This window comes from Amycolatopsis sp. NPDC006131 (genome assembly GCF_040614175.1).
Lineage (GTDB): Bacteria > Actinomycetota > Actinomycetes > Mycobacteriales > Pseudonocardiaceae > Amycolatopsis_E > Amycolatopsis_E tucumanensis.
Genome location: NZ_JBEXTX010000037.1, coordinates 1 through 53,207 on the forward strand (window position 1 = coordinate 1; position 53,207 = coordinate 53,207).

Annotated in this window: 64 protein-coding genes and 1 tRNA gene (1 of these 65 running past the window's edge); 5 read left to right on the forward strand and 60 right to left on the reverse strand. The window is 68.6% G+C overall.

Annotation, left to right across the window (positions count from 1 at the left end):
• Positions 1-176: 176 nt before the first annotated feature.
• The 39 genes from truA to rpsL all read right to left on the reverse strand — a co-directional run bounded on the left by truA (position 177) and on the right by rpsL (position 24,333).
• Complete coding sequence (truA, locus tag ABZ215_RS20185; RefSeq protein ID WP_354950774.1) at positions 177-1,013, reverse strand: tRNA pseudouridine(38-40) synthase TruA; 837 nt, start codon at positions 1,011-1,013, stop codon at positions 177-179.
• A gap of 65 nt (positions 1,014-1,078) precedes the next feature.
• Positions 1,079-1,660 (reverse strand): 50S ribosomal protein L17, encoded by a 582-nt coding sequence (gene rplQ / locus ABZ215_RS20190; RefSeq protein ID WP_027935793.1) that lies wholly within the window; start codon positions 1,658-1,660, stop codon positions 1,079-1,081.
• Positions 1,661-1,739: 79 nt separating this feature from the next.
• A complete protein-coding gene (locus ABZ215_RS20195) occupies positions 1,740-2,807 on the reverse strand; it encodes a DNA-directed RNA polymerase subunit alpha (RefSeq protein ID WP_017986635.1) in 1,068 nt (355 codons plus the stop codon).
• 91 nt (positions 2,808-2,898) lie between these two features.
• Complete coding sequence (rpsD, locus tag ABZ215_RS20200) at positions 2,899-3,504, reverse strand: 30S ribosomal protein S4 (protein ID WP_020417571.1); 606 nt, start codon at positions 3,502-3,504, stop codon at positions 2,899-2,901.
• A gap of 23 nt (positions 3,505-3,527) precedes the next feature.
• Positions 3,528-3,929, reverse strand: coding sequence for a 30S ribosomal protein S11 (rpsK, locus tag ABZ215_RS20205; RefSeq protein ID WP_017986633.1), 402 nt, complete (start codon positions 3,927-3,929; stop codon positions 3,528-3,530).
• Between the two features lie 19 nt (positions 3,930-3,948).
• On the reverse strand, positions 3,949-4,155 hold the full coding sequence (locus ABZ215_RS20210) for a hypothetical protein (RefSeq protein WP_017986632.1): 207 nt from the start codon (positions 4,153-4,155) through the stop codon (positions 3,949-3,951).
• Positions 4,152-4,532, reverse strand: a complete 381-nt coding sequence (gene rpsM / locus ABZ215_RS20215; RefSeq protein ID WP_017986631.1) for a 30S ribosomal protein S13 — start codon at positions 4,530-4,532, stop codon at positions 4,152-4,154. Before rpsM ends, ABZ215_RS20210 begins: the two co-directional genes overlap by 4 nt.
• Before the next feature lie 204 nt (positions 4,533-4,736).
• Entirely contained in the window at positions 4,737-4,850 is a 114-nt protein-coding gene (gene rpmJ, locus ABZ215_RS20220; RefSeq protein WP_004558882.1) for a 50S ribosomal protein L36, read from the reverse strand.
• Positions 4,851-4,882: 32 nt separating this feature from the next.
• A complete protein-coding gene (gene infA, locus ABZ215_RS20225) occupies positions 4,883-5,104 on the reverse strand; it encodes a translation initiation factor IF-1 (protein ID WP_005443304.1) in 222 nt (73 codons plus the stop codon).
• Positions 5,105-5,342: 238 nt separating this feature from the next.
• Positions 5,343-6,137: a type I methionyl aminopeptidase gene (gene map, locus ABZ215_RS20230; RefSeq protein WP_027935792.1), complete on the reverse strand. Its 795-nt coding sequence runs from the start codon at positions 6,135-6,137 to the stop codon at positions 5,343-5,345.
• Between the two features lie 14 nt (positions 6,138-6,151).
• The gene (locus ABZ215_RS20235; protein ID WP_026153762.1) at positions 6,152-6,706 is read right to left on the reverse strand and encodes an adenylate kinase; all 555 of its coding nucleotides are present in this window, start codon (positions 6,704-6,706) and stop codon (positions 6,152-6,154) included.
• Positions 6,703-8,010, reverse strand: a complete 1,308-nt coding sequence (gene secY / locus ABZ215_RS20240; protein ID WP_027935791.1) for a preprotein translocase subunit SecY — start codon at positions 8,008-8,010, stop codon at positions 6,703-6,705. Before secY ends, ABZ215_RS20235 begins: the two co-directional genes overlap by 4 nt.
• Before the next feature lie 178 nt (positions 8,011-8,188).
• On the reverse strand, positions 8,189-8,788 hold the full coding sequence (locus ABZ215_RS20245; protein ID WP_237338056.1) for a LysE family translocator: 600 nt from the start codon (positions 8,786-8,788) through the stop codon (positions 8,189-8,191).
• 185 nt (positions 8,789-8,973) lie between these two features.
• Entirely contained in the window at positions 8,974-9,927 is a 954-nt protein-coding gene (locus tag ABZ215_RS20250) for a hypothetical protein (RefSeq protein WP_354950777.1), read from the reverse strand.
• An 81-nt stretch (positions 9,928-10,008) separates the two neighbouring features.
• The gene (gene rplO, locus ABZ215_RS20255; RefSeq protein WP_020417567.1) at positions 10,009-10,455 is read right to left on the reverse strand and encodes a 50S ribosomal protein L15; all 447 of its coding nucleotides are present in this window, start codon (positions 10,453-10,455) and stop codon (positions 10,009-10,011) included.
• Entirely contained in the window at positions 10,452-10,637 is a 186-nt protein-coding gene (gene rpmD, locus ABZ215_RS20260; protein WP_020417566.1) for a 50S ribosomal protein L30, read from the reverse strand. Before rpmD ends, rplO begins: the two co-directional genes overlap by 4 nt.
• A gap of 1 nt (position 10,638) precedes the next feature.
• Positions 10,639-11,268, reverse strand: a complete 630-nt coding sequence (gene rpsE / locus ABZ215_RS20265; protein ID WP_017986622.1) for a 30S ribosomal protein S5 — start codon at positions 11,266-11,268, stop codon at positions 10,639-10,641.
• A gap of 37 nt (positions 11,269-11,305) precedes the next feature.
• Positions 11,306-11,707 (reverse strand): 50S ribosomal protein L18, encoded by a 402-nt coding sequence (rplR, locus tag ABZ215_RS20270; protein WP_027932626.1) that lies wholly within the window; start codon positions 11,705-11,707, stop codon positions 11,306-11,308.
• A 2-nt stretch (positions 11,708-11,709) separates the two neighbouring features.
• Entirely contained in the window at positions 11,710-12,249 is a 540-nt protein-coding gene (rplF, locus tag ABZ215_RS20275; protein ID WP_020417565.1) for a 50S ribosomal protein L6, read from the reverse strand.
• A gap of 17 nt (positions 12,250-12,266) precedes the next feature.
• Positions 12,267-12,665 (reverse strand): 30S ribosomal protein S8, encoded by a 399-nt coding sequence (rpsH, locus tag ABZ215_RS20280; protein WP_020417564.1) that lies wholly within the window; start codon positions 12,663-12,665, stop codon positions 12,267-12,269.
• Positions 12,666-12,739: 74 nt separating this feature from the next.
• A complete protein-coding gene (locus ABZ215_RS20285) occupies positions 12,740-12,925 on the reverse strand; it encodes a type Z 30S ribosomal protein S14 (protein ID WP_017986618.1) in 186 nt (61 codons plus the stop codon).
• Positions 12,925-13,488: a 50S ribosomal protein L5 gene (rplE, locus tag ABZ215_RS20290; protein WP_017986617.1), complete on the reverse strand. Its 564-nt coding sequence runs from the start codon at positions 13,486-13,488 to the stop codon at positions 12,925-12,927. The genes ABZ215_RS20285 and rplE overlap by 1 nt, the downstream gene beginning before the upstream one ends.
• The gene (rplX, locus tag ABZ215_RS20295) at positions 13,488-13,802 is read right to left on the reverse strand and encodes a 50S ribosomal protein L24 (protein ID WP_017986616.1); all 315 of its coding nucleotides are present in this window, start codon (positions 13,800-13,802) and stop codon (positions 13,488-13,490) included. Before rplX ends, rplE begins: the two co-directional genes overlap by 1 nt.
• Positions 13,802-14,170, reverse strand: a complete 369-nt coding sequence (gene rplN / locus ABZ215_RS20300; protein ID WP_017986615.1) for a 50S ribosomal protein L14 — start codon at positions 14,168-14,170, stop codon at positions 13,802-13,804. The genes rplX and rplN overlap by 1 nt, the downstream gene beginning before the upstream one ends.
• Positions 14,171-14,249: 79 nt before the next feature.
• Positions 14,250-14,555, reverse strand: a complete 306-nt coding sequence (rpsQ, locus tag ABZ215_RS20305) for a 30S ribosomal protein S17 (protein ID WP_020417563.1) — start codon at positions 14,553-14,555, stop codon at positions 14,250-14,252.
• Positions 14,555-14,803, reverse strand: a complete 249-nt coding sequence (rpmC, locus tag ABZ215_RS20310) for a 50S ribosomal protein L29 (RefSeq protein ID WP_017986613.1) — start codon at positions 14,801-14,803, stop codon at positions 14,555-14,557. Before rpmC ends, rpsQ begins: the two co-directional genes overlap by 1 nt.
• Positions 14,803-15,222, reverse strand: a complete 420-nt coding sequence (gene rplP / locus ABZ215_RS20315; RefSeq protein ID WP_017986612.1) for a 50S ribosomal protein L16 — start codon at positions 15,220-15,222, stop codon at positions 14,803-14,805. The genes rpmC and rplP overlap by 1 nt, the downstream gene beginning before the upstream one ends.
• A 3-nt stretch (positions 15,223-15,225) precedes the next feature.
• Positions 15,226-16,071, reverse strand: coding sequence for a 30S ribosomal protein S3 (rpsC, locus tag ABZ215_RS20320; protein ID WP_017986611.1), 846 nt, complete (start codon positions 16,069-16,071; stop codon positions 15,226-15,228).
• A complete protein-coding gene (gene rplV / locus ABZ215_RS20325; protein WP_026153758.1) occupies positions 16,071-16,472 on the reverse strand; it encodes a 50S ribosomal protein L22 in 402 nt (133 codons plus the stop codon). The genes rpsC and rplV overlap by 1 nt, the downstream gene beginning before the upstream one ends.
• A 31-nt stretch (positions 16,473-16,503) precedes the next feature.
• On the reverse strand, positions 16,504-16,785 hold the full coding sequence (rpsS, locus tag ABZ215_RS20330) for a 30S ribosomal protein S19 (RefSeq protein ID WP_017986609.1): 282 nt from the start codon (positions 16,783-16,785) through the stop codon (positions 16,504-16,506).
• Between the two features lie 18 nt (positions 16,786-16,803).
• Positions 16,804-17,637 (reverse strand): 50S ribosomal protein L2, encoded by an 834-nt coding sequence (gene rplB, locus ABZ215_RS20335; protein ID WP_026153757.1) that lies wholly within the window; start codon positions 17,635-17,637, stop codon positions 16,804-16,806.
• A 16-nt stretch (positions 17,638-17,653) separates the two neighbouring features.
• Positions 17,654-17,965, reverse strand: a complete 312-nt coding sequence (gene rplW / locus ABZ215_RS20340; protein WP_017986607.1) for a 50S ribosomal protein L23 — start codon at positions 17,963-17,965, stop codon at positions 17,654-17,656.
• Positions 17,962-18,648: a 50S ribosomal protein L4 gene (gene rplD, locus ABZ215_RS20345; RefSeq protein WP_017986606.1), complete on the reverse strand. Its 687-nt coding sequence runs from the start codon at positions 18,646-18,648 to the stop codon at positions 17,962-17,964. The genes rplW and rplD overlap by 4 nt, the downstream gene beginning before the upstream one ends.
• Complete coding sequence (gene rplC / locus ABZ215_RS20350) at positions 18,645-19,301, reverse strand: 50S ribosomal protein L3 (RefSeq protein ID WP_017986605.1); 657 nt, start codon at positions 19,299-19,301, stop codon at positions 18,645-18,647. The genes rplD and rplC overlap by 4 nt, the downstream gene beginning before the upstream one ends.
• Positions 19,302-19,332: 31 nt before the next feature.
• Positions 19,333-19,638: a 30S ribosomal protein S10 gene (rpsJ, locus tag ABZ215_RS20355; RefSeq protein ID WP_003883485.1), complete on the reverse strand. Its 306-nt coding sequence runs from the start codon at positions 19,636-19,638 to the stop codon at positions 19,333-19,335.
• A gap of 363 nt (positions 19,639-20,001) precedes the next feature.
• The gene (tuf, locus tag ABZ215_RS20360; protein ID WP_017986604.1) at positions 20,002-21,195 is read right to left on the reverse strand and encodes an elongation factor Tu; all 1,194 of its coding nucleotides are present in this window, start codon (positions 21,193-21,195) and stop codon (positions 20,002-20,004) included.
• 129 nt (positions 21,196-21,324) lie between these two features.
• A complete protein-coding gene (gene fusA / locus ABZ215_RS20365) occupies positions 21,325-23,424 on the reverse strand; it encodes an elongation factor G (protein ID WP_094003897.1) in 2,100 nt (699 codons plus the stop codon).
• 64 nt (positions 23,425-23,488) lie between these two features.
• Positions 23,489-23,959, reverse strand: coding sequence for a 30S ribosomal protein S7 (gene rpsG / locus ABZ215_RS20370; RefSeq protein WP_017986602.1), 471 nt, complete (start codon positions 23,957-23,959; stop codon positions 23,489-23,491).
• Complete coding sequence (gene rpsL / locus ABZ215_RS20375) at positions 23,959-24,333, reverse strand: 30S ribosomal protein S12 (RefSeq protein ID WP_003102113.1); 375 nt, start codon at positions 24,331-24,333, stop codon at positions 23,959-23,961. The genes rpsG and rpsL overlap by 1 nt, the downstream gene beginning before the upstream one ends.
• A 550-nt stretch (positions 24,334-24,883) precedes the next feature.
• Between rpsL and ABZ215_RS20380 the strand changes: the two genes are divergently transcribed.
• The 3 genes from ABZ215_RS20380 to ABZ215_RS20390 are packed head-to-tail and all read left to right on the forward strand — an operon-like array spanning position 24,884 to position 27,037.
• Positions 24,884-25,471 carry a YbaB/EbfC family nucleoid-associated protein gene (locus ABZ215_RS20380; protein WP_020417561.1) on the forward strand — a complete coding sequence of 196 codons (588 nt, stop codon included), beginning with the start codon at positions 24,884-24,886 and terminating at the stop codon, positions 25,469-25,471.
• The gene (locus ABZ215_RS20385) at positions 25,468-25,809 is read left to right on the forward strand and encodes a hypothetical protein (protein ID WP_354950781.1); all 342 of its coding nucleotides are present in this window, start codon (positions 25,468-25,470) and stop codon (positions 25,807-25,809) included. Before ABZ215_RS20380 ends, ABZ215_RS20385 begins: the two co-directional genes overlap by 4 nt.
• A 1-nt stretch (position 25,810) precedes the next feature.
• The gene (locus ABZ215_RS20390; RefSeq protein ID WP_354950783.1) at positions 25,811-27,037 is read left to right on the forward strand and encodes a hypothetical protein; all 1,227 of its coding nucleotides are present in this window, start codon (positions 25,811-25,813) and stop codon (positions 27,035-27,037) included.
• Positions 27,038-27,093: 56 nt separating this feature from the next.
• Here ABZ215_RS20390 and ABZ215_RS20395 read toward each other — a convergent pair whose 3' ends face one another.
• From ABZ215_RS20395 to rplJ, 16 genes are all read right to left on the reverse strand, one after another.
• Positions 27,094-27,240: a hypothetical protein gene (locus ABZ215_RS20395; protein WP_020417558.1), complete on the reverse strand. Its 147-nt coding sequence runs from the start codon at positions 27,238-27,240 to the stop codon at positions 27,094-27,096.
• A gap of 119 nt (positions 27,241-27,359) precedes the next feature.
• The gene (locus ABZ215_RS20400) at positions 27,360-31,271 is read right to left on the reverse strand and encodes a DNA-directed RNA polymerase subunit beta' (protein WP_020417557.1); all 3,912 of its coding nucleotides are present in this window, start codon (positions 31,269-31,271) and stop codon (positions 27,360-27,362) included.
• A gap of 91 nt (positions 31,272-31,362) precedes the next feature.
• Entirely contained in the window at positions 31,363-34,863 is a 3,501-nt protein-coding gene (locus tag ABZ215_RS20405; protein WP_354950785.1) for a DNA-directed RNA polymerase subunit beta, read from the reverse strand.
• A gap of 981 nt (positions 34,864-35,844) precedes the next feature.
• The gene (locus tag ABZ215_RS20410; RefSeq protein WP_354950787.1) at positions 35,845-36,765 is read right to left on the reverse strand and encodes a hypothetical protein; all 921 of its coding nucleotides are present in this window, start codon (positions 36,763-36,765) and stop codon (positions 35,845-35,847) included.
• A 34-nt stretch (positions 36,766-36,799) separates the two neighbouring features.
• Positions 36,800-37,387: a hypothetical protein gene (locus tag ABZ215_RS20415; protein WP_020417554.1), complete on the reverse strand. Its 588-nt coding sequence runs from the start codon at positions 37,385-37,387 to the stop codon at positions 36,800-36,802.
• A gap of 36 nt (positions 37,388-37,423) precedes the next feature.
• Complete coding sequence (locus ABZ215_RS20420; RefSeq protein WP_020417553.1) at positions 37,424-38,683, reverse strand: MlaD family protein; 1,260 nt, start codon at positions 38,681-38,683, stop codon at positions 37,424-37,426.
• Entirely contained in the window at positions 38,683-39,894 is a 1,212-nt protein-coding gene (locus tag ABZ215_RS20425; RefSeq protein ID WP_020417552.1) for an MCE family protein, read from the reverse strand. The genes ABZ215_RS20420 and ABZ215_RS20425 overlap by 1 nt, the downstream gene beginning before the upstream one ends.
• Positions 39,891-41,075, reverse strand: coding sequence for an MCE family protein (locus ABZ215_RS20430; protein WP_354950789.1), 1,185 nt, complete (start codon positions 41,073-41,075; stop codon positions 39,891-39,893). The genes ABZ215_RS20425 and ABZ215_RS20430 overlap by 4 nt, the downstream gene beginning before the upstream one ends.
• The gene (locus ABZ215_RS20435) at positions 41,072-42,058 is read right to left on the reverse strand and encodes an MCE family protein (RefSeq protein ID WP_237338062.1); all 987 of its coding nucleotides are present in this window, start codon (positions 42,056-42,058) and stop codon (positions 41,072-41,074) included. Before ABZ215_RS20435 ends, ABZ215_RS20430 begins: the two co-directional genes overlap by 4 nt.
• Positions 42,055-43,086 (reverse strand): MCE family protein, encoded by a 1,032-nt coding sequence (locus tag ABZ215_RS20440; protein ID WP_020417549.1) that lies wholly within the window; start codon positions 43,084-43,086, stop codon positions 42,055-42,057. Before ABZ215_RS20440 ends, ABZ215_RS20435 begins: the two co-directional genes overlap by 4 nt.
• Positions 43,083-44,417: an MCE family protein gene (locus ABZ215_RS20445; RefSeq protein WP_354950791.1), complete on the reverse strand. Its 1,335-nt coding sequence runs from the start codon at positions 44,415-44,417 to the stop codon at positions 43,083-43,085. Before ABZ215_RS20445 ends, ABZ215_RS20440 begins: the two co-directional genes overlap by 4 nt.
• A gap of 7 nt (positions 44,418-44,424) precedes the next feature.
• Positions 44,425-45,264, reverse strand: coding sequence for an ABC transporter permease (locus ABZ215_RS20450; RefSeq protein WP_020417547.1), 840 nt, complete (start codon positions 45,262-45,264; stop codon positions 44,425-44,427).
• Between the two features lie 2 nt (positions 45,265-45,266).
• Positions 45,267-46,061, reverse strand: a complete 795-nt coding sequence (locus ABZ215_RS20455) for an ABC transporter permease (RefSeq protein WP_017986586.1) — start codon at positions 46,059-46,061, stop codon at positions 45,267-45,269.
• Positions 46,058-47,233, reverse strand: coding sequence for an ATP-binding cassette domain-containing protein (locus ABZ215_RS20460; RefSeq protein ID WP_237338064.1), 1,176 nt, complete (start codon positions 47,231-47,233; stop codon positions 46,058-46,060). The genes ABZ215_RS20455 and ABZ215_RS20460 overlap by 4 nt, the downstream gene beginning before the upstream one ends.
• A gap of 187 nt (positions 47,234-47,420) precedes the next feature.
• On the reverse strand, positions 47,421-47,813 hold the full coding sequence (gene rplL / locus ABZ215_RS20465) for a 50S ribosomal protein L7/L12 (protein WP_017986584.1): 393 nt from the start codon (positions 47,811-47,813) through the stop codon (positions 47,421-47,423).
• 45 nt (positions 47,814-47,858) lie between these two features.
• Positions 47,859-48,395 (reverse strand): 50S ribosomal protein L10, encoded by a 537-nt coding sequence (rplJ, locus tag ABZ215_RS20470; protein ID WP_017986583.1) that lies wholly within the window; start codon positions 48,393-48,395, stop codon positions 47,859-47,861.
• A 382-nt stretch (positions 48,396-48,777) separates the two neighbouring features.
• On the opposite strand from rplJ, the gene ABZ215_RS20475 reads away from it, so the two are divergent.
• Positions 48,778-49,599 (forward strand): hypothetical protein, encoded by an 822-nt coding sequence (locus ABZ215_RS20475; RefSeq protein ID WP_354950794.1) that lies wholly within the window; start codon positions 48,778-48,780, stop codon positions 49,597-49,599.
• A gap of 50 nt (positions 49,600-49,649) precedes the next feature.
• Here the strand turns inward: ABZ215_RS20475 and rplA are convergent, their stop codons facing one another.
• The 5 genes from rplA to ABZ215_RS20500 all read right to left on the reverse strand — a co-directional run bounded on the left by rplA (position 49,650) and on the right by ABZ215_RS20500 (position 52,492).
• A complete protein-coding gene (rplA, locus tag ABZ215_RS20480) occupies positions 49,650-50,369 on the reverse strand; it encodes a 50S ribosomal protein L1 (RefSeq protein ID WP_020417543.1) in 720 nt (239 codons plus the stop codon).
• A gap of 178 nt (positions 50,370-50,547) precedes the next feature.
• Entirely contained in the window at positions 50,548-50,979 is a 432-nt protein-coding gene (gene rplK / locus ABZ215_RS20485) for a 50S ribosomal protein L11 (protein WP_017986580.1), read from the reverse strand.
• A 77-nt stretch (positions 50,980-51,056) separates the two neighbouring features.
• Positions 51,057-51,887: a transcription termination/antitermination protein NusG gene (gene nusG, locus ABZ215_RS20490; protein ID WP_020417541.1), complete on the reverse strand. Its 831-nt coding sequence runs from the start codon at positions 51,885-51,887 to the stop codon at positions 51,057-51,059.
• Between the two features lie 55 nt (positions 51,888-51,942).
• The gene (gene secE / locus ABZ215_RS20495) at positions 51,943-52,392 is read right to left on the reverse strand and encodes a preprotein translocase subunit SecE (protein WP_020417540.1); all 450 of its coding nucleotides are present in this window, start codon (positions 52,390-52,392) and stop codon (positions 51,943-51,945) included.
• Positions 52,393-52,419: 27 nt separating this feature from the next.
• Positions 52,420-52,492 (reverse strand) — tRNA-Trp (locus ABZ215_RS20500).
• 178 nt (positions 52,493-52,670) lie between these two features.
• Here ABZ215_RS20500 and ABZ215_RS20505 point away from each other — a divergent pair.
• A protein-coding gene (locus ABZ215_RS20505; protein ID WP_354950796.1) for a pyridoxal phosphate-dependent aminotransferase crosses the window boundary here: on the forward strand, positions 52,671-53,207 show its beginning. The gene runs 690 nt beyond the window's last position; only the first 537 of its 1,227 coding nucleotides appear in the window; the start codon lies at positions 52,671-52,673; its stop codon lies beyond the right edge, outside the window.

Consider the following 53,207-nt stretch of genomic DNA (forward strand, 5'->3'; position numbering starts at 1 on the left):
GTCAAGGCGGGAAAGCGTGCCTTGACACGGCTGGTCGGCGACTAAAGATCGGCTGTGGATCGGGGGCGGGGGAGGTCTGGTTGGGGTAGTCGCTTACTTTTCGTTGCCGGGCGGCGGTTTGGAGCGCTGTTAACTCCGGGTGCCGCCTGTGGATAACCGCTGTGGATTGTGGATAACTAGCTTGCCTCGGAGGCTGCTCGCATGTTGCGGGTCTGTTCGGCGCGTGCCGCCAGTTCCTCGTCGGCCGGGTAGTCCACGCCGATCAACGTCAGGCCGTGTGCTGGGGCCACGGCGCTGTCCCGCACTCCCCCACGCAACAGCTCAGCCGGCCACTCGGTCGGGCGACGGCCGTCGCCCACCAGGAGCATCGCGCCCACCAGGCTGCGCACCATCGAGTGGCAGAACGCGTCAGCCGACACCTCAGCCTCGACGACATGCGAATCGATCCGGCGCCACGTGAACCGCTGGAGTTCGCGGATCGTCGTGCCGCCCTCGCGCTGCTTGCAGAACGCCGCGAAGTCCCGCAGGCCCAACAGCGCCTCGGAAGCCTCGTTCATCGCCGTCAGCGACAGCGGGCGGCCCCAGGCCAGGGTGTCGAACCGGCGCAACGGATCAACGCCCCACGGCGCGTCCGAGACCCGGTAACGGTAGTGCCTGCGGATCGCGGAGAACCGGGCGTCGAAGCCCTCCGGCGCGACCCGGGCGTCCAGCACTCGCACGTCGCCCGGCAGGAACCGGTTCCAGCGGTGCCGCATGCGCTCAAGGTCGGGAATCCCCCGGTCATCCACCGCCAGCCGTCCGGCCGGCCCGGACAGCGGCACCACGTCCACGTGCACGACCTGCCCGGTCGCGTGCACGCCGGCGTCCGTGCGGCCGGCCACCACGACCGACTTCGGCACCGCGGCGCCGGGCGGCTGCTTCGCCAGCGCCTCCTCCAGCAAGCCCTGCACCGTGCGGCGGCCGGGCTGGCGGGCCCACCCCGAGAACTGCGTGCCGTCGTAGCTGACGTCCAAGCGCAGACGAACGAGCCCGCCCTCCCCGGAGGGAGCAGCGGGCTCGTCGCGTGAAACTTCAGCCGTCAGGACTCGTCCTTCTTGGCGTCGTCCTTGGCCTCGGCAGCAGCGTCGTCGGCACCCTCGGCCGGCTCGGCGGTCGCCTCGGTGGTGGCCGACTCGGGCGCCTCAGCGTCCTGGTCGGTCGCCTCAGCGGCCTTGGTCTCCTCGGCCTCGGTCGCGGCGGGAGCGGCAGCCTCATCCTTCGCGAACTTGGTCTTCCGCGCCTTCTCCGCCTCCGAGGTGACGGTCTTCTCGGACACCAGCTCGATGACCGCCATCGGGGCGTTGTCGCCCTTGCGCGGCAGCGTCTTGGTGATCCGGGTGTAACCGCCGTTGCGGTCCGCGAAGAACGGGCCGATCTCGGCGAGCAGCTTGTGAACCACGTCCTTGTCGCGGATCACGCGCTGGATCTGACGCCGGTTGTGCAGGTCGCCGCGCTTCGCCTTGGTGATCAGCTTCTCGGCGAGCGGCCGCATCCGGCGGGCCTTGGCCTCGGTCGTGGTGATCTTGCCGTGCTCGAACAGCGACGTGGCGAGGTTCGCCATCATCAGCCGCTCGTGGGCCGCGGATCCACCGAGACGGGGGCCCTTCGTGGGGGTGGGCATTGCTTCTCCTCGTAAATCCGGCCGCTTTCAGGCCGGCGCCCGCCCCGCACGAATCACTCGGCGAGGCGGGCCGCCGTCCTTACAGCTGCTCCGTCTCTGCGTAGTCCTGGCCGTCGTCGTGGCCGTTGTCCGACAGACCGCCGACACCCTCGGCGGACCAGCTCTCGCCGCCCTCGTAGGAGGCAGCAGCCGCGGTCGGGTCGAACCCGGGCGGGCTGTCCTTCAGCGACAGGCCGAGGCCGACGAGCTTCATCTTGACCTCGTCGATCGACTTCGCGCCGAAGTTGCGGATGTCGAGCAGGTCGGCCTCGCTGCGCGAGACCAGTTCGCCGACCGTGTGGATGCCCTCGCGCTTGAGGCAGTTGTACGACCGGACCGTGAGGTCCAGGTCCTCGATCGGCATCGCGTAGGCGGCGATGGTGTCCGCCTCCTGCGGCGACGGGCCGATCTCGATGCCCTCGGCGTCGACGTTGAGCTCCCGGGCCAGGCCGAACAGCTCGACCAGCGTCTTACCGGCCGACGCGACGGCGTCGCGCGGGGTGATCGACGGCTTGGTCTCGACGTCCAGGATCAGCTTGTCGAAGTCGGTGCGCTGCTCGACACGGGTCGCCTCGACCTTGTAGGTGACCTTCAGCACCGGCGAGTAGATCGAGTCGACCGGGATCCGGCCGATCTCGGCACCAGCCTGCTTGTTCTGCTGAGCGGGCACGTAACCGCGGCCGCGCTCGACGACCAGTTCGATCTCCAGTTTGCCCTTGCCGTTCAGCGAGGCGATGTGCAGATCCTGGTTGTGCACGGTGACACCGGCCGGCGGAACGATGTCGGCCGCGGTGACCTCACCCGGGCCCTGCTTGCGCAGGTACATGGTGACGGGCTCGTCCTCCTCGGACGAGACGACCAGTTCCTTGAGGTTCAGGATGATGTCGGTGACGTCTTCCTTCACCCCGGGGACGGTGGTGAACTCGTGCAGCACACCGTCGATGCGGATGCTGGTGACCGCCGCGCCCGGGATGGACGACAGCAGCGTGCGCCGCAGCGAGTTGCCGAGCGTGTACCCGAAGCCGGGCTCCAGCGGCTCGATGGTGAACCGGGACCGGGTCTCGTTGATCGGCTCTTCGCCGAGGGCCGGTCGCTGGGAAATCAGCACTTTCTTCTCTTCCTTTCCTGCCGGCGCCCGCCATATGACGCCGAAAGGGATGGCGGAGCGGCGACGCGCGGGTGCGCGCCGCCGCGGCCGATCACTTCGAGTAGTACTCGACGATCAGCTGTTCCTGGACCGGAACGTCGATCTGCGCCCGCTCGGGGAGCTGGTGCACCAGGATGCGCAGGTTGGACTGCACGACCTGCAGCCAGCCGGGGATCGGCCGGTCGCCGAACGACTCCTTGGCGGCCACGAAGGGCAGCATCTGGAGCGACTTCGGCCGCACGTCGATGATGTCGAACTTCTCGACCTGGTAGCTGGGGATCGTCACCTTCACGCCGTTGACGGTGAAGTGACCGTGCGCCACCAGCTGACGCGCCTGACGGCGGGTACGGGCCAGGCCGGCGCGGTACACGACGTTGTCGAGGCGCGACTCGAGGATCTGCAGCAGGTTCTCACCGGTCTTGCCGGGGCGCCGCGCGGCCTCCTTGTAGTAGCGGCTGAACTGCCGCTCGAGGACGCCGTACGTGTAGCGAGCCTTCTGCTTCTCCTGCAGCTGGAGCAGGTACTCGGACTCCTTGACCCGGCCGCGGCCGTGCTGGCCGGGCGGGTACGGGCGGCGCTCGAAAGCCTGGTCGCCGCCGACGAGGTCAACCTTGAGGCGCCGCGAGATGCGAGTCGCGGGGCCGGTGTAGCGAGCCATCTGTTGTTACTCCTCCCCGTTCCTCAGACCCGGCGCCGCTTGGGCGGGCGGCAGCCGTTGTGAGGCTGCGGGGTCACGTCCTGGATGGTGCCGACCTCGAGACCGGCGGCCTGCAGCGAACGGATCGCCGTCTCCCGGCCGGAACCCGGGCCCTTGACGAACACGTCGACCTTCTTCATCCCGTGCTCCGCGGCCTTGCGGGCCGCGTTCTCGGCCGCCATCTGCGCGGCGAACGGGGTGGACTTGCGGGAGCCCTTGAAACCGACGTGGCCGGAGGAGGCCCACGAGATGACCGCACCGTTCGGGTCGGTGATCGACACGATGGTGTTGTTGAAGGTGCTCTTGATGTGAGCGTGGCCGTGGGCCACGTTCTTCTTTTCCTTCCGCCGGACCTTCTTGGCCCCGGCGCGAGCCTTGGGTGGCATGTTGGGTGGTTTCTCCTGCCTAGCGCGAGTTCTCGGTCTGTGCGGCGGCAGCGGCGGCCTCGCGGGCCTCCTGCTGGCCACGCCGGATCAGCGAACCGGCGTCGGTGTAGAGCTGGCGAAGCGCCATCGGGCGGGCATACAGGGCCTTCGGCGAAACGCACGAATTGTTGCGGCGGCGCACCTGCCCGGCGCCGATCCGCACGACCTTCTTGCCCTGGACGCTCACTTCTTGCCAGCCTTCTTCTTGCCGGCGACCGTCTTCTTCGGACCCTTGCGGGTGCGGGCGTTGGTCTTGGTCCGCTGACCGCGGACGGGCAGACCGCGGCGCCACCGCAGGCCCTCGTAGCAGCCGATCTCGATCTTGCGACGGATGTCGGCCTGCACCTCGCGGCGGAGGTCACCCTCGACCTTGAAGTTCTCTTCGATGTGGTCGCGCAGCTTGACGAGGTCGTCGTCGGTCAGGTCGCGGACCCGGGTGTCCGGGTTCAGCGACGTGGCCGCGATGAGCTCCTTCGAGCGCGTACGACCGATGCCGTAGATGTAGGTCAGCGCGATCTCCAACCGCTTCTCGCGGGGGAGGTCTACGCCGGCGAGTCGTGCCATGGCGCTTGATGCTCCTTCTGCTGTTCGTCGCTCCAGGTGTGCTCCCCGCCCGGTTCCGGGACCGACTCGCATGTCGTCCGGAGCACTTGCGTGTCCGGTGTCCCGGCCCCGGCCTGGAGTCCGGGGGTCGGCCGGGCCGTGTGGCCCGGCAGGTGCGGGGAGGTCATACAGCTGTCCGTCCGCTCTGCGTGGTGCAGGCGGTGATCAGCCCTGCCGCTGCTTGTGCCGCAGGTTCTCGCAGATCACCATGATCCGGCCGTGGCGGCGGATCACCTTGCACTTGTCGCAGATCTTCTTGACGCTCGGCTGGACCTTCACGTCTCCTGCTTCCTTATGCGTTGCTCACCGCGTCACTTGTAGCGGTAGACGATCCGCCCACGAGACAGGTCGTACGGCGACAGCTCGACGACAACCCGGTCTTCCGGGAGGATGCGGATGTAGTGCTGCCGCATCTTGCCGCTGATGTGTGCCAGGACCTTGTGACCGTTCTCCAACTCGACTCGGAACATCGCGTTGGGGAGTGGCTCGATGACCCGACCTTCGACCTCGATGGCCCCGTCTTTCTTAGCCATGTCCTCCGCGTTTCGTGACTTGGTAGAGCACCGAATTGGCAACTCTTGCGTTCGGCGGACACGCCGCACCGACCCCAAGGACCCGAGCATTCACGAGCGCGTTGGAACCGGCGTGATGAGTACGCCAGCTAGATAGTGTACGCAGCCTGTGTCGCACCTCGCGAGGCGGGGTGATGTGTGGTAGGCAACGTCACTCCGACGATACCCCAAGTCGCACCGGAAGCGGTGAACCCGCAGGTCAGGAGCCTTCGGGCAGGGTCAGGACGCGGGGGCCGTCCTCGGTGATGGCGACGGTGTGCTCCCAGTGGGCGGCACGTGAGCCGTCCGCGGTCACCACGGTCCAGCCGTCCTCGAGCTCGACGGTCTCGGCGCTGCCGCCGGTCAGCATCGGCTCGATGGCCAGCGCCATGCCGGGCTTGAGCTTCGGCCCCTTGCCGGGCTTGCCGACGTTGGGCAGGAACGGCTCCATGTGCATCTCGGTGCCGATGCCGTGCCCGCCGTACTCGACGATCTGGCCGTAGGAGGTGCCGTCGGCCGCCGAAGAGGTCTCGGCGGAGGACTGCACGGCATGCGAGATGTCGGTCAGCCGGGCGCCGGGCACCGCGGCCTCGATGCCGGCGAGCATCGCGGCGCGGGTGGCGGCCGACAACGCCTGGTCGGCGGCCGAAACCGCGCCGATGGCGAGGGTGACGGCGGAGTCGCCGTGCCAGCCGTCGAGGATGGCGCCGCAGTCCACGGACAGCAGGTCGCCCTCGGCCAGCACCGTCGTCTTCGCCGGGATGCCGTGGACGACCTGCTCGTTCACCGACGCGCAGATCGAGGCCGGGAAGCCGTGGTAGCCCTTGAACGAGGGCACCGCGCCGGCCGCGCGGATGGTCTGCTCGGCGATCTCGTCCAGGTCGCCGGTGCTGACGCCGGGCTTGGCGGCCTCGGCGACGGCCGCGAGGGTGCGGGCCACCACGATGCCGGCGGCCCGCATCGCGTCCAGCTCGCCGGGCGTCTTGATCTCGATGCCGCGGTGGCGGCGGAGCACGGAAGGCACCAGGTTCACGCGCGCGCGTCGAGAGCGTTCACGATCCGCGAGGAGACCTCGTCGACCTCGCCGACGCCGTCCACCTTGACCAGGATGTCGCGGTAGTAGTCCAGCAGCGGCGCTGTCTCCGACTGGTAGACCTGCTGCCTGCGGCGGATGACCTCTTCGGTGTCGTCCGTGCGGCCGCGGCCCAGCAGGCGCTCGACCAGGACGTCCTCCGGCACGTCGAGCTGGATGACCGCGTCGAGCGCGCTGTCCGACTCGGCCAGCATCTCGCCGAGGACCTCGGCCTGCTTGGTGTTGCGCGGGAACCCGTCCAGCAGGAAGCCGGCCTTGGTGTCGGACTCGGCAAGGCGCTCGCGGACCATCTCGTTGGTGACGCTGTCCGGGACCAGCTCGCCCGAGTCGAGGTAGCGCTTCGCCTCCTCGCCCAGCGGCGTCTGCTCCGCCACGTGAGCGCGGAAGAGGTCACCCGTGGAGATGTGCGGGATGGAGAGCCGCTGCGACAGCGCTACCGCCTGAGTTCCCTTCCCTGCTCCGGGCGGGCCGACAAGAACCAGGCGCGTCATCGCAAGAACCCTTCGTAATTCCGCTGCATCAGCTGGCTTTCGATCTGCTTCACCGTGTCGAGGCCGACGCCGACCATGATCAGCACGGCGGTGCCGCCGAACGGGAAGTTCTGGTTGTTGCCCTCCTGCGTGATGGACAGGAAGAAGTTCGGGAGGATCGCGATGATGCCGAGGTAGAGCGAGCCGGGGAAGGTGATCCGGCCCAGGACGAAGCTCAGGTACTCGGCGGTCGGCCGACCGGGGCGGATGCCCGGGATGAAGCCGCCGAACTTCTTCATCTCCTCCGCGCGCTCATCCACGTTGAACGTGATGGTGATGTAGAAGTACGTGAAGAAGATGATCAGCGCGAAGTACAGCAGGATGTGCACCCAGCTGGACTGGTTGACCACGTAGGTCTGCAGGAACGCCTGCCAGCCGGAGCCGCTGGTCGGGTCGCCGAACAGACGGCTGATCAGGTCCGGCAGGTACAGCAGCGACGAAGCGAAGATGACCGGGATGACACCGGCCTGGTTCACCTTGATCGGCAGGTAGGTCGACGTGCCGCCGTACATCCGGCGGCCAATCATCCGCTTGGCGTACTGCACCGGGATCCGGCGCTGGCCCTGCTCGACGAAGATGACGCTGGCGATGATCACCAGGCCGAAGAGGCACACCAGCGCGAAGACGAGACCGCCCTGGTTGTTGAGGATGTTCATGCCCTCGGCCGGGATGCGGGCCGCGATGTTCAGGAAGATCAGCACGGACATGCCGTTGCCGACGCCGCGCTCGGTGATGAGCTCGCCCAGCCACATCATGACCGCGGTGCCCGCCGTCATGGTGATGACGATCAGCGCCAGCGAGAAGATGCTGTTGTCCGGGATGATCGACTGCGCGCAGTCCGGGAACAGCTGGCCGCGGTCGGCGAGCGCCACCACACCGGTCGCCTGCAGGATCGCCAGCGCGATCGTCAGGTACCGGGTGTACTGCGTGAGCTTGCCCTGGCCGGCCTGGCCTTCCTTCTTCAGCTCCTCGAACCGCGGGATGACGACGGTGAGCAGCTGGATGATGATGCTGGCCGTGATGTACGGCATGATGCCGGTCGAGAAGATCGACAGCTGCAGGAGCGCCCCGCCGCTGAACAGGTTCAGCAGGGAGTAGATGCCGGACTGGTCGGCACCGGCCTGGCATGCCTGCACATTGGGATAGGAGACCCCGGGCGCCGGGGTGACCGCACCGATCCGGTACACGGCCACGATCAACAGCGTGAACAGGATCTTCTTGCGCAGGTCCGGCGTGGCGAGAGCCGAGCGAAAGGCGCTGAGCACGCGGGGGACCTCCTCGGCGTCGCCGGTGGGTGTCACCGGCGATCGGCTTGGCCGGCACGCTGGCCGGCAGGAACACCATGTCGCTGGCAAGCCAGCAGCGCTCCGGGGCATGTCGGTCCCCGAAGCGCGTCGCCCGACTCTAACAGCCGGGCGTTGGAGGGTTGTGAGGTAGGCCGTGTTATGAGCCGGAGGCGGCCAGGGTGCCGGCCATGCCGAGCAGGACCACTCCGGTGCCGCGGTCCAGGTTCCGCCGGGATTCGACGCTCAGGCGGACGGCCTTGAGCGCGGCGCCGACCGCGGCGTAGGCCGTGCCGGCGAGGAACTCGGCGACGAGGTAGACGCCGCCGAGGATCGCGATCTGCGCGGTGGGTGACCCGTGCGCGGGGTCGACGAACTGCGGCACGAACGCGGTGAAGATGAGGATCGCCTTGGGGTTGGTGATGGCGACGAGGAACTCCTTGCGCAGCACGGGGCCGGGTGGTTGTTCCGCCGGTGGCTGGGGCTTGCTGCGGAGGAGCCGGACGCCGAGCCAGACGAGGTAGGCGACACCGGCCCACTTGACAGCGGTGAGCGCGGGCTCGGACGCGGCGAGCAGCTGACCGAGCCCCGCCGCGACGGCGCCGATCATGAGCGTGAAGGCCGCCAAGCGCCCGAGCAGCCCCGCGAGGGCCCGCGGGAGGCCGTGCTGGATGCCGTGGTGCAGCCCGAGAAGGTTGTTGGCGCCCGGCGTGAGGGCGATGAGCATGGCGGCGCCGAGGAAGACGAGCAACCAGGTCATCGCCGTGACGGTACTGGCTGTGCTGACGAGGGGCGGCTGATTTTCGGGGCGGGCGGCGGCACGGCAGCTCACGAGCGGCGGCAGCATGTCGGCGGATCGCGAGGTGCCGCACTCCGGCACGGCTGCCGGACTCGGCGCGGCGGGTGGCGGCGAGGCGAGCGCCCACCTACCCAATAGGCGGGACGTTAGGAGCTTGGGCGCTCCTCGCCGCGCGGGTCGCCTTCCGGCGAGGCCCCTTGGCGCTCCCCCGGTTGCGCCTCGGCGGGATGGTGCCGGCTTGCCGGGTTCGGGCGCCAGCCGCTCTGTCCCGACAGTCCCTGGCCCGCCGCGTTCGCGCCCGGCTCGCCCTGACTTCCTACGCCCTGACCGGGCGTGCTCGGGCCGGGTGGGTAGCCGGCGTGCGGCAGGGGCATGGCCTGTCCCGCAGACGGGGCGCTCGGGTAGGGCTCGCCGCCGGGCCAGTGCCTCGTCGGGGCCGGGAACTGCGGTCCGGGCTGGTACCCGGACGGCGCGGGGATCCCGTAGCGCGGCGTCGTCAGGTCCTGCGGCGCGCGGCGGCCCCGCGCGGCGGCCAGGACCGCGGCCACGATCGCCGCCAGGGTGGCGCCGGCGACCAACCAGAACCCGAGTCCGAGCCGGTCGCTCGTCGAGAAATCGCCGTCGCCCTCCGCGGCGCCCGTCGGGCGGAAGCTCTCGTGGAGGCTGACCCCCTGCAGGACGATCCCGGCTGCGGTCGCGAGGAGGAAGGCCGCGCCGGTCGCCGTGGCCAGCGCCGCCGCGAACTTCCGGGCGGGCGACGAATCGCGGCGAGCCGCGGCCAGGCTCAGCACCGCCGCGATGACCAGCAACAACCCGGCCGCCGCCAGCAGGTAGCCGTTGCGGACCGGGCTGCCGAAGGTGTTCGTCGGGATCCCGGGCTGCGCCGCCTCCGCGGTCAAGTCCCACCCGGTGACCGTCAGCGACAGCTGCGGCTCACCCTGGAAGAGCAGCTCGCCCTCGAACAACGCGAAGAACGAGCCCGTGACGGCGGCCGCGGCGGCGAGCAACGCCAGCGCGGCGCCCAGCAGACGTCCACCGTGCCAACCAGGTCGACGGCTCGGCACCGGCGGGTAACCAGGTGGAACCCCCGGGAACGACATCACCCGATCGTGGCACCACCAGCACGCAAAGGAAAGGGCCCGCCGGTCCGGAGACCAGCGGGCCCTTGCCGCAGGCAGAACTCAGAGCTCGGTGGCCGAACCGCCGGCCGCCTCGAGCTTCTCCTTCGCGGACGAGGAGAACTTGTCGGCGGTGACGTTCAGCTTCACGCCGTTCAGGTCGCCGTTGCCGAGGACCTTGACGAGCTCGTTCTTGCGAACCAGACCGCGCTCGACCAGCTGCTCCTTGGTGACGTCGCCACCGTCCGGGAAGACCCGGGCGATGTCACCGACGTTCACCGGCTGGTACTCGGTGCGGAAGCGGTTCTTGAAGCCACGCAGCTTCGGCAGCCGCATGTGGATGGGCATCTGCCCACCCTCGAAACCGGCGGGCACGTTCTTCCGGGCCTTGGTGCCCTTCGTACCGCGACCGGCGGTCTTGCCCTTCGAACCCTCACCACGACCGACGCGGATCTTCTCGCGCTTGGCGCCCGGGGCCGGGCGCAGGTGGTGGATCTTGATGGCCGTCATGCCTTGACCTCCTCAACAGTCACGAGGTGGCGGACGGTGTGGATCAGACCGCGGACCTCCGGGGTGTCCTCGCGCACCACGGACTGCCGGATCTTGCGCAGCCCGAGGGTCCGCAGGGACTCCCGGTGGTTGTGCTTGGTGCCGATCTTGCTCTTGACCTGGGTCACCTTGAGCTGAGCCATGTCAGACCCCCTGTCCCGCACGCTGACGCAGCATCCGGGCCGGCGCGACGTCCTCGAGCGGCAGACCGCGACGGGCCGCCACCTCCTCCGGACGCTGGAGCCCCTTCAGGGCCGCCACGGTGGCGTGCACGATGTTGATCGCGTTGTCCGAGCCGAGCGACTTCGACAGCACGTCGTGCACACCCGCGCACTCCAGCACCGCGCGGACCGGGCCACCGGCGATGACACCGGTACCGGCGCTGGCCGGGCGGAGCAGGACCACACCGGCGGCCTCCTCACCCTGGACCGGGTGCGGGATGGTGCCGGCGATCCGGGGAACGCGGAAGAAGTTCTTCTTCGCTTCCTCGACGCCCTTGGCGATGGCCGCGGGAACTTCCTTGGCCTTGCCGTAGCCGACGCCGACCTGACCGTCGCCGTCACCGACGACCACCAGGGCGGTGAAGCTGAAGCGACGACCACCCTTCACGACCTTGGCGACGCGGTTGATCGCGACGACGCGCTCGAGGTGCGGGGTCTTCTCCTGGCCGGCCCCGCCACGGCCACCGTCGCGGCGGTCGCGGCGGTCACGACGGTCGCGGTCGTTGCCGCCCGGACCGCCCTGTCCACCGCCCTGCCGTGTACGTCCCGGCATCAGGCTTTCCTTCCATTCGCGAGCATGTGCATGGTTCTCAGAACTCCAACCCCGCCTCGCGAGCGGCGTCGGCCAGCGCGGCGATGCGGCCGTGGTAGCGGTTGCCACCGCGGTCGAACACGACGCTGGAGATGCCCGCACCCTTGGCGCGGGCGGCCACGAGCTCGCCGACCTTGGCGGCCTTGGCCTTCTTGTCGCCCTCGAGCGCACGCACGTCGGCCTCGAGGCTCGACGCCGAGGCGACCGTGTGGCCTGCCACGTCGTCGATCACCTGGACCGTGATGTGCCGCGAGGACCGGTGGATGACCAGCCGGGGCCGCTGGGCGGTCCCGCCGACCTTCTTGCGAAGCCGGAAGTGACGGCGCGCCTTCGCGACGCGGCGCCGGGTCGAGATGTCCTTGCCGACCGGCTTCCGCTTCTTCGTTGCCGTTTCGCTCATGATCACTTACCCGTCTTTCCGACCTTGCGACGGATGCGCTCACCCTCGTAGCGCAGCCCCTTGCCCTTGTACGGGTCCGGACGGCGGAGCCGGCGGATCACCGCGGCGATCTGGCCGACCTTCTGCTTGTCGATGCCGGACACGGAGAACCGGGTCGGGGTCTCGACCTTGAAGGTGATGCCTTCCGGCGCCTCGATCAGCACGGGGTGGCTGTAGCCGAGGGCGAACTCGAGGTTGCTGCCCTTGGCCTGGACGCGGTAACCGACACCGTGGATCTCGAGCTTCTTCTCGTAACCCTCGGTCACACCCACGACCAGGTTGTTGACCAGCGTGCGGGTCAGACCGTGCAGCGCACGGCTCTCCCGCTCGTCGTCCGGGCGCTTGACCAGCAGCGCGCCGTCCTCACCGCGCTCGACCGTGATCGGCTCGGCGATGGTGTGCGACAGGGTGCCCTTGGGACCCTTCACCGAAATGTTCTGGCCGTCGATGGTCACCTCGACCCCGGAAGGGACGGTGATCGGCTGCTTACCGATGCGCGACATGCCTGCTCTCCCTTCCGTTACCAGACGTAGGCGAGGACTTCCCCGCCCACACCGTTGCGCTTGGCCTGCCGGTCGGTCTGAAGGCCGCCCGACGTCGAGATGATCGCGATGCCCAGCCCGCCCAGCACGCTCGGCAGCTCGGTCGACTTGGCGTACACCCGCAGACCCGGCTTGGACACGCGGCGCAGACCGGCGATGCTGCGCTCGCGGTTGCGGCCGTACTTCAGTTCCACGATGAGGTTCTTGTGCTTCTCACCCGGCTCGTCCCGGTAGCCCGAGATGTAACCCTCGCGCTTCAGGATCTCGGCGATGTTCGCCTTGAGCTTCGAGTGCGGCACCACGACCTCGTCGTGGTACGCCGAGTTGGCGTTCCGCAGACGTGTCAGGAAGTCTGCGATGGGGTCGGTCATCGTCATGGTGACCTTCAACCTTTCTCGCCTGGTTCCCCCTAGTCAGAGGGCCTGTGGCGAAGTGGGAGCTTCTGTCGTTCCTACCAGCTGGACTTGGACACACCGGGGAGTTCGCCCGCGTGCGCCATCTCGCGCAGGCAAACCCGGCACAGTCCGAACTTGCGGAACACCGAGTGGGGCCGGCCGCACTTGTTGCAGCGCGTGTAGGCACGCACCTTGAACTTCGGCTTGCGGGCCGCCTTGGCGATCAGAGCCTTCTTGGCCATCAGTTCTCCTTGAACGGGAAGCCGAGCTTGCGGAGCAGCGCGCGGCCCTCGTCGTCGGTGGTAGCGGTGGTGACAACGGTGACGTCCATGCCGCGCGGGCGGTCGATGGAGTCGGGGTCGATCTCGTGGAACATGGACTGCTCGTTGAGACCGAAGGTGTAGTTGCCGTTGCCGTCGAACTGCTTGGCCGACAGCCCGCGGAAGTCGCGGATACGCGGCAGCGCGATCGTCAGCAGCCGGTCCAGGAACTCCCACATGCGGTCGCCGCGCAGCGTCACGCGCGCACCGATCGGCTGGCCCTCACGCAGCTTGAACTGCGCGATGGACTTGCGCGCCCGGCGCACCTCGGGCTTCTGACCGGTGATGGCCGCGAGGTCGCGGATCGCACCGTCGATCAGCTTGCTGTCCCGCGCGGCGTCGCCGACACCCATGTTGACGACGACCTTGACCACGCCCGGGATCTGGTGGACGTTCTCGTAGCCGAACTCGCTGCGGAGCTCGCCCTTGATCTCTTCGCGGTACCGCGTCTTCAACCGCGGCACGATCTTCTCTGCGGTCGTCATCAGATGTCCTTACCGGTCCGGCGCGAGATGCGAACCTTCTTGCCGTCCTCGCCGATGCGGTAGCCCACGCGGGTCGGCTTGCCGTCGGAGTCCACGACCATCACGTTCGACACGTGGATCGGGGCCTCCTGCGTCACGATGCCGCCGGACTGCGCGCCGCGCTGGGTCTGGGAGATCCGGGTGTGCTTCTTGATCCGGTTCACGCCCTCGACCAGCACCCGCTGGCGCTCCGGGTAGGCCTTGATGACCTTGCCCTTGGCGCCCTTGTCCTTGCCGGCGATGACGACGACCGTGTCGCCCTTCTTCACCTTCATCAGAGCACCTCCGGCGCCAGCGAGATGATCTTCATGAACTTGCGGTCACGCAGCTCACGGCCGACCGGGCCGAAGATGCGGGTGCCGCGCGGCTCGTTGTCGTTCTTGATGAGCACGGCGGCGTTCTCGTCGAACTTGATGTAGGAGCCGTCCGGGCGACGCCGCTCCTTCGTCGTGCGGACGACGACGGCCTTGACCACGTCACCCTTCTTCACCCCGGCAGCCGGGATGGCGTCCTTGACGGTGGCGACGATGATGTCGCCGATACCCGCGTAGCGCCGTCCCGAGCCACCGAGCACGCGGATGCAGAGGATCTCCTTGGCACCCGTGTTGTCGGCGACTCGCAGCCGCGACTCCTGCTGGATCACGTCAACTCCTGTATGTCGCGCCGGTTCTCACCTTCCGGCGAGCCTGGCGGAACGGAGGAGGCCCGAGATGGGCCTCCGATTACTTGGCCTTCTCCACGATCCGCACGAGCCGCCACCGCTTGGTGGCCGAGGTCGGGCGGGTCTCCATGAGGATCACGCGGTCACCGATGCCGGCGGTGTTCTCCTCGTCGTGCGCCTTCACCTTGCTGGTGGAGCGGAGAACCTTGCCGTAGCGGCGGTGCTTCTTGCGGTCCTCGAGCTCGACCACGATCGTCTTGTCCATCTTGTCCGAGACGACGTAACCCTCACGGACCTTGCGGTAGTTGCGACCGGATTCGGCGCTCTGCACCGGCTGCGCGGCGAGCTCTGGGGTCTGCTCACTCATCAGGCAGCACCTTCTTCATTCTCGGCGTCGGGGGAAACGGACAGGCCGAGCTCGCGCTCCCGCATCACCGTGTAGATCCGAGCGATGTCGGCACGGACGGTGCGGAGGCGGCGGTTGTTGTCCAGCTGCCCGGTGGCCATCTGGAAGCGGAGGTTGAACAGCTCCTCCTTGGCTTCCTTCAGGCGCAGCACGAGCTCCTCGTTGGTGAGCTCACGCAGCTCTGCGGCGGCGACACCTGCCTGCGCCATCAGAACTCACCACCTTCACGGGTCACGATGCGGCACTTCATGGGGAGCTTGTGGATCGCGCGGCGCAGCGCCTCACGAGCCTGGGCCTCGTTCGGGAAGCTCAGCTCGAACATGACGCGGCCCGGCTTCACGTTGGCGACCCACCACTCGGGCGAACCCTTACCGGAACCCATGCGGGTTTCGGCCGGCTTCTTGGTGAGCGGGCGGTCCGGGAAGATGTTGATCCAGACCTTGCCGCCACGCTTGATGTGCCGGGTGATGGCGATACGAGCGGACTCGATCTGCCGGTTGGTCACGTAGTGGTGCTCAAGCGCCTGGATGCCGTACTCACCGAAGGTGACCTTCGTGCCGCCCTTGGCGGCACCGGCGCGCTTCGGCGAGTGCTGCTTGCGGTGCTTGACCTTGCGTGGGACGAGCACGCCTCAGCCCTCCGTCTTCTCGGCCGCGTCCGGCGAACCCTGCGCGGGCGCCTCGCTGGTCGCGACATCCGTGTCGGCCTTCGCGGCGGCAGCGGCGCGGCCGGCTTCGGTCGAGGTCGGCGTCGTGCCCTGGGCGCCGGAACGGCGCGGGCGCGACGGACGCTCCCGGCGCGGACGCTCGTTGGCGGCCGCGGCGTCCCGCTCGGCCTTGGCCTTCAGGCCGCCGACCAGGTCACCCTTGTAGATCCACACCTTCACGCCGATGCGGCCGAAGGTGGTGCGGGCCTCGAAGAAGCCGTAGTCGATGTCCGCGCGCAGCGTGTGCAGCGGGACCCGGCCGTCGCGGTAGTGCTCCGACCGCGACATCTCGGCACCGCCGAGGCGGCCGCTGCACTGCACGCGGATGCCCTTGACCTGCGACGAGCGCATGGTCGTCTGGATCGCCTTGCGCATCGCGCGGCGGAACGCCACGCGGTTGGACAGCTGCTCGGCGACGCTCTGGGCGACCAGCTGCGCGTCGGCCTCGGGGTTCTTGACCTCGAGGATGTTCAGCTGGACCTGCTTGCCGGTCAGCTTCTCCAGCGAGCCGCGGATCCGGTCGGCCTCCGCGCCGCGGCGGCCGATCACGATGCCCGGACGCGCGGTGTGGATGTCGACCCGCACGCGGTCACGGGTGCGCTCGATCTCGACCTTGGAGATGCCGGCGCGCTCCATGCCCGTGGACAGCAGCTTGCGGATCTTGACGTCCTCGGCCACGTACTCCGCGTACTGCTTGTCGGCGTACCAGCGCGACTTCCAGTCGGTGGTGATCCCCAGCCGGAAGCCGTGCGGGTTGATCTTCTGGCCCACTAGCGGCCACCTGCCTTCTTCTTACCGCTCTTCTTCGCTTCCGGACGCGACTCCACCTCGACCGTGATGTGGCTGGTGCGCTTCCGGATCCGGTACGCACGGCCCTGGGCGCGCGGCTGGATGCGCTTGAGGGTCGGGCCCTCGTCGGCGTACGCGTTCTTCACGAACAGCGTGTCCGGGTCCAGGTTGAGGTTGTTCTCGGCGTTGGCCACGGCGCTGGCGAGCACCTTCGCCACCGGCTGGCTCGCCGCGTACGGCGAGAACCGGAGCACGGCGAGGGCTTCGGCGGCGCTAAGACCCTTGATCAGCTCGATCACCCGGCGCACCTTCGTCGGCGAGTCCCGGACGAAGCGAGCCCGCGCCACGGCCACCTGGGCCGGAGCGGTTTCTGGGGCTGTCATCGCTTGCTTTCCCTAACTCTCGTGTGCCCGCTCAGCGGCGGCGCGACTTCCGGTCATCCTTGACGTGACCCTTGAAGGTCCGCGTCGGAGCGAACTCGCCAAGCTTGTGGCCGACCATGGCCTCGCTGACGAACACCGGCACGTGCTTGCGGCCGTCGTGCACCGCGATGGTGTGACCCAGCATGTCCGGGATGATCGTGGACCGGCGGGACCAGGTCTTGATCACGGTCTTCTTGCCCGACTCGTTGAGCGCGTCCACCTTCTTGAGCAGGTGGTCGTCCACGAACGGGCCCTTCTTCAGGCTACGCGGCATGTTGTCTTACCTCCCTGCTCAGCGCTTCTTGCCGGTACGCCGGCGGCGGACGATCAGTGCGTCGGACGGCTTGCGGCGGCGGGTGCGGCCCTCCGGCTTGCCGTTCGGGTTGACCGGGTGGCGACCACCCGAGGTCTTGCCCTCACCACCACCGTGCGGGTGGTCGACCGGGTTCATGACGACACCACGGACGGTCGGGCGCTTGCCGCGCCAGCGGTTGCGGCCCGCCTTGCCCCAGTTGATGTTCTGGTGCTCGGAGTTGCCGACCTCGCCGACGGTGGCGCGGTTGCGCACGTCCACGTTGCGGATCTCGCCCGAGGGCATCCGCAGCTGGGCGTACGGGCCGTCCTTGGCGACCAGCTGCACGCGGGCGCCGGCGGAGCGGGCGATCTTCGCGCCGCCACCGGGACGCAGCTCGATGGCGTGCACCACGGTGCCGACCGGGATGTTGCGCAGCGGCAGGTTGTTGCCCGGCTTGATGTCGGCGCGCGGGCCGGCTTCCACCGTGTCGCCCTGCTTGAGCTTGTCCGGCGCGATGATGTAGCGCTTCTCGCCGTCCGCGTAGTGCAGCAGCGCGATGCGGGCGGTCCGGTTGGGGTCGTACTCGATGTGCGCGACCTTGGCCGGGATGCCGTCCTTGTCGTTGCGCCGGAAGTCGATGACCCGGTAGGCCCGCTTGTGGCCGCCACCCTTGTGCCGGGTGGTGATCTTGCCCGAGGAGTTGCGGCCACCCGACTTGCTCAGCGGGCGCAGCAGCGACTTCTCCGGCTCGGACCGGGTGATCTCGGCGAAGTCCGACACGCTCGAGCCACGGCGGCCCGGAGTCGTCGGCTTGTACTTACGAATACCCATGACAGCTTTCCGTCCCTTACGCGGCGGGTCCGCCGAAGATCTCGATCGGCTTGCTCTCGGCGGACAGCGTCACGACGGCGCGCTTGACGTTCTTGCGCTTGCCGAAGCCGTAGCGGGTCCGCTTGCGCTTGCCCTGCCGGTTCAGCGTGTTCACGCTGACGACCTTGACGCCGAAGATCTGCTCGACGGCGATCTTGATCTGCGTCTTGTTGGCGTCCGGCCGGACCTCGAACGTGTACTTGTGGTCCTCGAGGAGCCCGTAGGACTTCTCGGAGATCACCGGCGCGAGCACGATGTCACGAGGGTCCGGGATGGCAACGCTGCTCACTGCGCTTCACTCCCTTCAACCTCGCTGGCCCGAGCCGAAGCCTTGGCCGCCTTGCCCTTGACGGGACCGGCGATGAAGGCGTCGTACGCGGCCTTGGTGAACACCACGTCGTCGTTGACCAGCACGTCGTAGGTGTTGAGCTGGTCGGGGTTGATCAGGTGCACGTTCGGCAGGTTGCGGGCCGACAGCCAGCCCTGCTCGTCCTCGCGGTGCAGCACGACCAGCAGGCGCTTGGCCTGGGTCACGGCGGCGAGGACCTTCTTCGCCTCCTTGGTGCTGGGCTTCTCGCCCGACACCAGCTCGGTGATGACGTGCACCTGGCCGGCGCGCGCCCGGTCGGAGAGGGCGCCACGCAGGGCGGCGGCCTTCATCTTCTTCGGGGTGCGCTGGGTGTAGTCGCGCGGCGTGGGGCCGTGGACGGTGCCACCGCCGGCGAACTGCGGGGCGCGGGTCGAACCCTGGCGGGCGCGGCCGGTGCCCTTCTGGCGGTACGGCTTCTTGCCGCCACCGGAGACCTCGCCGCGGGTCTTCGTGTCGTGCGTGCCCTGGCGCGCGGCGGCCTGCTGGGCCACCACGACCTGGTGCATCAGCGGCACGTTGGCCTGCACGTCGAAGATCTCGGCGGGGAGCTCGACGGTGCCCTCGGCGCTGCCGGCCGGGGTCTTCAGCTCGACGCTGGTCATTCGGTAGCACCACCCTTCGCGGCGGTCTTGACGAAGACGAGGCTGCCCTTGGGGCCGGGAACGGCGCCCTTGATCAGCAGCAGGCCCTCTTCGGCGCGCACGTCGTGGACGGTCAGGCCCTGCGTGGTGACCTTGACGCCACCCATGCGGCCGGCCATCCGCAGGCCCTTGAAGACGCGGCCCGGGGTGGCGCAGCCACCGATCGAGCCGGGGGCGCGGTGCTTCGCCTGGTTACCGTGGCTGGCGCCCTGGCCCTTGAAGCCGTGACGCTTCATGACACCGGCGTAGCCCTTGCCCTTGCTGGTGCCCGTGACGTCGACGCGCGAGCCGGCGGGGAACACCTCGGCGGTGATCTCCTGGCCGACCTCGTAGCTCTCGGCGTCGGTCGTGCGCAGCTCGGCGAGGTAACGCCGCGGCGTCACGCCGGCCTTCTGGAAGTGGCCGGTCACCGGCTTGTTGACCTTGCGCGGGTCCACGGCGCCGAAAGCCAGCTGCACGGCCTGGTAGCCGTCGTTGTCCTGGGTACGGATCTGGGTCACCACGTTCGGCCCGGCCTGCACGACGGTCACCGGAACGATCCGGTTGTCCTCGCCGAAGACCTGGGTCATGCCGAGCTTGGTGCCCAGGATGCCCTTTACTTGCCTGTCAGACATGAGTCTCTTATCTCCGCCGCTCGCCCAACGCTTACTGGATGTTGACGTCGACGCTCGCCGGGAGGTCGATGCGCATGAGCGCGTCGACCGTCTTCGGCGTCGGGTCGAGGATGTCGATCAGCCGCTTGTGCGTGCGCATCTCGAAGTGCTCGCGCGAGTCCTTGTACTTGTGCGGCGAGCGGATGACGCAGTAAACGTTCTTCTCGGTGGGCAGCGGCACAGGTCCGACGACCGAGGCGCCGGTGCGCGTCACCGTCTCGACGATCTTGCGCGCGCTGGCATCGATCGCCTCGTGGTCGTAGGCCTTGAGCCTGATGCGGATCTTCTGTCCCGCCATGGTCGCAGCTCGTTCCTTCGTCTTGTGCCGCTATCTCTACCCGCGCATTCGCGCCGGTTTCCGCACGTCAACGCCCTCGCGTCCGATCCACGCGGTCGGGCGTGTCGCGCCCGCTGCGCAGACTGATCCCGTAGGAGGATCGTCGTCGTGCCGGTTGGTCTTCACCGCGAGACGGCCGTGCCGGCCATCTGTCGCGCCCGCGGTCTCCCCCTGGGAAACCCACGGACCAAGGCCGCTCGCGCCGGGGCGGCCGATTTCTCTAGAGATATCGGCCGCCCCGCAACGAGCAACTCAACTAGTGTCGCACACGTGGTTCCACAACCCGGCCCCGGGGTGCTATAAGCACTCCGGGGCCGGATGGAATCACTTGATGATCTTGGTGACCTGGCCCGCGCCGACGGTCCGGCCACCCTCACGGATGGCGAACCGCAGACCCTCGTCCATGGCGACCGGCTGGATGAGCTGCACCTTGATCTCGGTGTTGTCACCCGGCATGACCATCTCGGTGCCCTCGGGGAGGGTGACGACACCGGTCACGTCGGTCGTGCGGAAGTAGAACTGCGGGCGGTAGTTGTTGAAGAACGGCGTGTGCCGGCCACCCTCGTCCTTGGACAGGATGTAGACCGAGCCCTCGAACTCCGTGTGCGGAGTCGTGGTGCCGGGCTTCACGACGACCTGGCCGCGCTCGACGTCCTCGCGCTTGATGCCGCGGAGCAGCAGACCGACGTTGTCACCGGCCTGGCCCGAGTCGAGCAGCTTGCGGAACATCTCGACACCGGTGACGGTGGTCTTGGTCGACTTCTCGCGGATACCCACGATCTCGACCTCTTCGTTGACGTTGATCTGGCCGCGCTCCACGCGACCGGTCACGACGGTGCCGCGGCCGGTGATGGTGAAGACGTCCTCGATCGGCATCAGGAACGGCTTGTCGAGGTCACGCACCGGGTCCGGCACGTTGTCGTCGACGGCCTGCATGAGCTCGAGAACCGACTCGGCCCACTTGGCGTCGCCCTCGAGGGCCTTGAGGCCGGAGACCTTGACCACGGGGGCGTCGTCGCCGGGGAACTCCTGCGAGGACAGCAGCTCGCGGACCTCCAGCTCGACCAGCTCGAGGATCTCCTCGTCGTCCACCATGTCGGCCTTGTTCAGGGCCACCACGATGTAGGGCACGCCGACCTGGCGGGCGAGCAGCACGTGCTCACGGGTCTGCGGCATCGGGCCGTCGGTCGCGGCGACCACCAGGATCGCGCCGTCCATCTGGGCGGCACCGGTGATCATGTTCTTGATGTAGTCCGCGTGACCGGGGGCGTCCACGTGGGCGTAGTGACGCTTCTCGGTCTGGTACTCGACGTGCGAGATGTTGATCGTGATGCCGCGCTGCTTCTCTTCCGGCGCGTTGTCGATCTGGTCGAACGCCCGGGACTCGTTGAGCTCCGGGTACTTGTCGTGCAGAACCTTGGTGATCGCCGCGGTCAGCGTGGTCTTGCCGTGGTCGACGTGACCGATGGTCCCGATGTTGACGTGCGGCTTGCTCCGCTCGAACTTCGCCTTCGCCACTGGAATGTCCTCCTGGACTCTTGCTTTTGCTTCACCGGACGGCGTGGCAGCCGAACGGCGATCGATCTGGTCGGTTGTGCGGACCCTAGGGGAGGCCCCTGTGCGCGCCCGCGTTGGGTGCGGAGGGGTTTACTCCCCCGTCGCCTTCGCGATGATCTCCTTCGCGACGTTCGAGGGAACCTCGGCGTAGGAGTCGAACGTCATCGAGTAGTTCGCCCGACCCTGGGTACGAGACCGCAGGTCGCCGACGTACCCGAACATCTCGGACAGCGGAACCAGTGCCTTCACGACTCGGGTGCCTGCCCGCTCGTCCATGGCCTGGATCTGGCCACGGCGAGAGTTGAGGTCGCCGATGACGTCACCCATGTAGTCCTCGGGGGTGGTCACCTCGACGGCCATGACCGGCTCGAGCAGAACCGGGCTGGCCTGGCGCGCGGCCTCCTTGAGCGCCATGGAACCGGCGATCTTGAAGGCCATTTCCGACGAGTCGACCTCGTGGTAAGCGCCGTCCAACAGGGTCACCTTCAGCCCGACCAGCGGGTAACCGGCGAGGACACCGTACTGCATGGCGTCCTGGGCACCGGCGTCCACCGACGGGATGTACTCGCGCGGCACGCGGCCACCGGTGACCTTGTTGTCGAACTCGTAGAGGGCGCCGTCGCCAGTGGACAGCGGCTCCAGCTTGATGATCACGCGCGCGAACTGACCAGAACCACCGGTCTGCTTCTTGTGCGTGTACTCGTACTTCTCGACCGTGCGGCGGATCGTCTCGCGGTAGGCGACCTGCGGCTTACCGATGTTCGCCTCGACCTTGTAGTCGGACTTCATGCGGTTGACCAGCACCTCGAGGTGCAGCTCGCCCATGCCCGCGATGATCGTCTGACCGGTCTCCTCGTCCAGCTGGACCTGGAAGGTGGGGTCCTCCTCGGCCAGCTTCTGGATCGCGGTCGACAGCTTCTCCTGGTCGGCCTTCGTCTTGGGCTCGATGGCCACCTTGATGACCGGCTCCGGGAAGGTCATCGACTCGAGGACGATCGGGTTCTGCGGGTCGCACAGGGTGTCACCGGTCGTGGTGTCCTTCAGGCCGATGACCGCGTAGATGTGGCCGGCCTGGGCCTCGTCGACCGGGTTCTCCTTGTTGGAGTGCATCTGGAAGAGCTTCCCGATGCGCTCCTTGCGCTCCTTGGTCGAGTTGATGACCTGCGCGCCGGCGGCGACCTTGCCCGAGTACACCCGGACGTAGGTCAGCTTGCCGAAGAACGGGTGCGCGGCGATCTTGAACGCGAGAGCCGCGAACGGCTCGTCGACCGACGGCTTCCGCGACGCGGCGGTCTCACCGTCGGTGAGGGTGCCCTCGACGGCGGGGACGTCCAGCGGCGACGGCAGGTAGTCGATCACCGCGTCCAGCATGGGCTGCACGCCCTTGTTCTTGAACGCGGAGCCGCACAGCACCGGGTACGCCTCGCGGGCGACCGTCAGCTTGCGGATGCCGGCCTTGATGTCGGCCTCGGACAGCTCCTCGCCGCCGAAGTACTTCTCCATCAGGGCGTCGTCGGTCTCCGCGACGGCCTCGATCAGCTTGTCGCGGTACTCGGCGGCCTTGTCGGCGAGGTCGGCCGGGATGTCCTCGACCTCGTAGTCCTCGCCCTTCTTGACCTCGCCCCGCCAGGTCAGCGCCTTCATGCGGACCAGGTCGATGACGCCCTGGAAGTCGCTCTCGGCGCCGATCGGCAGCTGGATGACCAGCGGGCGCGCACCGAGGCGCTCCTCGATGGTGCGGACGGTGAAGTAGAAGTCCGCGCCCAGCTTGTCCATCTTGTTGACGAAGCAGATGCGCGGGACCTCGTACTTGTCGGCCTGGCGCCAGACCTGCTCGGACTGGGGCTCGACACCCTCCTTGCCGTCGAAGACGGCAACGGCACCGTCGAGCACCCGCAGCGAACGCTCCACCTCGACGGTGAAGTCGACGTGGCCGGGGGTGTCGATGATGTTGATCTGGTGGTCGGCCCAGAAGGTGGTGGTGGCAGCCGAGGTGATGGTGATACCCCGCTTCTGCTCCTCCTCCATCCAGTCCATCGTCGCGGCGCCGTCGTGCACCTCGCCGATCTTGTAGTTGATCCCGGTGTAGAACAGGATCCGCTCGGTGGTGGTGGTCTTACCGGCGTCGATGTGAGCCATGATGCCGATGTTGCGGACCTTGTTCAGGTCGGTCAGCACGTCGCGTGCCACTGCACTGTTCCCCTGTCTCGAAGCTTGGGGCCCGGCCTGGCTTGTCTCGGCAGCCGGGCTACGTTCACCACCGGTAGTGGGCGAACGCCTTGTTGGACTCGGCCATCTTGTGGGTGTCCTCGCGGCGCTTCACGCTGGCCCCGAGGCCGTTGCTCGCATCGAGCAGCTCGTTCTGCAGGCGCTCGATCATGGTCTTCTCGCGGCGGGCGCGGGAGAAGCTGACGATCCACCGCAGCGCAAGGGTCGTCGAGCGGCCCGGCTTGACCTCGATCGGCACCTGGTAGGTGGCACCACCGACGCGGCGGCTCTTCACCTCGATGCTCGGCTTCACGTTGTCCAGCGCACGCTTCAGCGTGACGACGGGATCCGTGCCGGTCTTCTCACGGGCGCCTTCCAGCGCGCCGTAGACGATGCGCTCGGCCAGCGAGCGCTTGCCGTCGGTCAGCACCTTGTTGATCAGCTGCGTGACCAGCGGAGAACCGTAGACCGGGTCGGAGATCAGCGGCCGCTTCGGGGCCGGACCCTTGCGGGGCATTAGCTCTTCTCCTTCTTCGCGCCGTACCGGCTGCGCGCCTGCTTGCGGTTCTTCACACCCTGGGTGTCGAGCGAACCGCGGATGATCTTGTAGCGAACGCCGGGCAGGTCCTTCACACGACCACCGCGCACGAGCACCATCGAGTGCTCCTGCAGGTTGTGGCCCTCGCCCGGGATGTAGGCGGTGACCTCGATGCCGCTGGTCAGCTTGACACGCGCGACCTTGCGCAGCGCCGAGTTCGGCTTCTTGGGCGTCGTGGTGTACACGCGGGTGCACACGCCACGCCGCTGCGGACTCCCCTTGAGGGCCGCGGTCTTCTGCTTGGCAGCCTTGTCCTGGCGGCCCTTGCGGACCAGCTGCTGGATCGTGGGCAATGGACCAGCCTTCTGTCGCGTCTTGCTTGTTCCGTCTTGGTCTCCCCGGCCCCCGAGGTCGGGCGTGTCGGCCCGCGTCTGGGTCTCTCGACCGCTAACGTTCCCTCGGATTTCCGTGGAGCTCCGCTTCGCCGCGGCCGTCGCCACGATGCCGGAGCATCCCCGCTTGGCCGAAAAGCACGCAGAGCGGCCCGACGCATGCCGGGCACAGTCGTCAAAGATACCCGCCCTTGTGGCAGGCGGTGGCATCGGGGGTCCCTAACGGGCTCACACCCCGGCTCCGGCGAGAAGGTGGTGTGGCGAGTCTAGCGGAAAGACGGCCTCGCAGGACCCTTCCGCCAACTGTCGGGACACCGTCGGCCTGCGCGTTCGAGCAGGTCGGGGGGCATCTTCGGCGAGTGTTACAACGCCGGAATTGGCGGCGGAATTCCCGCGTGGCGAAAAGTGATCAATCGAATCGGTGAGTTGCCCGGAAGCGCGCCCGCCGCACACACGTGTGGTGCATGATCCGATACCGAAGGTGCGCAATTCACCACGGGGAGGGACCTGCATGGCGTACGGCAGCCACGGCGACCTCGTCGAGCAGCTGCAGCAGAAGCTGCGCCGGATCGACGAGCTGAAGCAGCAGGGTGAGCAGCGGCAGGCCGCGTTCACCCGGATGAAGGACGAGATCGGCGAGTTGTCGGTCACCGTGTCCTCCCCCGACCGGGCCGTGACGGTCGTCGCTGGGCCGGGCGGGAGCGTGCAGTCGGTGCGGGTGAGCGAGGAGGCGCTGCAGGGCAGCGCGATCCAGCTGTCGTCGACCATCACGGCGACGATCCACGAGGCGGTGGCCGCGGCGGCGCGCCGGCAGGCCGCGATCGTGCAGGACGCGCTCGGGCCGTCCAGCAACGTGCTGGAGCAGGTGCTGCAGACCCAGGCGGAGGCGTTCGGCACCAGCGTGGCCGCGCTGAAGGCGACGGTTGCGGACGAGCGCCCGGTGGTGCCGCAGCGGCCCATCGACCAGGGCGCGGACTTCGCCGAGGAGGACTTCCTGGCCGAGCAGCAGCCGTCCCGGCCGGCCCGCCCGGAGGTCCGCCGCAGGCCCGCCGAGGACGACGACTTCCTGGACCCGTTCGACGAGGGTGAGCGCCGGTGAGCGGGGGCTTCTCGGTCGACGTCGGAGCGCTGCGCAAGACGGCCGCCGCGGCGGCGGCGCAGACTTCGCAGGTCAGCGCGTTGCAGCAGCAGCTGCAGGACGCCGATGTGCCGCCGGTGTCGTGGGGTCTGCTCGGGCAGCCCGTCGTGCACACCGTCTACCGGGACATGCTGGGCCAGCTGAAGGACCACCTGGCCCAGATGGCCGAGGGCTACCAGGCGATCGGCGCGAAGCTGACGAAGGCGGCCGACCTGTACGCCGCCATGGACGACGGCGTAGTCGCCGCGTTCCGGGACATCGGCGAAGACCTCGACGACGCAGCCGAGGGGGTGGTCTGACGTGCCCACCAACGAAGAGGCGCTGGTCAGCCACCTCGGCGACATCGCCGGCGAGTACGACGCCGAAGCGAACCTGGAGCGCTTCGCGGATACCCCGGCGGGACAGCTCTACGACAAGGGCGAGCAGGCGTTCGACGCCACGTCCAAGCTCCGGCAGGCGATGGAGGACGGCGACCTTCATACGCTGGCGAGTGAGGGCTTCCAGACGCTCAGTGCCGCCACGAGCTTCGTGGACGAGGCGGCCGGCACCATCACCGGCATCGTGTCCGACCCGCTGGGCTGGCTGATCTCCAACGGCGTGAGCTTCCTGATCAGCTGGATCGAGCCGCTCAACGAGGCGCTCGAACTGGTCACCGGCGATCCCGAGGCACTGCAGGCAGGCGCGGACGCCTTCAACGCGCTGGGCGGGGACATCGAGCGGCTGTGCGCCGACACCGAGAAGCTGCTCGTCGAGGGCCTCGCCGGCTGGGAGGGCCCCGCTGCCGCGGCGGCGGGCGAACGGTTGGCGGAGTTCCGGGACGGGCTCAAGGGCACCGCGGGCGCCACCGGCGAGATCGCGACACTGCTCGCGGTCAGCTCGGCCGTGATGAGCGTGATCAAGGACGTGATCACCAGCATCATCAGCGACTTCGTGGAGTGGCTGATCGTGACCTGGCTCGCCGCGCTCGCGGCGTCCACCGTCACGTTCGGCGGCTCGCTCACCGTGGCGACGGGAGCCACCGCCGTGCGAGCGGGCACGGAGACCATGAAGGCCAACCGCTGGGTCCTCAGGCTCAAGCAGATCATCGACAAGCTCAACGAGCTCATCGGCAGGATCCAGGCGTTCCTGGCGAAGATCCCCGGGTTCCGGAAGCTCGCCGACGGCCTGGGCACCGCGGACAGCCGGGTCGGCAAGCTCGTCGACGGCACGCTGACCGAGAAGCTCGGCGACGAACTCGTCGGCAAGCTCAAGGACGGCACCGAGACCCTCGGCGGCGCGATCCGCGAGCGGGCAGGCAAGACGATCCGGGACTCGGCGGTCGAGGCCGCCAAGGAGAAGGTGTTCTCGACCTACGACAACGTCGCGAAGGACGGACGCGGCGAGGAGATCAAGGTCCCGGACCTGGCGGGCACCGCCAAGGCGGCCAGCGAGACCGTTCAGCCGTTCAAGGACGCCGTCGAGCGGCGGGGCGTCGCTGGGGATCCGGACATGGACGACGCCGAGATCAGCGGCAAGCTCGACTTCTGAGCCGCGCGAAAAGGGGCCCCAGGCACGCGCCTGGGGCCCCTTTCACGTGCAAAGACCTAGTCGTCCTCGTCGGGCTTGGCGTGGTCCGGCTTGCCCGGGTTGGGGTCCCTCGACAGGTCGATCGCCGGGTGCGTCGGGGCGCCCTCGGGCGCTGCGTGCCGCCCTCTCGACGGCGCCTCCTCCGGGGTCTGCTCTGCGTTCACAGCGCCCTCCTCGTGTCGCTCGTGTGAACTCGCGCCTCACGCTACCTCCGCGCCCCGCCGCGGACACGACGAAGCCCCCGGCTCCGCGAAGGGAGCCGGGGGCTTCGGGACAACTCAGGTCAGCGGAAGTCGCGACCGAAGTCGTAGTCGTCCAGCGGAACCGCGGCGCCGGTGCCGGTGCCGAAGACGTCCGGAGTGTAGTAGCCGTCGTCGTAGGACGGGATGGCGTACGCCGCCACCCGGGCCTCTTCCGTCGGCTGCACCTGGATGTTCCGGTACCGGTTGATGCCGGTGCCCGCCGGGATCAGCTTACCGATGATCACGTTCTCCTTGAGGCCCACGAGCTTGTCGCTGCGGCCGTTGATCGCCGCGTCGGTCAGGACACGCGTGGTCTCCTGGAACGACGCCGCCGACAGCCACGAGTCCGTGGTCAGCGAGGCCTTCGTGATACCCATCAGCACCGGGCGGCCCGAGGCCGGCTCGCCGCCCTCGGCCACGACCGACCGGTTCGTGCTCTCGAACTTGGTCCGCTCGGGCAGCTCGCCCGGCAGGAAGTCCGTCGAACCGGAGTCGATGATCGTCACCCGGCGCAGCATCTGCCGGACGATGACCTCGATGTGCTTGTCGTGGATCGACACACCCTGGGCCCGGTACACCTTCTGGACCTCTTCGACGAGGTGCATCTGCGCCTCGCGCGGGCCCATGACACGCAGCACCTCGTGCGGGTCCGGCGTGCCCTCGAGCAGCAGCTGGCCGACGTTCACGTGGTCGCCGTCCTGCAGCGGCCCGTTCGGCGTGTTGGCCAGGCGCTGACGCTTCGACAGCTTGTCGAAGACGATCTCCTCGCCACCGTCGTCCGGGATGAGCGTGATCTTCCAGAACCGCTCGCTCTCCTCGATGCGCACGCGGCCATCGACGTCGGCGATCGGCGCCTTGCCCTTCGGGACCCGGGCCTCGAACAGCTCGGTGACACGGGGCAGACCGGTCGTGATGTCGTCACCGGCGACACCACCCTGGTGGAAGGTACGCATCGTCAGCTGCGTGCCCGGCTCACCGATCGACTGGGCGGCGACGATACCGACGGCCTCACCCACGTCGACCAGCTTGCCGGTCGCCATCGAGCGGCCGTAGCACATCGCGCAGACACCGACGGCCGACTCGCAGGTCAGCACCGAGCGGACCTTGACCTTGGTGACGCCGAAGGCGATCAGCTTCTCCATGGCCGGGTCGGACAGGTCGTCGCCCGCGTTGAGCACGACGTTGCCCTGCTCGTCGGTGACGTCCTGGGCGAGCGTCCGGGCGTACACGCTGGTCTCCACGTGCGCGCCGCGCAGCACGGTGCCGTCCGGCTGCTTCTCGCCGATCGGCCGGGTCACGCCGCGGCTGGTGCCGCAGTCGGTCTCCCGGACGATGACGTCCTGCGACACGTCCACCAGACGACGGGTCAGGTAACCCGAGTCGGCGGTCCGCAGCGCGGTGTCGGCCAGACCCTTCCGCGCACCGTGGGTGGCGATGAAGTACTCCGCCACCGACAGGCCCTCGCGGAAGTTCGACTTGATCGGCCGCGGGATGTACTCACCCTTCGGGTTCGACACCAGACCACGCATACCGGCCAGCGACCGGACCTGGGTCATGTTGCCCGCCGCCCCGGACTTCACGATCATCGAGATCGGGTTGTCCTCGGGGAAGGCGTCCTCCATGATCTCCGCGACCTCGTCGGTCGCCTGGGTCCACACCTTGACCAGCTCGTTGTTGCGCTCGGCGTGCGAGAGCTGACCACGCTGGTAGCGCTTCTCCACCTGCGCGGCCTTGGCCTCGTACCGGTCGAGGATCTCCTTCTTCTCCGGCGGCACGATGACGTCGAACATCGACACCGTGACACCCGAGCGGGTGGCCCAGTAGAAGCCGGCGTCCTTGAGCCGGTCCAGGACCTGCGCGACCTGCGTCATCGAGTACCGCTCGGCGAGGTCGTTCACGATCGCCGCCTGGCGCTTCTTCGGCAGCGGCTCGTTGATGAACGGGTAGTCCGCAGGCAGCAGGTCGTTGAACAGCACCCGGCCCAGGGTGGTCTCGGCCAGCCACGGCTGACCGGGCTCCCAGCCCTTCTCGGTGAGCTCGGCGACCTGGGCCTTGTTCGGCTGACGGTCCTTGACGCGGATCTTGATCGGCGCGTGCAGGCCCAGCGTCTTGCGGTCGAAGGCCATGATGGCCTCGGCCGGCGAGCTGAACGCCTGGCCTGCGCCGACCGCGTTCTCGTCGAGACGGGTCAGGTGGAACAGGCCGGTGACCATGTCCAGACGCGGCATGGCCAGCGGGCGGCCCGACGCCGGCGACAGGATGTTGTTCGCCGACAGCATCAGGATCCGGGCCTCGGCCTGCGCCTCGGCCGACAGCGGCAGGTGCACCGCCATCTGGTCACCGTCGAAGTCCGCGTTGAACGCCTCGCAGACCAGCGGGTGCAGCTGGATGGCCTTGCCCTCGACCAGCTGCGGCTCGAAGGCCTGGATGCCCAGCCGGTGCAGGGTCGGCGCACGGTTGAGGAGCACCGGGTGACCGGTGATGACCTCTTCCAGCACGTCCCACACCTGCGGGCGGGCCCGCTCCACCATCCGCTTCGCGGACTTGATGTTCTGCGCGTGGTTCAGGTCGACCAGCCGCTTCATGACGAACGGCTTGAACAGCTCCAGCGCCATGTCCTTGGGCAGACCGCACTGGTGCAGCTTCAGCTGCGGGCCGACGATGATGACCGAACGGCCCGAGTAGTCGACGCGCTTGCCGAGCAGGTTCTGGCGGAACCGGCCCTGCTTGCCCTTGAGCAGGTCGGACAGCGACTTCAGCGGCCGGTTGCCCGGACCGGTGACCGGACGGCCGCGGCGGCCGTTGTCGAACAGCGCGTCGACGGCCTCCTGCAGCATCCGCTTCTCGTTGTTGACGATGATCTCGGGCGCGCCGAGGTCGATCAGCCGCTTGAGGCGGTTGTTCCGGTTGATGACCCGGCGGTACAGGTCGTTGAGGTCCGAGGTGGCGAAGCGGCCACCGTCGAGCTGCACCATCGGGCGCAGGTCCGGCGGGATCACCGGGACCGCGTCGAGGACCATGCCGCGCGGGTCGTTGCCGGTGGCCTGGAAGGCCGCGACGACCTTGAGCCGCTTCAGGGCGCGGAGCTTCTTCTGCCCCTTGCCGTTGCGGATGGTGTCGCGCAGCTTCTCGGCCTCGGCGTTGACGTCGAACTCGGTGGCCAGCTTCTGGATGGCCTCCGCGCCCATGCCGCCGGTGAAGTACTCGCCGTAGCGGTCGTACAGCTCGCGGTACAGGGTCTCGTCCGCGATCAGCTGACGCGGCTCGAGCTTGGTGAAGGTGGTCCAGATCTCCTCGAGCCGGTCCAGCTCGCGCTGGGCGCGGTCGCGGAGCTGCTTCATCTCCCGCTCGCCGCCCTCCTTGACCTTCCGGCGCACGTCGGACTTGGCGCCTTCGGCCTCGAGCTGGGCGAGGTCGGCCTCGAGCTTCTGCGCGCGCGCCTCGATGTCGGCGTCGCGCTTCGCCTCGATGTTCTTCCGCTCGACGCTGATCTCGTTCTCCAGCGTCGGCAGGTCGTTGTGCCGCAGCTCGGTGTTCACACCGGTGATCACGTAGGCCGCGAAGTAGATGATCTTCTCGAGGTCCTTCGGCGCCAGGTCGAGCAGGTAGCCCAGGCGCGAGGGAACACCCTTGAAGTACCAGATGTGCGTGACGGGCGCGGCCAGCTCGATGTGGCCCATCCGCTCACGGCGCACCTTGGCGCGGGTCACCTCGACGCCACAGCGCTCGCAGATGATGCCCTTGAAGCGGACCCGCTTGTACTTACCGCAGTAGCACTCCCAGTCCCGGGTGGGGCCGAAGATCTTCTCGCAGAAGAGCCCGTCCTTCTCCGGCTTCAGGGTGCGGTAGTTGATGGTCTCCGGCTTCTTGACCTCGCCGAAGGACCACTGACGGATGTCATCGGCGGTCGCCAGGCCGATCCGGAGCTCATCGAAGAAGTTGACGTCCAGCACGTCGTTGCATCCCCTTTGGGGTTGATTCGGCTAGAGGAGTCGGCTACCGGGAGCGGGGCCGCGGGAGGTGGCCCCGCTCCCGGTCGCTACGTCATTGCACGACGTCGTCCACCGAGGGCGACTCGTTGCGGGACAGGTTGATGCCGAGGTTGGCGGCGGCGCGCTCCAGGTCCTCGTCGTCGGAGTCGCGCATCTCGATCGCCGCGCCGTCGCTGGAGAGGACCTCCACGTTCAGGCAGAGCGACTGCAGCTCCTTGAGGAGAACCTTGAACGACTCCGGGATGCCCGGGTCGGGGATGTTCTCGCCCTTGACGATCGCCTCGTACACCTTCACGCGGCCGACCACGTCGTCCGACTTGATCGTCAGCAGCTCCTGCAGCGTGTAGGCCGCGCCGTAGGCCTGCATCGCCCAGCACTCCATCTCACCGAAGCGCTGGCCACCGAACTGCGCCTTACCACCCAGCGGCTGCTGGGTGATCATCGAGTACGGGCCGGTGGAGCGGGCGTGGATCTTGTCGTCCACCAGGTGGTGCAGCTTGAGGATGTACATGTAGCCGACGGCCACCGGGTACGGGAACGGCTCGCCGGAACGGCCGTCCAGCAGCGTCGCCTTGCCGTTCTCCTTGACCATGCGCTCGCCGTCCCGGTTGGGCCGGGTCGACGCGAGCAGGCCGGTGAGCTCCTCTTCCTGCGCGCCGTCGAACACCGGGGTCGCGGTGTTCGTGCCGGGCTCGACGTCGTAGAGCTCCTCGGAGAGGTTCTGCGCCCACTCCGGGTTGCCCTCGATCTTCCAGCCCTGCGAGGCGAGCCAGCCCAGGTGCAGCTCGAGGATCTGGCCGATGTTCATCCGTCGCGGCACACCGTGGGTGTTCAGGATGATGTCGACCGGGGTGCCGTCCTCCATGAACGGCATGTCCTCGACCGGCAGGATCTTGCCGATGACACCCTTGTTGCCGTGGCGGCCGGCGAGCTTGTCACCCGGCTGGATCTTCCGCTTCTGCGCGACGTAGACGCGGACGAGCTCGTTCACGCCCGGGGGCAGCTCGTCGTCCTCCTCGCGGGAGAACACGCGGACGCCGATGACCTTGCCGGTCTCGCCGTGCGGCACCTTCAGCGACGTGTCGCGGACCTCGCGGGCCTTCTCGCCGAAGATCGCGCGGAGCAGGCGCTCCTCCGGGGTCAGCTCGGTCTCGCCCTTCGGCGTGACCTTCCCGACCAGGATGTCGCCGTCGCGGACCTCCGCGCCGATGCGCACGATGCCGCGCTCGTCCAGGTCCGCCAGGACCTCCTCGGAGACGTTCGGGATGTCCCGGGTGATCTCCTCGGCGCCGAGCTTGGTGTCGCGGGCGTCGATCTCGTGCTCCTCGATGTGGATCGAGGTGAGCACGTCGTCCTGCACCAGGCGCTCGGAGAGGATGATCGCGTCCTCGTAGTTGTGGCCCTCCCACGGCATGATCGCCACGAGCAGGTTCTTGCCGAGCGCCATCTCGCCCTGGTCGGTGGACGGGCCGTCGGCGATGACCTGGCCGGCCTCGACGCGGTCGCCCTCCGACACGATCGGGCGGTGGTTGAAGCAGGTGCCCGCGTTGGTGCGGCGGAACTTGTGCAGTCCGTAGCTCTTGCGGGTGCCGTCGTCGTGCATGACCGTCACGAGGTCGGCCGAGAGCTCCTCGACGACACCGGCCTGCTCGGCGACGAGCACGTCACCGGCGTCGACCGCGGCACGCAGCTCCATGCCGGTGCCGACCAGCGGCGACTCGGCGCGCAGCAGCGGCACGGCCTGGCGCTGCATGTTGGCGCCCATCAGCGCGCGGTTGGCGTCGTCGTGCTCGAGGAACGGGATCATCGCGGTGGCGACCGACACCATCTGACGCGGCGACACGTCCATGTAGTCGATCTCCAGCGGGTCGAGCAGCTCGACCTCGCCGCCCTTGCGTCGGCCAAGGACCTGGGCCTCGGCGAAGTGACCGTCCTCGGTCAGCGGCGCGTTGGCCTGCGCCTTGACGTAGCGGTCCTCCTCGTCGGCGGTCAGGTAGTCGACCTGGTCGGTGACCCGGCCCTCGACGACCTTCCGGTACGGCGTCTCGATGAAACCGAACGGGTTGACCCGCGCGTAGGAGCACAGCGAGCCGATCAGGCCGATGTTCGGGCCTTCCGGCGTCTCGATCGGGCACATGCGGCCGTAGTGCGACGGGTGGACGTCGCGGACCTCCATGCCGGCGCGCTCACGGGACAGACCACCCGGGCCAAGCGCGTTGAGGCGGCGCTTGTGGGTCAGGCCCGACAGCGGGTTGTTCTGGTCCATGAACTGCGACAGCTGCGAGGTGCCGAAGAACTCCTTGATCGCCGCCACGACCGGGCGGATGTTGATCAGGGTCTGCGGCGTGATCGCCTCGACGTCCTGCGTGGTCATCCGCTCGCGGACGACGCGCTCCATGCGGGACAGGCCGACCCGGATCTGGTTCTGGATCAGCTCGCCCACGGTGCGGATGCGGCGGTTGCCGAAGTGGTCGATGTCGTCGACCTCGACCGGGACCTCGTTCTCGCCCTCGCCCATCTTGGTCTCGCCGGCGTGCAGGCGGACCAGGTACTCGATGGTCGAAACGATGTCCTCTTCGGTGAGGGTGCCGGTCTCGTACGGCAGGTTCAGGCCCAGCTTCTTGTTCAGCTTGTAGCGGCCGACCTTGGCCAGGTCGTAGCGCTTCTCCTTGAAGAACAGGTTCTCCAGGAGCGTCTGGGCGCTCTCCTTGGTCGGCGGCTCGCCCGGGCGCAGCTTGCGGTAGATGTCGAGCAGCGCCTCGTCGGTGCCTGCCGTGTGGTCCTTCTCGAGCGTCGCGAGCAGGGTCTCCGAGAAGTGGAACCGCTCGCGGATCTGCTCGGTGGTCCAGCCGAGGGCCTTCAGCAGCACGGTCACCGGCTGGCGGCGCTTGCGGTCGATGCGGACGCCGACGGTGTCGCGCTTGTCCACGTCGAACTCGAGCCACGCGCCGCGGCTCGGGATGATCTTGACGCTGAAGACGTCCTTGTCGGTGGTCTTGTCGACGCTGGTGTCGAAGTAGACACCGGGCGACCGGACCAGCTGGGACACCACGACACGCTCGGTGCCGTTGATGATGAAGGTGCCCTTCTCGGTCATCACGGGGAAGTCGCCCATGAAGACCGTCTGGGACTTGATCTCGCCGGTGTTGTTGTTGACGAACTCGGCGGTCACGAACAGCGGGGCCGCGTACGTCATGTCCTTGTCCTTGCACTCCTCGACGGAGGCCTTGACCTCGTCGAAGCGCGGGTCGGAGAAGGACAGGGACATCGAACCGGAGAAGTCCTCGATCGGCGAGATCTCGTTGAGGACCTCTTCGAGGCCGCCGACGGGGTTCTCCTCGCCCTCGTTCACGCGGCGCTCGAACCACTTCTCGTCACCGGTGAACCACTGGAAGGACTGGATCTGCACGTCCAGCAGGTTGGGGGTGGGGAGGGGCTCGCGGATCTTCGCGAACGAGACCCGCTTGGGGGCTCCGGGAATTCCCGTCGGGTTCGGCTCCGTTACAGCCGAGGTGGTCGCAGCAGTGGCCTGGTTCGCGGGAGAGACTGCCAAGATGCGTCCTTCCGGGGACAATGAGCGGTGCGCAGCCGCGTTAGCAACAGCTAAAGCGACTGTCAAGGGTGCCGTGTGCCCACTATCCTAGCTTCCGTCTCCGGGCAGCCTGAAAGAGGGCAGCGCAAAGAAGCAGTCTAGCCCGAACGACGCGTTCTGTCGAGGGGGCCTCTCGATGGGGCCCGCACCTCGATCACGACGTCCTCAGGCATCGCCTCCCGGCAGACCCTCCCGCAGGGCGCTGCCGTTGGCGATAAGCGTGAACCCCCGGCGCCGAAGAGTCAAGATGCCACGCGGCGAACCCGCCGGTTGGCGCAACGCCATCGCGGTCCGTACACGGCTTCGACCTGGGGATTCGTGCGCGCGGAGGCGCGCTGGGACGGTTGTGGTCACCAGGGGTTGCGGCTCGGCTCACGCCGGTCCAAGATCGTCCTCGGGTGTTGTGGCGGGGCCCCGCGGAGCGGCGCGGCGGCCCCGATCCGGCCGCCGTGGAGGACCGATCGCGGCTGGTTTTAGTGGCGCGCTTCACGTGCCGGAGGGTGTCGCGTCGCGCCCCGGGTGGGCTGGCGACGGGGTGGGCGCGCCTGATGTGCCTACCTCTGGGGGCGGCGGCTTCTTCTGGTGCCCGGTTGCGCGCTCTGCCGCGGACTCCCCGCCCGAGCCGGGCTCAGGCGGAGCGGCGGCGCCCCGTCCGGCGGCAGGTCGCGCCGGGCCGGCCTCGCCTGGACAGCGGAATGGCGCACCGAGCCGCGCCTCGGTCCGGCGGACAGCGGGGGCGGCACCGCCGGCCTGCCGCCGCCGGACCAGCCCCCTCAGGAAGCAGCACGGTTCACCGAGCCGCGCCGCGGCGGGGCGGGCATCGGGGGCACCGCCACCGCCGCCACCGGCCAGTCGCGCGCCCTGCCGCCGGCGGGCCGGCCTCGCCCGGACAGCGGAACGGCCCGCCGGGCCGGGGGCTCGGCGGGCCGTGGTGCCGTTGGGTCAGCGGGACGGCGCCGGCGACGCCGGGGGCGCGCTGGACGGCGCCGGCGTGGGCGTCGGCTGGTCTGCCGCGTACGTGTCGAGCGCCGAGACCTTCCACTTCCCGTCCACGTACTGCATGTTCAGCCACAACTGGGCACTGCCGCTCGCGGTCTGGTTCTGGTCCGTGCGCGTCGAGGTCTGGTCGACGAACACCATGACCTTCGCGCGGTCCCCGTCCAGCATGATCACCGCGCTGCGGGTCGCCTTCACCGTGACCACGATCTTCTGCTGCGGGGCCAGCCGCTCGACCTCGCCGAAGATGCGGTTGTACGTGGCCTTCACCTCGTCGTTGAGGAGCAGGTCCTTGGCCGCGTCCTGGGTCTTCGCGATGTTGTTGAAGTCGTAGGAGAACAGCGACTCCACGGCGTTCGACGCGGCCTTGCTGACGTCCGCGGTACGAGCGGTGTCCAGCAGGGCGGTGTTCGAGGTCATCGCGTCGACCCGGTTGCCCTCGATCTTGAACCACACCGCGAACCCGGCCAGCACCAGCGCCAGGCCGAACAGCGCTCCGGCCAGGACGTACGGGCTGGTCTTGCGCCGCGGGCCGGGCTCCGCGGGCTCCTCCTCCGCCGCGGCGGCCTCGGCCTCGGCGTAGCTCTCCGGCTTCGGCTCCCCCGCGTCGCGGGCCTTCGGCCGCGGGCTCGGCCGCCGGGGCTCGGCCGGGGCTTCCTCAGCCTCAACCGATGCGGGCTCAACCGATGCGGGCTCAGCCGAAGCGGGCTCGGCCGGCGCCGAAGCCTCCTCGACCTCGGGCGCGCTGACCTCGTCGGTCTCGGTGTACTCCTCGTCGCGGGGCCTCGGCGAGGGGCGCCGGATCCCGGCGCCCGCGACCTTGGGGCGGCGGCGCACCGGCGGCGGCTGCCGGCGAGACGGTGGCATGACTGGTCCTCTCCTCGTACGCCTGGGGCGACGGCTACTGCCCGCTCACGAGCGGCACCGACCCGATCCCGGACACCTTCCACTCGTCGCCGACCCGGGTCATCTGCACCTCCAGCCGCAACGGCTTGGCGGCGGGCTGCGCGCCCTCCTTGGTGACCAGCGTGCTGATCGCGGCCAGGAAGCTCGCCTTCCCGCCGTGCAGGTCCAGCTCCTCCACGCCGATGTCCTGCACCGTGGTGGTCACCTTGGTCTTGGCGTCGGCCATCGCCTGGCGGTAGTTCTGCTCGCTCGCGGTGATCTGGTCGACCAGCTCCTGGGTCGACACGGCCTTCTGCTGCGCGAAGTAGGCGTCCGGGTTGGTGTAGTCCAGCTCGGTGTACGCCTTGACCGCCGTGGTGCCCGCCTTGACCACGTCGTCGCGGGCCTGGGCCAGGTCCAGGTTGTCGTCGGCGGAGGCGACCCACCACTGGACGCCGAAGATCCCGGCCACGATCAGCGCCGCCGCGGCCAGCGCGGCCGTGCCCAGCACCAGGTACCGGCCCAGCTTGTCCCCGGCCGCCGGGTCCGCGGCAGGCGGCTCCGGGAAGCCGGCGTCCTCGGTCCGTGCCTCGTCCGAACTCATAACACTCCAGAGTAGGTAGGTCGGGTGTGGGCGGCGTCAGCCGGGCAGCCCCAGCAGGGCGGACAGGCTCGTGATCGACACGCCCGGCGAGCCGACGACGCCGGGGGTGCCCCGCATGTACGCCAGCTGCTCCTCGTCGCGGGTCGAGTTCTGCTGCACGTCCTGCGGCGTCGGCGCGACCGGCACGCCGTTGTACGGCGCGTTCTGAGCGCCGCGCACGCCGATCGGGCTGCCCGCGGGCTCCGCGCAGTACGAGTTCAGGTTCGGGTCGCGCGGGGTCGTCTCCGCGCCCGTGCGGTACTCCTCCGGGCTCATGTAGCCCTTGGTGCACACCGGCGGGTCGAACAGGTTGAGCGCGAGCCCGAGGTGCGCGGTGCCGTCGCCCGGCGCCACGCTGCGGGCGCCCACCGCCAGCACCGGGTAGCTGACGAGCACCTGCTGGATGCCGTCCTGCCGGGTCAGCAGCAGGTTCGACGTGGTCAGCAGGTTCGCCGTCAGCTCGCCGAGCCCTGGCCCGAGGTCGGTGACGAACTGGTTGAGCGTCTGCGCCGCGCCGGGGGCGACCTCGATCAGCCGGCGGATGTCGGCGTCGGAGCCCTTCAGCGTCGCCGACAGCTCGTTGAGGTTGGCGCTGAACTCCTTCAGGTTGCCCGCCTGCTGGTTCTGCGTCTGCAGCACCCGCTCGCCGGAGTCGAGCAGCTGCACGGTCTGCGGCAGGTACTGCTGCGCGGTGGCGGTGAAGTCGCGCGCGGTGTCCAGCAGCTGCTGCAGGCCCGGCCCGGTGCCGTTGAACGCGTCGTAGGACTCGTCGACTACGGTCCGCAGCGCGTCCTTCGGCACCGAGGACGCCAGGCTGTCCAGGTCGGTGATGATCTGGTCGGTGCCGATCGGCACCTGGGTCTTCGCGGCCGGGATGACCGAGCCGCCCGCGAGGTACGGACCGCCGTCGGCGACCGGCCGCAGGTCGACGAACTGCTCGCCGACGGCCGACCGGTTGGCGATGACGGCCTGCAGGTTCGCCGGCACCTGCGGGGTGTCCGGCGCGATCTCCAGGTCCGCTTCCAGCCCCTCGGCGGTGAGCCGCAGCTGGCCGACCTTGCCGATGTTGTAGCCGCGGTAGGTGACCTCGGCCCCGGTGAAGATGCCGCCGGACTGGGTCAGCTCCAGCTTGACCGTGTAGCCGGTCTGGCCGAACACCTGCCCGAGCCCGGCGAACCGGATCAGCGCGTACACCACGGCCACCACGGAGATGACCAGGAACGCGATCAGTTGGATCTTGGTCTTGCGGACCAGCATCACACACCCCCCGCCAGCAGGCCGAAGATGCCCGCGACCCCGGTCTGTTGCGGCTGCGCCCCGGTCGCGCCGGTCGCAGCCGTGCTCTGCGGCGCCAGATCCTGCGGCAACGGCAGCGGCGGCGGCTGGTTGGCCTGTTCGCCCTCGACGCCGCCGGTGAGCCCGGCCAGGCTGTCCGGCAGCACGCCGCCGAGCGGGTTCTGCCTGCTGCGGCTCAGGTTCTGCAGCACGTTCTGCAGGTTGAGGTCGATCTTGGCGTAGAGGTTGAAGTAGTCGCCCTTCACGCCGTCGACCGCCGCGTCGGTGAACGGGTAGGTCAGCAGGATCTCCAGCGACTTGGGCAGGTCGGCGCCGGCCTCGCCGAGCTTCTGCAGCGTCGGCAGCAGCGCCCGCAGGTCGGCGACCAAGTTCTCCTGGCTCTTGTTCAGCGTGTCGACGGTGACGCCGGAGAGGTTCTGCAGCGCCTGCAGCATGGTGACCAGCTGGGTGCGCTGCTGCTCCAGGACGCCGATGCCGGGGCCGAGGTCGTCGATGGCGTTGACGATCTGGTCCTTCTGCCCGGCCAGCGTGCTGGCGAGCCGGTTGAGGCCGTCCAGCGCGCGGGTGATGTCGCCGGACTGGGCGTCCAGTGTGGACACCAGCTGGTTGGCGTTGTCCAGCAGGCGCCGGATGTCCGGCTCGCGGCCCTCGGTGGCGGCGTTGAGCTCCTTGGTGATGGTGTTGAGCTGCTCGACCCCGCCGCCGTTGAGCAGCATGGACAGCGCGCCGAGCACCTCCTCCACCTCGACGCTGCGGTTGGTGCGCGCCAGCGGGATCTCCGCGCCGTCGGTGAGCGTGCCCTGCGCCAGGTCGTCGCCGGGCGAGGCCAGCTCGACGTACTTCTCGCCGAGGAGGCTGGACTGCCGGATGTTGGCGAGCGAGTTGGCCGGCAGCTTGACGTCGCCGTTGAGCTTCACGGTGACCTCGGCGTGCCAGCCGTCCGGGGTCAGCCCGATCGCCTCGACCCGGCCGACCGGGACCTCGTTGACCTTGACACCGGCCTGCGGCACGAGGTCGAGCACGTCGTTGAACTGGACCTTGACCGTGTACGGGTGGTCGCCGAGGTCGGCGCCGCCGGGCAGCGGCACGTCGTAGATGCCGCCGAACGAGCAACTGGACAGGGTCAGCGCGCCGGCCACGCCGGCGGCGACGAGCGCGATCGTCTTTCTCATCGCGACGCCCCCGTTCCGTAGACCGTCTGCGCCAGCGGGAGCGGCAGCGGCGGCAGCTCGCCGTTCTGCAGCGCGTGCACCGTCTGCGCGACCGACGGCAGCGGCACCGCGCCGTCCAGCAGCGGCGCGACCGAGCTGCACAGGTCGCCGATCGCGTCCAGCGCGGACGGGGTCTGCTTGAGCAGGTTGCAGATCATCACGATCGGCGGCTGGGTCAGCTCGTTGAGGTTGGCCCGCGCGTCGAGCGTGCCCGACGAGCCGTTGTAGGCGTTGATCACGTTGTTCAGGCCGACCGGCGCGACGTCGAGGATCTCGGCGAGCGCGCTGCGCTGGTCCACCAGCACCTGGGTCACGCTGGCCAGCTTGTCCACATTGGACTTCAGCCGGTCGGAGTGGTTGTTGATGAACTGCTGCACGGTGGCGAGCGTGGTGCCGAGCTGCTGCACCGTGGCGGCCAGGTTGTCCTTCTCCCCCGCCAGGTAGCCGGAGACGTCGGCCAGCCGCTGCTCGAACTGGCGCACCTGGTTGTCGCTGTTGGCCAGCGTGGTGGTGAAGTCGGCCAGGTTGGAGATCGTGCCGAACAGGTCGTCCTCGTTGCCGGACAACGTCTTCGACGCCTGGCTCAGCTTGGTGATCGTGTCGTGCAGGGCCTGGCCGTTGCCGTCCAGGTTCTGCGCCAGCGTGGTCAGCAGGTCCGACAGCGAGCCGTTCTGGTTGACCCCGTTCGGGCCGAGCGAGCGGCTGATCTTGTCCAGGCTCTCGTAGAGCTGGTCGACCTCGATCGGCACCGCGGTCTTCTCCAGCGGGATGGTGGCGCCCTCGCTGATCACCTCACCGCCGGTGTAGGCCGGGGCGAGCTGCACGTACCGGTCGCTGACCAGCGACGGCGCGACGATCGCGGCCTGCGCGTCGGCGGGCACCCGCACCGTGCGGTCGTACTCGATCACGACCTTGACCCGGTCGCCCATCGGCTCGACCGAGGTCACCTTGCCCATGTCCACGCCGAGCACCCGCACGCTGTTGCCGACGTAAAGGCCGGTCGCGCTGGTGAAGTAGGCGGTGAGGTGTTTCTTGTCGGCGTCCTTGAGGGTCCACCAGAGCACGCCGGCCACGACGAGGCCGAGCACGCAGGCCGCGGCGACGCCGCGCGCGAGGGATCGGCCGAAGCGGGTCTCCGTCATTTCTGGTTGCACCCCTCTTCGTTCAGGGGGCCGATCGAAGGCAGGATCAGACCGCAGATGTAGTTGTCGAACCAGTGCCCGTTGCCGACGGTGTTGGTGAACACGCGGATGTAGGGCGCGAACCGGGCGATGCCCTGCGCCAGGTTGTCCTGGTTGCGCTGCAGCATCGCGGTGAGCTGGTCCAGCGAGGTCAGCACCGGCGTCAGCTGGGCGTCGTTGTCGCTCACCAGCCCCTGCAGCTGCCGGGACAGCTCCTGCGAGCCGGCCAGCAGCGTGGAGATCGCCTGCTCACGCGCCGCGACCTCCTGCAGCACCAGGTTGCCGTCCTGCAGCAGCCGGGTCAGCTGCTGGTCGCGGTCGGCCAGCGTCTGCGAGATCTGGTTGGTGTTCTGCAGCAGCTGCGCCAGCTCGGTGTCCCGCTTGGCGATCGTGTCGGACAGCTGCGACAGGCCGTTGAGCGCGCCGCGCACGTTGTCGGACGTGCCGGACAGCGTCTGGGACAGCACGTCGAAGGATTGGGCCAGCTGGTCCGTGTCGATGTCGTTCACCGTCGACGACAGGTCCCGGAACGCGTCCAGCACGTCGTAGGGCGCCAGCGTCCGTTCCTTCGGGATCGGCGTGCCCGGGTCGAGCGCCTTCTCGCCGACCGGGTCGAGCGCGAGGTACTTCTGGCCGAGCAGCGTCTTGATCTTGATCGCCGCCGCGGTCTTGTCGCCGAGCCAGGTGTCCTTGACCTTGAACGTGACCTTCACCGACGCGCCGTCCAGCGCAACGTCGGTGACCTTGCCGACCTTCACGCCTGCCACGCGCACCTCGTCGTCGGCCTTCAGGCCGGCCGCCTCGGTGAACTCCGCCTCGTAGCTGGTCCCGGCGCCGATGATCGGCAGGTCGTCGGCGTTGAGCGCGGCGATGAAGCCCAGCAGCATCAGCACGAGGCCGACGGCCGCGATGGGCACCGGGTTGCGCGACTGGAAGCTCCTCATGATCCGCACCGCGCCTGGGTCGCCGGCATGATCGGGAGGTTGATCTCCTGGTTGATCAGCGGCGGCAGCGACACGCTCCCGCTCGCCGAGCAGAGGTAGAAGTTGAACCAGGAACCGTAGTCGGCCGTGCGCGCCAGCGTCGTGACCTTCTCCGGCAGGAACTGGATGAAGTGCTCCACCAGTGGCTCGCTGTCGTTGAGGTTCTGGGCGAGCCCGCCCAGCGCCGAGATGTCGTTCTTGAGCGGTTCGCGCGCCTCGTCGAGGAAGCCCGCGGTCGTGTTGGCCAGCCCGCCGAGCGCGTCGATCGCGTCACCGATCGAGTCGCGGTCCTGGGCCAGGCCGGTGGTGAGCTGCTGCAGCTTGTCGATCAGGTCGGTCAGCTGCGGGGTGTGCGCGTTGACCGCGTCCAGCACCGTGTTCAGGTTGGTCACCACCTGGCCGATCACCTGGTCCTTCTGCGCGATCGTGGTGGTCAGCGACGCGGTGTGGGCGAGCAGGCTGTCGATCGTGCCGCCCTCGCCCTGCAGGACCTGGATCAGCTCGTAGGACAGCTTGTTGACGTCCTCCGGGTTGAGCGCGCGGAACAGCGGCTTGAACCCGTTGAACAGCTCGTCCAGGTCGAGCGCCGGCGTGGTGCGCTCCAGCGGGATCGTGCTGCCCGGCTTGAGCGTCTCCTTGTCGTCCCCGGTGCCCTGGCCGAGCGAGAGGTACCGCTGGCCGACCAGGTTGCGGTACTTGATCTGCACCGTGACCCCGGCGGGCAGGGTTCGGCCCTGGTCGACCTCGAAGTCGATCTGGGCCTGGCGCCGGTCGACGATCTTGACGTCGGTGACCTGCCCGACCTTCACGCCCGCGATGCGGACGTCGTCGCCGGGCAGCACCAGCGTCGCGTCGGTGAAGCGGGCGCTGTAGCCGGTGGTGTCCTGGGTGTTGATGTTGGCGATGCTGATGCCGAGGATCGCCGTGAACAACACGGTGATCACGATGAAGATGGTCAGCTTGACCAGCGGCGCGACCAGTCCCCTCACTTGACCGTCACCTCCGCACCCCGGTAGAGCGGGCCCACGAGCAGGCCGGACCAGCCCGGCATGGCCGCCGGGTCGAGGCCGACCTGCGGGCCGACGAGCTGGGACAGGAAGTCGAGCTCGGCCCGGCTGTTGGCCGGGTTGCCGCCCGCCGCGCCGCCGCCGTTGTAGCCGCCGGCGTCGGCGATGGTGTTGGCGGGCTGGAGCCCGTCACCGGCCGGACGAGAGCCCGGCGTCGGCTGTGCGCCGTCCTTGATCGGGCCCTCCGGCGGGTACTGCGGGAACGGCTGCGGGAAGTCCTTGACGTTGTAGCAGCGCGGGCCCCGCTTGTCCTCGAAGCGCGGCTCGTCGCGGCCTGCCACGTACGGCCCGCGGGTGGTGACGATCTCGATCGTCGCGTGCAGGCCGGGCTGGTTCGTGCCCTTGCCCAGCGCCTCGTCCACGTACGGCACCAGCTCGGCCATCGAGCCGAACAGGCACGGGTACTCCGGCGCGTACTTCGCCAGCAGCTCGGCCGTCGGCCGGGAGTTCTCGGCGAGGCTGATCAGGTTGCTCGCGTTCGCGCTCACGAACGATTCCAGGGTCTGCGACGCCGCCGTCACGTTGGCGTAGAGGGCCTGCAGGTTCTGCTGCTCGTCGAACACCGTCTTCGTCGTGGTCGACAGGTTGTCCAGCGTCTGCACGAGATCCGGCGCGGCCTCGTTGAGGTTGTCGGAGAACTTCGCCAGCTCGCGCAGGTTCTCCTGCAGCTGCGGCAGGTGCGGGTTCAGGTCGCCGAAGTAGGTGCCCAGCTCCGACAGGGTCTGCCCGAGCGTCTCGCCGCGGCCCTGCAGGGCGGTCGAGATCGCGGTCAGCGTGGTGGACAGCTTCTCCGGCTGCACGGCCTGCAGCACCGGCAGCAGGTTGTCCAGGGCCTGCGACAGCTGGACCGCGTTCTGCGTGCGGTCCTCCGGGATCACGTCGCCCGCGGCGATCGTGCGCGCCGACGGCTGCTCCGGGATCTCCAGCGACACGTACCGCTCGCCGAACAACGTCTTCGGCAGGAACCGGGCGCTGACGTTCTCCGGGATCAGCTTCGCCGACTCCGGGTCGAGCGCCAGCGTCAGCGTGGCGCCGTCGGCGCTCGCGTCGATCGACTTCACCGACCCGACGATCAGTCCGCGCACCTTCACGTCGGACTGCGGCAGCAGCTGGTTGCCGACCTCGCCTGCCTGCAGCTTCACCTCGACGGTCGGCGTGAACGCCTTGTTGTACATGGCGATCGACAGCGTGACACCCGCCGCGAGCACCACGATCAGGAGCAGGCCGAGCAGCCTGCGGCGCAAGGTCACCACAGTGATGTCACCCCGCGATCCGGACCGTCACCGAGGTCCCCCAGATGGCGAACCCGATGAAGAAGTTGATGATGGCGACCGTGACGATGCTCAGCCGCACCGCGCGGCCCACCGCCACACCCACGCCCGCCGGGCCGCCGGAGGCGCGGTACCCGAAGTAGCAGTGGGTCAGGATGATCACGACGCTGAATATCAGCACCTTGATGAACGAGTAGAAGACGTCCTCGGGAGGTAAGAACAGGTTGAAGTAGTGGTCGTACGTGCCTTCGGACTGCCCGTAGATGTAGATGACCACCAGCCGCGACGCCAGGTACGACGACAGCAGGCCGATCACGTACAGCGGGATGACCGCGACGAACCCGGCGATGATCCGGGTGGTCACCAGGTACGGCAGGCTCGGCACGCCCATCACCTCGAGCGCGTCGATCTCCTCCGAGATCCGCATCGCGCCCAGCTGCGCGGTGAACCCGGCGCCGACGGTCGCCGACAACGCGAGGCCCGCGACCAGCGGGGCGATCTCGCGGGTGTTGAAGAACGCCGTCAGGAAGCCGGTGAAGGCCGACGTGCCGATCGAGTTCAGGGCCGAGTAGCCCTGGAGGCCGACCAGGACACCGGTGAACAGGGTGAGGCCGATCATCACGCCGACCGTGCCGCCGATGACCGCCAACGAGCCCGAGCCGAAGCTGACCTCGGCCAGCAACCGCAGCACTTCCTTGGTGTAGCGGCGGATCGTGCGTGGCGTCCACGCCAGCGCCCGGATGTAGAACGACATCTGGTCGCCGAAGTTGTCCAGGATCTCCAGTGGACGGTGGGCGATCCGCTTCGCCGTCTGACCGATGTTCGCCATGATCAGCTCAGCTTTCCGGGGACGATCTGCAGGTAGATGAGCGTGATCACGAAGTTCACGACGAAGAGCAGCAGGAACGTGATGACGACGGACTGGTTCACCGCGTCACCCACGCCCTTCGGGCCGCCCGCGGGGTTCAGCCCGCGGTAGGCGGCGACCACGGCCGCGATGAAGCCGAAGATGAGCGCCTTGATCTCGCCGACCCACAGGTCGGGCAGCTGCGCCAGCGCCGAGAAGCTCGCCAGGTACGCGCCCGGCGTGCCGCCCTGCAGCACCACGTTGAAGAAGTAACCGCCGAGCACGCCGATGACGCTGACCATGCCGTTGAGCAGCAGCGCGACGAGCATCGACGCGAGCACGCGCGGCACGATCAGCCGCTGCACCGCGGAGACGCCGAGCACCTCCATCGCGTCGATCTCCTCGCGGATGGTGCGCGCGCCGATGTCCGCGCAGATCGCGCTGCCGCCCGCGCCCGCGACGAGCAGCGCGGTCACCAGCGGGGCGGCCTGCTGCACGGTGGCGAGCACACTGCCGGCGCCGGTGTAGGACTGCGCGCCGAGCTGGCGCGCGAGGGACCCGAACTGCAGCGAGATGACCGCGCCGAACGGGATCGCGACGAGGGCCGTAGGCAGGATCGTGACGCTCGCGATGAACCACGACTGCTGGATGAACTCCCGCAACTGGAACGGCCGCTGGAAGAACCCGCGGATGATGTCCAGCCCGAGGGCGAACAGCTTCCCGGTCTCACGCAGCATTCCGATCCCGGGAACCTTGGCCGAGGAGGCCGTCGAGCTCATGCCTCACCGGCCCCCGGGCCACGCAACCGGTCGGTGGTCTCGGTTCTGCTGGGCCACCCGGACTGCGGCATGCGCGCGATTTCCTCGTCGGAGAGCTGCCCCTGGTGGTGCGTGGGCAGGGGCATGGTGGGGGCGGCGTGGCGGCTGCCGGTGTGTACCGCGCGGCGCGGCGTGACGCCGTAGTGGCGCTGCTCCTCGGGGGACAGGGACTCGATGATCCCCTCCTGCGCGGCGGGCGGCAGCGTGTGCAGGATCTTCATGACCCGGTCCTTGCGGCGGATCGCGCCCTGCCGGGTCGGCACGCCCGGGGTCGGCTGCATCTGCGCCGGGATGCCGGTGACGTCCTCGACACCGCCCGCGTGGTGGCCGGCTTCGAACATGGCGCGCTCGGCGGCCATCTGGGCGGTGTCCTTCTCCTCGGACATGCCGATCGGGCCGTCCATGCGGCCGTTGAGGAACTGCTTGACGACCGGCTCCTCGCTGGTCAGCAGCACCTCGCGGGGCCCGAACATGACCAGCTCCTTGCGGAACAGCATGCCCAGGTTGTCCGGCACGGTGCGGGCCAGGTTGATGTTGTGCGTGACGATCAGGAACGTCGCGTCGATCTGCGCGTTCACGTCGATGAACAGCTGCGAGATGTAGGTGGTGCGGACCGGGTCCAGACCGGAGTCCGGCTCGTCGACCAGGATGATCTCCGGGTCCAGCACCAGGGCGCGGGCCAGGCCGGCGCGCTTGCGCATACCACCGGAAATCTCGCCGGGCAGCTTCTTCTCGGCACCGGCCAGACCGGTCATCTCGAGCTTTTCCAGGACGATCCGGCGGATCTCGGTCTCGGATTTCTTGGTGTGCTCGCGCAGCGGGAACGCGACGTTGTCGTAGAGGTTCATGGAACCGAACAGCGCGCCGTCCTGGAACAGCACTCCGAACAATTTTCGCGTTTCGTACAGCTTGTGCTCGCTGCACCGCACGATGTCGACACCGTTGATCATGCAGCTGCCCCGGTCGGGCTTGAGCAGCCCGATCATGGACTTCAGGAACACCGACTTTCCGGTGCCCGACGGGCCCAGCATGACCGACACCTCACCCGGAGGCAGTGTCAAGGTCACGTCCCGCCAAATGGTCTGCCGCCCGAAGGACTTGGTCAGACCCTCGATGACCACCTCGGCACCCATCGAACCTCCCGCAGCTCCGACGCCGTGGATCAACACCCTGGCACACGCCTGCCCGGCGTCAACAAGGTGCAACGAGTCAAGTCCCGAGCAGGTTACTCATGAGTTTTTCAAGCCACAATCCAGGTGAAGAGAAAAAGGCGGGCCACCCACCGGGTGACCCGCCTTTTTCGAGATGCGGAATTCGCGACTACTTGACGCTGACCTTGGCGCCGGCAGCCTCGAGCTTCTCCTTGGCCGCGTTGGCGGCGTCCTTGTCGACCTTCTCCAGGAGCGGCTTCGGGGCGCCCTCGACGAGCTCCTTGGCCTCCTTCAGGCCCAGGCCGGAGACGACCTCGCGGACGACCTTGATGACCTGGATCTTCTTGTCGCCGGCACCCTCGAGGATGACGTCGAACTCGTCCTTCTCCTCCTCGGCCGGGGCACCGGCAGCGGCGGCACCCGGGGCGGCGGCCGCGACGGCGACCGGCGCGGCGGCGGTGACGTCGAAGGTCTCCTCGAACTTCTTCACGAAGTCCGAGAGCTCCAGCAGGGTCAGCTCCTTGAACGCGTCGAGCAGTTCGTCGGTGCTCAGCTTCGCCATGATGGCGTTCCTTTCCTAACGGGTGGTACGGGGTGGGTGGTTACTTCAGCTCTCGGCGGGTGCCTCGTCGCCCTGCTGCTTGTCCGCGAGGGCCTGCGCGAGGCGGGCGACCTGGGACGCCGGGGCCTGGAACAGAGCCGCGGCCTGGGACAGCTTGGCCTTGAACGCGCCTGCCGCCTTGGCGAGGAGAACCTCGCGGCTGTCGAGGTCGGCGATCTGGTTGACCTCGTCGACGGACAGCGGGCGGCCGTCCATGTAGCCGCCCTTGATGACCAGGGCGGCGTTGTCCTTGGCGAAGTTCTTCAGGGCCTTCGCGGCGTCGACCGGCTCACCCTGCACGAAGGCGATCGCGGTCGGGCCGACGAAGAGATCCTGGAGACCCTCGATGCCGGCCTCTTCCGCGGCCCGCTGCACGAGGGTGTTCTTCGCAACCCGGTACTTGGCACTGGTGCCGAGAGCGCGGCGCAGCTCGCTGAGCTGGGACACGGAGAGGCCGTTGTACTGGGTGATGACGGTGGCCGAGCTGCTGCGGAAGTGGTCCGCGATCTCGGCGACGGCCGCCACCTTGTCCGGCTTCGCCATGGGTCGCCTCCTCTCTTGGCTGGTTTGACCGCCTTGTGCGAGGAGTCCCGGGAAGAAGAAAACGCCCACGCGCAGCAAGCACGGGGCGTATGGCACACCAGGGGTGTGCGGCCTCGTTCTTCCTGCGCGGGCCGCCCCTCCTTGTTCCGGGGCACTTCGCTTCGCGCCTGACGGCGTGAAGAACCAGCGGTCTTCGGTAGAACCGTCGTCCATAGTACCTGGCCTGCGCGGGCGGCTTGCCTGCCCCCTGGTTACGCGGTCCGTGATGACTCGGCCACCCGGTGGCAGGCATCATGGGCGCGTGGTGGAGCAGCGACCAGGCCAACAGCCCGACAAGCCTTCCCGGGACCCCAGCGGCGAGCCGCCGGCGGGTGGCTCGGCCGTGGAACCGGCCCAGCCGCAGCTCGATCCGGAGCAGCTGCGCCAGTTCCAGCAGTTCCAGCAGTTCCAGGACTTCCTCCGCTACACCGAGGCGCAGCGGCAGAGCAACGGAGACCTGGTGCCGACGCAGAACGCGCCGGTGCAGAGTGCGCCGGTGCAGAGTGCGCCCGGCTACGGCCCGCCCACACAGCCCGGGCACGGTGGACCGCCCGTTCCGCCACCGCCGTACGGCCAGCTCCAGCCCCTCCCCCAGCCCGGCCCGAAGATCAGGGCACCGAAGTGGGCGAAACGGCTGGCGGGGAAGCTGCTGTCCGCACTGCTGTTCCTGATCGTCCTGATCGTCGCCGGCAAGCTGGCGTACAACCACTTCTTCCCCGAGGACGATCCGGATCTACCCGCCGCCCAGACCGGCGGTGGCACGTACCACACCAACGAGATCCTGTCGGTGAACCCCTACGAGGCTGCCCGCCAGGTCTACCAGCAGGTCGCGTACGGCCAGCCCGACCGGGCCTGCGGCCTCTTCGAGACCGCCACCCAGCAGAAGTTCGCCACGGACCTCCAGTACCCCGACTGCCGGGAAGCTGTCCTGGACCTGAAGAAGCAAGTCACGAACATGACGGCTTACGCGGGTTCGCTGCCCTTCGGCAGCAGTCAGCCCGTGCAGGGCACGGTGGCTCGGATCGATTCCTGCGACTACCAGATCAGCGGCGGACCCGCGCTCGGCGTTTTCGTGATCACCAAGGTCGGTGACCAGTGGTTGATCACCGGCCACGAACCGGGCCCGCGGACCTGCCCGACACCCAACACTCCCACCAGCCGATAGACGAAGGGCCCCGGCGCAGCAGCGCCGGGGCCCTTCTCTCGAAACTACCGTCAGACAGTCGCGTCCTCGGCGAGGAGGTTGCGCGTCCGGGCGGGGTCGACCGGGATGCCGCGCCCCATGGTGGTCGAGACGACCACCTTCTTGATGTAGCGGCCCTTCGCGGCGGACGGCTTCGCCCGCAGGATCTCGTCCAGGGCGGCCGCATAGTTCTCCACCAGCTTCTCGACGTCGAACGACGACTTGCCGATCACCAGGTGCAGGTTGGCCTGCTTGTCGACACGGAAGTCGATCTTGCCGCCCTTGATCTCGGTGACCGCCTTCGCCACGTCGGGCGTCACGGTGCCGCTCTTCGGGTTCGGCATCAGGCCACGCGGGCCCAGGATGCGGGCGATGCGCCCGACCTTCGCCATCTGGTCCGGCGTCGCGACAGCGGCGTCGAAGTCGAGCCAGCCACCCTGGATTCGCTCGATCAGGTCGTCGCTGCCGACGGCGTCCGCACCGGCGGCCTCGGCCTGCGCGGCCTTGTCGCCGACGGCGAACGCGATGACGCGGACGGTCTTACCGGTACCGTGCGGCAGGTTCACGGTGCCGCGGACCATCTGGTCGGCCTTGCGGGGGTCGACGCCGAGGCGCATCGCGACCTCGACCGTCTCGTCCATCTTGGACTTGGAGAGCTCCTTCGCCAGCTTGACGGCCTCGAGCGGGGCGTAGAGCCGCTCGCGGTCGATCTGCTCAGCCGTCTGGCGGTAAGCCTTGCTGCGCTTTGCCATGTCTGTCCTTAGCTAGAAAGTGGATCAGTTGTGGTACGAGCCAGCGCCTGGCTCTCCCACTGCAGTCCCGGGGGACTTACTCGACCGTGATGCCCATCGACCGGGCGGTGCCGGCGATGCTGCTTTTGACCAGCACTGTGCCGCCTGCTCGATGTCGTTGGCAGTCGCGGTGCGGAACCTATTCGACCGTGATGCCCATCGACCGGGCGGTGCCGGCGATGATCTTCGCCGCCTGCTCGATGTCGTTGGCGTTCAGGTCCGACTTCTTGGTCTCGGCGATCTCGCGCACCTGGTCCCAGGTCACCTTGGCGACCTTGGTCTTGTGCGGCTCGGCCGAGCCCTTGTCGATGCCCGCGGCCTTCAGCAGCAGCCGAGCGGCCGGCGGCGTCTTCAGCTTGAAGTCGAACGACCGGTCTTCGTACACGGAGATCTCGACCGGCACCACGTTGCCGCGCTGCGACTCGGTCGCGGCGTTGTAGGCCTTGCAGAACTCCATGATGTTGACGCCGTGCTGACCCAGCGCGGGGCCGACCGGCGGAGCCGGGTTCGCGGCACCCGCCTGAATCTGCAGCTTGATGATCGCTGCAAGCTTCTTCTTCTTGGGTGGCATTCCTAGTTCCTATTCAGTACCGAGTACCCCGCGCGCCTGCCTGCGCGCGAGGGCCAACGATCCAGTGTACTGGGTCGTCAGATCTTGGAGACCTGGTTGAACGACAGCTCGACCGGCGTCTCGCGGCCGAAGATCGAAACCAGGACCTTCAACTTCTGCGCGTCCGCGTTGACCTCGCTGATCGTCGCGGGCAGCGTCGCGAACGGGCCGTCCATGACGGTGACCGACTCGCCCACCTCGAAGTCGACCTCGACCGCGGGCGCGCCCAGCGCGGCCTCCGCCGAGGCGGCCTCGCCCTTGGCCTTCGCCGGGGCGGGCTTTTCGACCTTCGGGGCCAGGAACTTCAGCACGTCGTCGATGCTCAGCGGCGACGGCTTCGAGGTCGCGCCGACGAACCCGGTGACACCCGGCGTGTTGCGCACCGCGCTCCACGAGGCGTCGTTCAGCTCCATCCGGACCAGGATGTAGCCGGGCAGCACCTTCTGCTGCACGACCTTGCGCTGGCCGTTCTTGATCTGCGTGACCTCTTCGGTCGGGACCTCGATCTGGAAGATGTAGTCCTCGACGTCCAGCGTCTGGGTACGGGTCTCGAGGTTGTTCTTGACCTTGTTTTCGTACCCGGCGTAGGAGTGCACGACGTACCAGTCGCCCGGGAGCGAGCGCAGCTCCTTGCGCAGCTTCTCGACCGGGTCCTCGTCGTCGTCCTCGGCGGGCGCGGCCTCGGCGGCCGGCTCGGCCACCTCGTCGCCCGCCTGCTCGTCGTCGGCCGCGGCCTCTTCCGGCTCGGCGTCGAGTTCGGCGACCGCGCCGTCGGCGTCCTGGTCGGACTCGACGGCCTCGTCCTCAGCCACCGCCTCGACCGGCTCGTCGTACTCGTCGCCGGCTGCGACGCCGTTCTCGGAGGTCACGTTCCGTCCTCTCACTTGATCGCTTGTCGTGTCCGTGCCGGCCCGCGGGACGCGCTCAGCCGAACAGCCAGAACACGCCCTTGCGGAACGCGAAGTCCAGCAACGAGACCAGCGCGACCATGAAGGCCACGAAGACCAGCACGACCGTGGTGTAGGTGACCATCTGCTTGCGCGTCGGCCAGATGACCTTGCGCAGCTCGGCCCACACCTCGCGGATGAACCGCACCAGCCTCGCGAACAGCGACGGCTTCTTGTCCTTGCGAGTCCGCTTCGGGGTCGCGCGACCCTTCTTGACCTCGCCCGCCTTGGCCTTGCCGTCGGTGACCGGGCTAGCGGCCGAGGCCTTGCCCGACGGACGCGCCTTGTCGCCGTCCTTGGCCGCCTTGCCGGCAGGGCGCGCGGAGGCGCGACGTTCGCGCCGCGCCGCAGCCGTGACCGGACGCGCAGCCCGCTTGGGCTCCTGCTCCTGGCCCTTGCCGCCGGCGTCGTTGTCGCTCACGACCACTCCTCCGCTAAGGCACCTACATCGACGCAGGGGTGACAGGACTTGAACCTGCAACCTGCGGTTTTGGAGACCGCTGCTCTGCCAATTGAGCTACACCCCTTCGAGCAATCCAGCCGCTCGCTGGACGCCCTTGACCCTCCCCGCATGCCCTGCGGGGTCAGGCGCCGGACGTTCCAAGTTCGGAAGTCTACGGCAAGCCCGGAAGGGGCCCGCAACCGAGGGGCGCAGAACGGCTCCCGCGTGCTCCTCGACACACGCGACGTGCGAACATGAAGGCCATGAGCGCACCCGCAACCGTCACCGCCAGCTCCCGCATTTCGGCCCGGATCGCCGGCATCACGCCGTCGGCCACCCTCGCCGTGGACGCGAAGGCGAAGGAGCTGAAGGCGCAGGGCCGCCCGGTGATCGGCTTCGGTGCGGGGCAGCCGGACTTCCCCACCCCCGACTACGTCGTGGAGGCGGCCGCGAAGGCCGTCCACGACCGGGCCAACCACGGTTACACCGCGGCCGGCGGCCTGCCCGAGCTGAAGGAGGCCATCGCGGCGAAGACCCTGCGCGACACCGGCTTCGCCATCGAGCCCAGCCAGGTCCTGGTCACCAACGGTGGCAAGCAGGCCGTCTACTCCGCCTTCGCCACGCTGTGCGACCCGGGCGACGAGGTCCTGCTGCTCGCGCCGTACTGGACCACCTACCCCGAGTCGATCAAGCTCGCCGGCGGTGTGCCGGTGCAGGTCACGGCCGACGAGTCGACCGGATACCGGGTCACCGTCGAGCAGCTGGAGGCCGCGCGCACCGACCGCACCAAGGTGCTGCTG

Excerpts from the sequence above, each read along its gene's own strand:
- rplE (WP_017986617.1), bottom strand. The coding sequence starts at position 13,488 with ATGACGACCGCAGAGAAGATCGTGCCGCGGTTGAAGACGCGGTACCGC.
- ABZ215_RS20415 (WP_020417554.1), bottom strand. The coding sequence starts at position 37,387 with ATGAGTTCGGACGAGGCACGGACCGAGGACGCCGGCTTCCCGGAGCCG.
- ABZ215_RS20245 (WP_237338056.1), bottom strand. The coding sequence starts at position 8,788 with ATGACCTGGTTGCTCGTCTTCCTCGGCGCCGCCATGCTCATCGCCCTC.
- ABZ215_RS20460 (WP_237338064.1), bottom strand. The coding sequence starts at position 47,233 with ATGGGTGCCGAGGTGGTCATCGAGGGTCTGACCAAGTCCTTCGGGCGG.
- rplB (WP_026153757.1), bottom strand. The coding sequence starts at position 17,637 with ATGGGTATTCGTAAGTACAAGCCGACGACTCCGGGCCGCCGTGGCTCG.
- ABZ215_RS20435 (WP_237338062.1), bottom strand. The coding sequence starts at position 42,058 with ATGAGGAGCTTCCAGTCGCGCAACCCGGTGCCCATCGCGGCCGTCGGC.
- rplX (WP_017986616.1), bottom strand. The coding sequence starts at position 13,802 with ATGAAGGTGAAGAAGGGCGACACGGTCGTCGTCATCGCCGGCAAGGAC.
- rpmD (WP_020417566.1), bottom strand. The coding sequence starts at position 10,637 with ATGGCTCAGCTCAAGGTGACCCAGGTCAAGAGCAAGATCGGCACCAAG.
- rplC (WP_017986605.1), bottom strand. The coding sequence starts at position 19,301 with ATGTCTGACAGGCAAGTAAAGGGCATCCTGGGCACCAAGCTCGGCATG.
- rpsD (WP_020417571.1), bottom strand. The coding sequence starts at position 3,504 with ATGGCTCGCTACACCGGCCCCGCGACTCGCATCTCGCGGCGCCTCAAG.
- rpsK (WP_017986633.1), bottom strand. The coding sequence starts at position 3,929 with ATGCCACCCAAGGCTCGCGCCGGGGCCAAGAAGGTCCGGCGGAAGGAA.
- infA (WP_005443304.1), bottom strand. The coding sequence starts at position 5,104 with ATGGCTAAGAAAGACGGGGCCATCGAGGTCGAAGGTCGGGTCATCGAG.
- rpmC (WP_017986613.1), bottom strand. The coding sequence starts at position 14,803 with ATGGCGCAGGCAGGTGTCGCCGCCGCAGAGCTGCGTGAGCTCACCAAC.
- ABZ215_RS20450 (WP_020417547.1), bottom strand. The coding sequence starts at position 45,264 with ATGGCGAACATCGGTCAGACGGCGAAGCGGATCGCCCACCGTCCACTG.
- rpsQ (WP_020417563.1), bottom strand. The coding sequence starts at position 14,555 with ATGAGTGAGCAGACCCCAGAGCTCGCCGCGCAGCCGGTGCAGAGCGCC.
- rpsH (WP_020417564.1), bottom strand. The coding sequence starts at position 12,665 with ATGACGATGACCGACCCCATCGCAGACTTCCTGACACGTCTGCGGAAC.
- rpsG (WP_017986602.1), bottom strand. The coding sequence starts at position 23,959 with ATGCCCCGCAAGGGTCCGGCCCCGAAGCGGCCGCTGATCTCCGACCCG.
- ABZ215_RS20235 (WP_026153762.1), bottom strand. The coding sequence starts at position 6,706 with ATGACGCGCCTGGTTCTTGTCGGCCCGCCCGGAGCAGGGAAGGGAACT.
- ABZ215_RS20430 (WP_354950789.1), bottom strand. The coding sequence starts at position 41,075 with ATGACGGAGACCCGCTTCGGCCGATCCCTCGCGCGCGGCGTCGCCGCG.
- rplQ (WP_027935793.1), bottom strand. The coding sequence starts at position 1,660 with ATGCCCACCCCCACGAAGGGCCCCCGTCTCGGTGGATCCGCGGCCCAC.
- rpsS (WP_017986609.1), bottom strand. The coding sequence starts at position 16,785 with ATGCCGCGTAGCCTGAAGAAGGGCCCGTTCGTGGACGACCACCTGCTC.
- ABZ215_RS20420 (WP_020417553.1), bottom strand. The coding sequence starts at position 38,683 with ATGCTGGTCCGCAAGACCAAGATCCAACTGATCGCGTTCCTGGTCATC.
- ABZ215_RS20425 (WP_020417552.1), bottom strand. The coding sequence starts at position 39,894 with ATGAGAAAGACGATCGCGCTCGTCGCCGCCGGCGTGGCCGGCGCGCTG.
- rplR (WP_027932626.1), bottom strand. The coding sequence starts at position 11,707 with ATGAGCGAAACGGCAACGAAGAAGCGGAAGCCGGTCGGCAAGGACATC.
- rplV (WP_026153758.1), bottom strand. The coding sequence starts at position 16,472 with ATGACAGCCCCAGAAACCGCTCCGGCCCAGGTGGCCGTGGCGCGGGCT.
- rpsM (WP_017986631.1), bottom strand. The coding sequence starts at position 4,532 with ATGGCACGACTCGCCGGCGTAGACCTCCCCCGCGAGAAGCGGTTGGAG.
- rplO (WP_020417567.1), bottom strand. The coding sequence starts at position 10,455 with ATGACGGCCATCAAGATCCACCACCTGCGCCCGGCCCCGGGCGCCAAG.
- ABZ215_RS20285 (WP_017986618.1), bottom strand. The coding sequence starts at position 12,925 with ATGGCCAAGAAGGCTCTGATCGCCAAGGCGGCCCGCAAGCCGAAGTTC.
- rplF (WP_020417565.1), bottom strand. The coding sequence starts at position 12,249 with ATGTCGCGCATCGGTAAGCAGCCGATCACCGTCCCTTCCGGGGTCGAG.
- ABZ215_RS20410 (WP_354950787.1), bottom strand. The coding sequence starts at position 36,765 with ATGCCACCGTCTCGCCGGCAGCCGCCGCCGGTGCGCCGCCGCCCCAAG.
- rplD (WP_017986606.1), bottom strand. The coding sequence starts at position 18,648 with ATGACCAGCGTCGAGCTGAAGACCCCGGCCGGCAGCGCCGAGGGCACC.
- ABZ215_RS20250 (WP_354950777.1), bottom strand. The coding sequence starts at position 9,927 with ATGTCGTTCCCGGGGGTTCCACCTGGTTACCCGCCGGTGCCGAGCCGT.
- ABZ215_RS20380 (WP_020417561.1), top strand. The coding sequence starts at position 24,884 with ATGGCGTACGGCAGCCACGGCGACCTCGTCGAGCAGCTGCAGCAGAAG.
- ABZ215_RS20455 (WP_017986586.1), bottom strand. The coding sequence starts at position 46,061 with ATGAGCTCGACGGCCTCCTCGGCCAAGGTTCCCGGGATCGGAATGCTG.
- rplJ (WP_017986583.1), bottom strand. The coding sequence starts at position 48,395 with ATGGCGAAGCCGGACAAGGTGGCGGCCGTCGCCGAGATCGCGGACCAC.
- rplK (WP_017986580.1), bottom strand. The coding sequence starts at position 50,979 with ATGCCACCCAAGAAGAAGAAGCTTGCAGCGATCATCAAGCTGCAGATT.
- rplL (WP_017986584.1), bottom strand. The coding sequence starts at position 47,813 with ATGGCGAAGCTGAGCACCGACGAACTGCTCGACGCGTTCAAGGAGCTG.
- rpsJ (WP_003883485.1), bottom strand. The coding sequence starts at position 19,638 with ATGGCGGGACAGAAGATCCGCATCAGGCTCAAGGCCTACGACCACGAG.
- rplA (WP_020417543.1), bottom strand. The coding sequence starts at position 50,369 with ATGGCAAAGCGCAGCAAGGCTTACCGCCAGACGGCTGAGCAGATCGAC.
- rpsE (WP_017986622.1), bottom strand. The coding sequence starts at position 11,268 with ATGCCGGGACGTACACGGCAGGGCGGTGGACAGGGCGGTCCGGGCGGC.